The organism is Pseudomonas sp. RIT357, assembly GCF_000632245.1.
Taxonomy (GTDB): domain Bacteria; phylum Pseudomonadota; class Gammaproteobacteria; order Pseudomonadales; family Pseudomonadaceae; genus Aquipseudomonas; species Aquipseudomonas sivasensis.
This window is the reverse complement of record NZ_JFYX01000045.1, coordinates 56134-112945: the sequence shown is the minus strand read 5'-3', so window position 1 is coordinate 112945 and position 56812 is coordinate 56134. Positions and strand designations below refer to the sequence as shown.

At 60.1% G+C, this 56812-nt stretch carries 56 protein-coding genes (1 of these 56 cut by a window edge); 35 read left to right on the top strand and 21 right to left on the bottom strand.

Annotation, left to right across the window (positions count from 1 at the left end; translation table 11 throughout):
- A protein-coding gene (locus tag BW43_RS27980) for a hypothetical protein (RefSeq protein ID WP_050442858.1) crosses the window boundary here: on the top strand, positions 1-677 show its 3' portion. Its footprint begins 61 nt before the window's first position; the window shows 677 of its 738 coding nt (coding positions 62-738); its start codon lies off the left edge, out of view; it ends in the stop codon at positions 675-677.
- A gap of 183 nt (positions 678-860) precedes the next feature.
- Here the strand turns inward: BW43_RS27980 and BW43_RS07190 are convergent, their stop codons facing one another.
- Positions 861-1493 carry a hypothetical protein gene (locus tag BW43_RS07190; RefSeq protein WP_032889592.1) on the bottom strand — a complete coding sequence of 211 codons (633 nt, stop codon included), beginning with the start codon at positions 1491-1493 and terminating at the stop codon, positions 861-863.
- Positions 1494-1497: 4 nt separating this feature from the next.
- Positions 1498-1905 carry a hypothetical protein gene (locus BW43_RS07195; protein WP_155989981.1) on the bottom strand — a complete coding sequence of 136 codons (408 nt, stop codon included), beginning with the start codon at positions 1903-1905 and terminating at the stop codon, positions 1498-1500.
- Positions 1906-2744: 839 nt separating this feature from the next.
- Here BW43_RS07195 and BW43_RS29345 point away from each other — a divergent pair.
- From BW43_RS29345 to BW43_RS28500, 6 genes are all read left to right on the top strand, one after another.
- The gene (locus BW43_RS29345; protein WP_233896834.1) at positions 2745-3311 is read left to right on the top strand and encodes a hypothetical protein; all 567 of its coding nucleotides are present in this window, start codon (positions 2745-2747) and stop codon (positions 3309-3311) included.
- A gap of 707 nt (positions 3312-4018) precedes the next feature.
- Positions 4019-4768, top strand: a complete 750-nt coding sequence (locus tag BW43_RS07200) for a hypothetical protein (RefSeq protein WP_032889588.1) — start codon at positions 4019-4021, stop codon at positions 4766-4768.
- A gap of 172 nt (positions 4769-4940) precedes the next feature.
- Positions 4941-5210, top strand: coding sequence for a hypothetical protein (locus BW43_RS07205; protein ID WP_032889587.1), 270 nt, complete (start codon positions 4941-4943; stop codon positions 5208-5210).
- A gap of 110 nt (positions 5211-5320) precedes the next feature.
- Positions 5321-6634, top strand: coding sequence for a PAS domain-containing methyl-accepting chemotaxis protein (locus BW43_RS07210; RefSeq protein ID WP_032889586.1), 1314 nt, complete (start codon positions 5321-5323; stop codon positions 6632-6634).
- A 17-nt stretch (positions 6635-6651) separates the two neighbouring features.
- A complete protein-coding gene (locus BW43_RS07215; RefSeq protein WP_233896832.1) occupies positions 6652-7158 on the top strand; it encodes a GAF domain-containing protein in 507 nt (168 codons plus the stop codon).
- 282 nt (positions 7159-7440) lie between these two features.
- On the top strand, positions 7441-7944 hold the full coding sequence (locus BW43_RS28500; RefSeq protein ID WP_081797799.1) for a hypothetical protein: 504 nt from the start codon (positions 7441-7443) through the stop codon (positions 7942-7944).
- Between the two features lie 49 nt (positions 7945-7993).
- On the opposite strand, the gene BW43_RS07220 is transcribed toward BW43_RS28500, so the two are convergent.
- Together BW43_RS07220 and BW43_RS29045 are read right to left on the bottom strand one after the other, a co-directional pair.
- Positions 7994-8620, bottom strand: a complete 627-nt coding sequence (locus tag BW43_RS07220) for a helix-turn-helix domain-containing protein (protein ID WP_032889585.1) — start codon at positions 8618-8620, stop codon at positions 7994-7996.
- A 4-nt stretch (positions 8621-8624) separates the two neighbouring features.
- A complete protein-coding gene (locus BW43_RS29045) occupies positions 8625-8783 on the bottom strand; it encodes a hypothetical protein (protein WP_163033225.1) in 159 nt (52 codons plus the stop codon).
- Between the two features lie 237 nt (positions 8784-9020).
- Here BW43_RS29045 and BW43_RS07225 point away from each other — a divergent pair, with 237 nt between their 5' ends.
- The 3 genes from BW43_RS07225 to BW43_RS07235 all read left to right on the top strand — a co-directional run bounded on the left by BW43_RS07225 (position 9021) and on the right by BW43_RS07235 (position 12717).
- A complete protein-coding gene (locus BW43_RS07225; protein WP_032889584.1) occupies positions 9021-11129 on the top strand; it encodes a TonB-dependent receptor domain-containing protein in 2109 nt (702 codons plus the stop codon).
- A 116-nt stretch (positions 11130-11245) separates the two neighbouring features.
- Complete coding sequence (locus BW43_RS07230) at positions 11246-11788, top strand: sigma-70 family RNA polymerase sigma factor (protein WP_032889583.1); 543 nt, start codon at positions 11246-11248, stop codon at positions 11786-11788.
- Complete coding sequence (locus tag BW43_RS07235; protein WP_032889582.1) at positions 11785-12717, top strand: FecR family protein; 933 nt, start codon at positions 11785-11787, stop codon at positions 12715-12717. The genes BW43_RS07230 and BW43_RS07235 overlap by 4 nt, the downstream gene beginning before the upstream one ends.
- On the opposite strand, the gene BW43_RS07240 is transcribed toward BW43_RS07235, so the two are convergent.
- Positions 12714-14525 (bottom strand): sigma-54-dependent Fis family transcriptional regulator, encoded by a 1812-nt coding sequence (locus BW43_RS07240; RefSeq protein ID WP_032889581.1) that lies wholly within the window; start codon positions 14523-14525, stop codon positions 12714-12716. The two genes, BW43_RS07235 and BW43_RS07240, sit on opposite strands and share 4 nt — an antisense overlap.
- A 236-nt stretch (positions 14526-14761) precedes the next feature.
- Here BW43_RS07240 and BW43_RS07245 point away from each other — a divergent pair, with 236 nt between their 5' ends.
- The 8 genes from BW43_RS07245 to BW43_RS07280 all read left to right on the top strand — a co-directional run bounded on the left by BW43_RS07245 (position 14762) and on the right by BW43_RS07280 (position 23338).
- Positions 14762-15856 carry an ABC transporter ATP-binding protein gene (locus BW43_RS07245; protein WP_032889580.1) on the top strand — a complete coding sequence of 365 codons (1095 nt, stop codon included), beginning with the start codon at positions 14762-14764 and terminating at the stop codon, positions 15854-15856.
- A complete protein-coding gene (locus BW43_RS07250; protein ID WP_032889578.1) occupies positions 15856-16953 on the top strand; it encodes an ABC transporter ATP-binding protein in 1098 nt (365 codons plus the stop codon). The genes BW43_RS07245 and BW43_RS07250 overlap by 1 nt, the downstream gene beginning before the upstream one ends.
- On the top strand, positions 16950-17816 hold the full coding sequence (locus tag BW43_RS07255) for a carbohydrate ABC transporter permease (protein ID WP_032889576.1): 867 nt from the start codon (positions 16950-16952) through the stop codon (positions 17814-17816). Before BW43_RS07250 ends, BW43_RS07255 begins: the two co-directional genes overlap by 4 nt.
- A 10-nt stretch (positions 17817-17826) precedes the next feature.
- Positions 17827-18627 (top strand): carbohydrate ABC transporter permease, encoded by an 801-nt coding sequence (locus tag BW43_RS07260; protein WP_032889574.1) that lies wholly within the window; start codon positions 17827-17829, stop codon positions 18625-18627.
- 10 nt (positions 18628-18637) lie between these two features.
- Positions 18638-18910 carry a DUF2160 domain-containing protein gene (locus BW43_RS07265; protein ID WP_014718862.1) on the top strand — a complete coding sequence of 91 codons (273 nt, stop codon included), beginning with the start codon at positions 18638-18640 and terminating at the stop codon, positions 18908-18910.
- 32 nt (positions 18911-18942) lie between these two features.
- Positions 18943-20685, top strand: a complete 1743-nt coding sequence (locus BW43_RS07270; protein WP_032889572.1) for an ABC transporter substrate-binding protein — start codon at positions 18943-18945, stop codon at positions 20683-20685.
- Between the two features lie 317 nt (positions 20686-21002).
- Positions 21003-22382, top strand: a complete 1380-nt coding sequence (locus BW43_RS07275; RefSeq protein ID WP_032889570.1) for an iron-containing redox enzyme family protein — start codon at positions 21003-21005, stop codon at positions 22380-22382.
- Positions 22383-22393: 11 nt separating this feature from the next.
- A complete protein-coding gene (locus BW43_RS07280) occupies positions 22394-23338 on the top strand; it encodes a class I SAM-dependent methyltransferase (RefSeq protein WP_032889569.1) in 945 nt (314 codons plus the stop codon).
- A gap of 113 nt (positions 23339-23451) precedes the next feature.
- Here the strand turns inward: BW43_RS07280 and BW43_RS07285 are convergent, their stop codons facing one another.
- Both BW43_RS07285 and BW43_RS07290 read right to left on the bottom strand, forming a co-directional pair.
- Positions 23452-23883: a hypothetical protein gene (locus BW43_RS07285; RefSeq protein WP_032889566.1), complete on the bottom strand. Its 432-nt coding sequence runs from the start codon at positions 23881-23883 to the stop codon at positions 23452-23454.
- Between the two features lie 946 nt (positions 23884-24829).
- Complete coding sequence (locus tag BW43_RS07290; protein WP_032889564.1) at positions 24830-25618, bottom strand: helix-turn-helix domain-containing protein; 789 nt, start codon at positions 25616-25618, stop codon at positions 24830-24832.
- Between the two features lie 85 nt (positions 25619-25703).
- Here BW43_RS07290 and BW43_RS07295 point away from each other — a divergent pair, with 85 nt between their 5' ends.
- From BW43_RS07295 to BW43_RS07305, 3 genes are all read left to right on the top strand, one after another.
- Positions 25704-26702 carry a bile acid:sodium symporter family protein gene (locus tag BW43_RS07295; protein ID WP_032889562.1) on the top strand — a complete coding sequence of 333 codons (999 nt, stop codon included), beginning with the start codon at positions 25704-25706 and terminating at the stop codon, positions 26700-26702.
- Between the two features lie 77 nt (positions 26703-26779).
- Positions 26780-27142 (top strand): type 1 fimbrial protein, encoded by a 363-nt coding sequence (locus BW43_RS07300; RefSeq protein WP_032889560.1) that lies wholly within the window; start codon positions 26780-26782, stop codon positions 27140-27142.
- 123 nt (positions 27143-27265) lie between these two features.
- Positions 27266-28450, top strand: a complete 1185-nt coding sequence (locus BW43_RS07305) for a sugar transporter (RefSeq protein WP_032889558.1) — start codon at positions 27266-27268, stop codon at positions 28448-28450.
- Positions 28451-28489: 39 nt separating this feature from the next.
- Here BW43_RS07305 and tal read toward each other — a convergent pair whose 3' ends face one another.
- The 7 genes from tal to BW43_RS07340 form a co-directional block, all read right to left on the bottom strand.
- Positions 28490-29413 (bottom strand): transaldolase, encoded by a 924-nt coding sequence (gene tal / locus BW43_RS07310; RefSeq protein WP_032889556.1) that lies wholly within the window; start codon positions 29411-29413, stop codon positions 28490-28492.
- Between the two features lie 24 nt (positions 29414-29437).
- Entirely contained in the window at positions 29438-30391 is a 954-nt protein-coding gene (locus BW43_RS07315; protein WP_032889554.1) for a sugar-binding transcriptional regulator, read from the bottom strand.
- A 45-nt stretch (positions 30392-30436) separates the two neighbouring features.
- Positions 30437-31237 carry an SDR family oxidoreductase gene (locus tag BW43_RS07320; RefSeq protein WP_032889552.1) on the bottom strand — a complete coding sequence of 267 codons (801 nt, stop codon included), beginning with the start codon at positions 31235-31237 and terminating at the stop codon, positions 30437-30439.
- Between the two features lie 11 nt (positions 31238-31248).
- Positions 31249-32028 carry an SDR family oxidoreductase gene (locus BW43_RS07325; RefSeq protein WP_256226794.1) on the bottom strand — a complete coding sequence of 260 codons (780 nt, stop codon included), beginning with the start codon at positions 32026-32028 and terminating at the stop codon, positions 31249-31251.
- Between the two features lie 147 nt (positions 32029-32175).
- The gene (locus BW43_RS07330) at positions 32176-33684 is read right to left on the bottom strand and encodes a sugar ABC transporter ATP-binding protein (protein ID WP_032889548.1); all 1509 of its coding nucleotides are present in this window, start codon (positions 33682-33684) and stop codon (positions 32176-32178) included.
- A gap of 15 nt (positions 33685-33699) precedes the next feature.
- On the bottom strand, positions 33700-34632 hold the full coding sequence (locus BW43_RS07335) for a sugar ABC transporter substrate-binding protein (RefSeq protein ID WP_032889545.1): 933 nt from the start codon (positions 34630-34632) through the stop codon (positions 33700-33702).
- 50 nt (positions 34633-34682) lie between these two features.
- Positions 34683-35690, bottom strand: coding sequence for an ABC transporter permease (locus BW43_RS07340; RefSeq protein WP_050442857.1), 1008 nt, complete (start codon positions 35688-35690; stop codon positions 34683-34685).
- 362 nt (positions 35691-36052) lie between these two features.
- Between BW43_RS07340 and BW43_RS07345 the strand changes: the two genes are divergently transcribed.
- Genes BW43_RS07345 through BW43_RS07355 form a run of 3 tightly spaced genes read left to right on the top strand, consistent with a single transcriptional unit; the run spans position 36053 to position 39292 of the window.
- Positions 36053-36889 (top strand): transketolase, encoded by an 837-nt coding sequence (locus BW43_RS07345; protein WP_032889543.1) that lies wholly within the window; start codon positions 36053-36055, stop codon positions 36887-36889.
- Positions 36879-37811, top strand: coding sequence for a transketolase family protein (locus tag BW43_RS07350; protein ID WP_032889540.1), 933 nt, complete (start codon positions 36879-36881; stop codon positions 37809-37811). The genes BW43_RS07345 and BW43_RS07350 overlap by 11 nt, the downstream gene beginning before the upstream one ends.
- Positions 37812-37816: 5 nt before the next feature.
- Positions 37817-39292 (top strand): FGGY family carbohydrate kinase, encoded by a 1476-nt coding sequence (locus BW43_RS07355; protein ID WP_032889537.1) that lies wholly within the window; start codon positions 37817-37819, stop codon positions 39290-39292.
- A gap of 352 nt (positions 39293-39644) precedes the next feature.
- Here BW43_RS07355 and BW43_RS07360 read toward each other — a convergent pair whose 3' ends face one another.
- Both BW43_RS07360 and BW43_RS07365 read right to left on the bottom strand, forming a co-directional pair.
- On the bottom strand, positions 39645-40589 hold the full coding sequence (locus BW43_RS07360; RefSeq protein WP_032889534.1) for an aliphatic sulfonate ABC transporter substrate-binding protein: 945 nt from the start codon (positions 40587-40589) through the stop codon (positions 39645-39647).
- Positions 40590-40797: 208 nt separating this feature from the next.
- Positions 40798-41133 carry a hypothetical protein gene (locus BW43_RS07365; RefSeq protein WP_032889532.1) on the bottom strand — a complete coding sequence of 112 codons (336 nt, stop codon included), beginning with the start codon at positions 41131-41133 and terminating at the stop codon, positions 40798-40800.
- A gap of 90 nt (positions 41134-41223) precedes the next feature.
- Here BW43_RS07365 and BW43_RS07370 point away from each other — a divergent pair, with 90 nt between their 5' ends.
- The 3 genes from BW43_RS07370 to BW43_RS07380 all read left to right on the top strand — a co-directional run bounded on the left by BW43_RS07370 (position 41224) and on the right by BW43_RS07380 (position 42972).
- Positions 41224-41568, top strand: coding sequence for a hypothetical protein (locus BW43_RS07370; RefSeq protein WP_032889529.1), 345 nt, complete (start codon positions 41224-41226; stop codon positions 41566-41568).
- A 55-nt stretch (positions 41569-41623) separates the two neighbouring features.
- A complete protein-coding gene (glsB, locus tag BW43_RS07375) occupies positions 41624-42532 on the top strand; it encodes a glutaminase B (RefSeq protein ID WP_032889526.1) in 909 nt (302 codons plus the stop codon).
- A gap of 119 nt (positions 42533-42651) precedes the next feature.
- On the top strand, positions 42652-42972 hold the full coding sequence (locus tag BW43_RS07380; protein WP_032889524.1) for a hypothetical protein: 321 nt from the start codon (positions 42652-42654) through the stop codon (positions 42970-42972).
- Between the two features lie 5 nt (positions 42973-42977).
- Here BW43_RS07380 and lspA read toward each other — a convergent pair whose 3' ends face one another.
- The 3 genes from lspA to BW43_RS07395 all read right to left on the bottom strand — a co-directional run bounded on the left by lspA (position 42978) and on the right by BW43_RS07395 (position 46207).
- A complete protein-coding gene (gene lspA, locus BW43_RS07385) occupies positions 42978-43481 on the bottom strand; it encodes a signal peptidase II (protein WP_032889521.1) in 504 nt (167 codons plus the stop codon).
- A gap of 355 nt (positions 43482-43836) precedes the next feature.
- On the bottom strand, positions 43837-45081 hold the full coding sequence (locus tag BW43_RS07390) for a saccharopine dehydrogenase family protein (RefSeq protein WP_032889518.1): 1245 nt from the start codon (positions 45079-45081) through the stop codon (positions 43837-43839).
- 28 nt (positions 45082-45109) lie between these two features.
- Positions 45110-46207, bottom strand: coding sequence for a carboxynorspermidine decarboxylase (locus BW43_RS07395; RefSeq protein WP_027607243.1), 1098 nt, complete (start codon positions 46205-46207; stop codon positions 45110-45112).
- A 185-nt stretch (positions 46208-46392) separates the two neighbouring features.
- Here BW43_RS07395 and BW43_RS07400 point away from each other — a divergent pair, with 185 nt between their 5' ends.
- The 8 genes from BW43_RS07400 (at position 46393) to BW43_RS07435 (ending at position 54357) form a co-directional block, all read left to right on the top strand.
- On the top strand, positions 46393-47061 hold the full coding sequence (locus BW43_RS07400; protein WP_032889513.1) for a DUF2268 domain-containing putative Zn-dependent protease: 669 nt from the start codon (positions 46393-46395) through the stop codon (positions 47059-47061).
- Positions 47062-47376: 315 nt separating this feature from the next.
- Entirely contained in the window at positions 47377-48396 is a 1020-nt protein-coding gene (locus BW43_RS07405; RefSeq protein ID WP_032889511.1) for a LacI family DNA-binding transcriptional regulator, read from the top strand.
- Positions 48380-49384, top strand: a complete 1005-nt coding sequence (locus tag BW43_RS07410) for an ABC transporter substrate-binding protein (RefSeq protein ID WP_032889509.1) — start codon at positions 48380-48382, stop codon at positions 49382-49384. The genes BW43_RS07405 and BW43_RS07410 overlap by 17 nt, the downstream gene beginning before the upstream one ends.
- Positions 49385-50203: an iron ABC transporter permease gene (locus BW43_RS07415; RefSeq protein WP_032889507.1), complete on the top strand. Its 819-nt coding sequence runs from the start codon at positions 49385-49387 to the stop codon at positions 50201-50203.
- Positions 50200-50994 carry an ABC transporter permease gene (locus BW43_RS07420; protein WP_032889505.1) on the top strand — a complete coding sequence of 265 codons (795 nt, stop codon included), beginning with the start codon at positions 50200-50202 and terminating at the stop codon, positions 50992-50994. Before BW43_RS07415 ends, BW43_RS07420 begins: the two co-directional genes overlap by 4 nt.
- On the top strand, positions 50991-52022 hold the full coding sequence (locus BW43_RS07425; protein WP_032889503.1) for an ABC transporter ATP-binding protein: 1032 nt from the start codon (positions 50991-50993) through the stop codon (positions 52020-52022). The genes BW43_RS07420 and BW43_RS07425 overlap by 4 nt, the downstream gene beginning before the upstream one ends.
- Positions 52023-52032: 10 nt before the next feature.
- Positions 52033-52866 carry a phosphodiesterase gene (locus BW43_RS07430; protein WP_032890009.1) on the top strand — a complete coding sequence of 278 codons (834 nt, stop codon included), beginning with the start codon at positions 52033-52035 and terminating at the stop codon, positions 52864-52866.
- 171 nt (positions 52867-53037) lie between these two features.
- Positions 53038-54357, top strand: coding sequence for an OprD family porin (locus tag BW43_RS07435; protein ID WP_032890006.1), 1320 nt, complete (start codon positions 53038-53040; stop codon positions 54355-54357).
- A 14-nt stretch (positions 54358-54371) separates the two neighbouring features.
- Here the strand turns inward: BW43_RS07435 and BW43_RS07440 are convergent, their stop codons facing one another.
- Together BW43_RS07440 and BW43_RS07445 are read right to left on the bottom strand one after the other, a co-directional pair.
- Positions 54372-54845 carry a GNAT family N-acetyltransferase gene (locus BW43_RS07440; protein ID WP_032889501.1) on the bottom strand — a complete coding sequence of 158 codons (474 nt, stop codon included), beginning with the start codon at positions 54843-54845 and terminating at the stop codon, positions 54372-54374.
- 142 nt (positions 54846-54987) lie between these two features.
- On the bottom strand, positions 54988-56631 hold the full coding sequence (locus tag BW43_RS07445) for a sensor domain-containing diguanylate cyclase (protein ID WP_032889499.1): 1644 nt from the start codon (positions 56629-56631) through the stop codon (positions 54988-54990).
- Positions 56632-56812: the final 181 nt, after the last annotated feature.

Below are 56812 nucleotides of genomic sequence, written 5' to 3'. Positions count from 1 at the left end.
TTGGGCTGCTGATGCTAGTCAAGTTGAAACTGGATGTCCCCGACTATATGAGAGGGTCTGATTGGAAAACCTGGGTTGAGTTTTTCCAGTCCAAAGCTTTTGAAGATATCGTTGGCGACATGCTCACTGGCTTGGTGGCGGCATACATTTTCTATGTTTTTATAGACTGGATGCCGAGGCTGAACGCTGAGCGAAGAGCAAGAAAGCTCTTGAATTCACTGGTGGCTGGTCACGTCGAAAGCTTCCAGTGTGCTGAGATATCCGGGCACGCTAAATCTCTGGCTGAATTCAAAGCGCTTCGAATCGAAGATCTCGAGCACAATATAATAACGCTTCGTGGAGAGACCGAAGTGGCTAGTCTTCTGGCTATTGCATACATGAGTAAGTGGAGCCATCAAATGATGTCGGACTCATTGCAGGTCTCTCTTGTTCTAGGAATTCCTCAGGCTCAAATTTGGATGGAGTTGACATCCAGAATAGCTAAAATCAAGTATTTGTCTGAGAAGGCTGAAAAGTCTGGGGTCTTGGATCGCCTGCGTAGTAATGTAGACGCCGTTGGGGCATACGTCATTGGTGATATATCATTTGTGGACGACCGTGAGTGGAACGATGAAATGAAATCTCAATCGAGTAAGTTTTTCGAGGGGGCGCGGAAGTGGATTGAGATAAATAAGTAGTGTTCTATGTTGGCGACAGTTACATTCGAGGCGGGCAATATACGGTCAGTCGGCTCATTGAACAAGTCTGTTCAATGACCAGGGCCGAGTCCTGATGAACGGCGGTATTCACTTACCTGTCGGCCTCGCAGATGTCTAATCTGGCTGGGTTTCATAAGACTAGCACCGAACAAACACCGATTATTATCTAGTCCTAGTCTGCCCTGATCCGTCTGTGGATTGTTGCAGCTGAGAGTTTTCCATTCTCTCGATATGGATCGTATTGTATGTGATCGACTGCGCAAGCTGCTCCTCAACCTTGCTGAAGCGGATACCTTCGCCAAGAATCCCTCGCGCTTCTAAATCCAGGGCAAAGTCCATAATCTTGGTTTTTGTAACGTCCAGGATGCGAACTAGCTTGTGTACAGGTACGTGCAGAACCGGCTCGTAATCTGTGCTCATGAAGTTTTTGAAGGCCGTGTTGAGATCGGCAGAAAATTTCACCATCACCGTTCCGGTCTCAGTGCGCTCTACTAGGTCAATGAGCTGGCTCACTGAGTCTCGTGCAGGTTGTTCACACATGGAAGCGTGGAGTTCGCCGCCCATGTTGACAGGGATCCATCCTCTATACGGATTGAAAGCTTTCAGTTCGCCCGTGACAATCCGGTAGCTGGGTACTGAGCGTGCATCGTATCCATTCAGTTCGTCATTGAGCCATTCCTCAATGTCCTTGATCTTGAGTTTTCTGGATACGAGCAATGCTTTACGCAACAGATCTGGAAGGTGGATCGTCCGGTCAAGTACGTCACTCTGTAGTTCCAATACTAGGCTATCCATGGAGTCATAGTGCTCCCATGAAGGTGATAACTGCAGGTAGGTATGAGGCGAGCACGTTGCCGGCAGTGCCTTCCAAGACGTTTTTGATCGAACCCAAGCACTCCTGGATGACGCCCTTTTTCGGAGCCGGAGAGCTGTTCTGCGCCTTAATTGTATCGACGTCAGATCGCAGCCTCTGTGCGACGACCTGATCGTTGACCTTCGAAATGTCTTGTGAGAAGGCGTCCAAGAAGGCGTTCAGATCAAGGTGCTGAACACTCTGGTCATAATGCTGACTGGAGTGCTGAGCATCTTGCTGCACTTGAGAGCTGTGCATGGATCCGATAGAGATGTTATTCGTTTTGCTCATATGGGGCGGCCTCACTCCGGGATGGCGACTTGATACTTCATCATCCAGTTTCGCCAGAAGCATGGCAACTTCGAAACGCCACAGGGCAGTGTTTCGTCTCCGCTGTGTGGTATCGGCCTAAGGCTGTAAACGTGTCAGATTTTGCTCGAAAGCAGTCAAGATGTATTTCGTAGATCTTTGGTATTTCTGTGGTTTGCGTTCGTTCCGCGGGACGCCGGGGGAGGGCAAAATAGTTCCCTAACTCAAAAAGCACCCCATGCAGAATGCGGCCTGTAGCTTGATCGAGAGCCATAAGTAATGGAACGCCAACGGCCTTCAAGACGCTGGCCCGTGTGAATTTGCCTATCGGTCTTGAAAACCGGCGAACGTTAATAGCGTTCCCAGGGTTCGAATCCCTGGTTTCCCGCCAAGATTCAAACGAAAGCCCCGCAAATGCGGGGCTTTCGTGTTTCTGGAGTTCTGGCTGCGGGAGACGGTTCGTCATAGGCATGCCTAAATTTGCCTATTCGAAGGATTTGACGGTTGCATATCTCCTTCTGTAACCCGTTTGGTAACCGCCTGCTCACCGTGCACCAGTGGCTGACTCGGGTCGCCAATGTCGATAACTTTCGATGCTGTCTTGGGCCGTCTATCACGAAGTTGAAACCACCACAGTGGCTTAGTAGCCGCGTTGTACCTCCTTTGCCTTCCTGGCGTGTCGGTCCGGATTCTCCCGCTCAGCATCCCCAATCAGGGGGCATGCTTAGTTTGGTCCCATAAATTATCCCAATAATTTTGTGGCTTTTCTGAAGAGCTTTTACTCGTCATCTTTTTGTTTTTTTACTATTATCGCTCATCTGTGCACTCAAGGAAGAGAGGCTGAGCGCCTTGAGTCTGGTAGAAAATTTACACTCGATCACTGAATGAGTTATGACTTTTACCCAGAACCTAACGACTCAGCCAACCGTAATTACTTCTTGGTGAAACCGATGGATAAAATGTGTGGCATCGTTGTAGTGGTAGGACTTGCCCTCTCGGGATGCGCTACGAAAACTCCAGAAAAACCTAACGTGACTCCACCCCCTGCCGTGGTCCATGAAGCACCACCTGAAGTCGCCCATTCGACACCAGAAAATTGGACTGTGCGTTATGAAGCTGCACCTGCTGCGAACGCCAGTGCTGAATCCCCAGTCCATGCCTCTGCTGAAGCCGCTCAGTCAGAATCAGAAACAGACCTAAATCAAAATCGCGCTGAGCAATGCCGTAAAGAGCTGGATGTTTTAAAGGTTTACAACAAAGCGTCTTACGCCAAATATGAAGCTGAATACCAAGCCATTGCTGCCAAAACTGCTAAATACATGGAAATTAAAGACTCGTTAGGTCCCGATTTAAACTACATGGTTATGCCCGCTTATCAATTTCAAATTCGCGAGTTCTGCTTCCGAGTTAAAACTCGTCTGTCGGAGCTTGTGCTTCGCCAAGCCAAATAATGACTCCACGTTAGGGGCGGTCTTTTGCCAGTAGAGGAAGCGCTGAAAAAGACTTCCGTCTCTGGTGAAGTACGTGACTCACGGGACTCGAATGGTTGAGCGCCGATGAAGTATATTTTCTTCGCGGTTGCCGAATGCGCTGGCAAGCATAAGTAGATCCAGCATGGGCACTTCTTGGCCTAGAGAGGCTATGGGCTGTCCAAGAAGCGCTCGAACCCCTGGTTTTCCGCCAAGATTCATACGAAAGCCCCGCAATGCGGGGCTTTTTTGGTTTTGGGATTTTGGAGTCAGGTGGGCAATACCTCTCACTGCCACACCCGCAGCCACTGTTAAAGGCAGTTTCTCATCTCAATCAGCAGAAAAGCTGAGCCACCGAAAGCAGGCAAATCATCTGGGCAAACATCTGTGCTCGAATTGGATGCTTCATCGCCGTCACCTCGTAGGCAGTTGCTGGTGGTAGTGCCGTAGGCAATGTACATATATGCGCCAGAACGCTCGAAAATGGAAATGCAACCCTGGCTCGCCAACAACACATTCAACTGCTTCCAGAAGTATAGACCCTGCGACGAATTCGTCACGAAGCGCTCTGGCACACACTTCGAACACAATCTGCCGATATCGGTCGCACTTTTTTTGATTTCTCGGCTCTATCCTTGTCCCAGCCCCGCCGATTCCCCGCGAGGGCAGTAGAACAAGATCGGGTGCCGATGGATCGTACGTTTCCTCTTTCAATCATTCGTCGCCTACGCCGGCCACTGCTGTTGGTTGCGATGTTTGTACTCGGCGCCACTGGTTGCACCCAGCAACAGGGGCAGGACATTGCCAAGCAGTTCAGCAATGGAAAGCCCGATGAGTTCTTTCAAACCAGTGTCGATCGTATGGCGACCCTGGGCATGCGTGACAACCTGCAAAGTTTGTATTTACTGATGAGCAAGCTCTATCTGCGCAATCCCAGCCAGTGGCGACAGTCGGGTTACCCGGATGCGGTGAGTGCCGAGCGAGAGATTCGCCAGGCGATTGAGCAGCGACGACCGCTGCCCGCCCTGGGCGAGCGTCGCGATCTGGTCGCCTTGAGCTACTCCTTGAGCCCAGAGTTTCAGGGCGATCGAGTCGGTGCGTTTATCTATGCGATCGGCAGCATGCTGGTGACAGCCCATGGTGGGCGCACCGAGTTCTACATAACCGACTCGATCAATCCACAGTTTGTCAGCAATGCCGCGCGCAATATCGAGAAGGCCACATGGCTGCTCAGCAAGCGCCAGGATGCGAATGGCGTGTTGCTGTTGTTTTCCAATGAGATATCGGAGGAGGGCAGCAACCTTAGTTTTGCGGTGGAGTTTGGCAAGATCGTGGCGCGCCTCGATCTGCTGACACAGATGCTTGATGAACGATACCGGCGTATAGGTCTCAACTATGCGCAAAGCTTATTGCTGATGAATTTCCTGCCAGTACAGTGAGCTGCCGGCAGGCAACGCGGTAGCGTCAGCCCGATATGCACTACCCTAATCCTCGTGCAGGTAAGGTCTTTCTCTTTTGGCTGTAGGAAACAGCCTATCTTGCACCCCCGTGCTTGAAACACCCCGACGTCGGCAATAGCCTCGGACTTTTCCGAAAAAGTGAGGCCCTACCTTGGGGAAGCGAAAAACGGTGTGGCCGACGGACCGCGAGATACGCCTGCGCTTTATCCTCTTTGCGGTGATCAACGCCGCGAGTATCGAGGGAGTTTCCGCCGAGTTGTTATTGCCTGCGCACAAACTGCTGCGTGACTCACCCACCGAAGCGCAGTTGATCGAGGCCCTTCGGGAAATACTGGCGGCTGATGAGATGTACGGGTTCAGGTTTGCGGTGGGATCCGAGGCAGACGATCTGATGCAGGCACTGGATAAGCCCGGCGATTAATCCATCTTCGTTGAGCGGAACAACTGAGGGGCAAGTGACTATTCGTCGGCCTATGCTTAAGCCGTAGGCCGCATGGCCGATGCAGTGATGACTACCCCAGGGACGCCGCCATGTTTAATCGCCGTTTGAAGAAGGATCTGCAGGACCGGGACGACGAGCTTTTCCAGTTACGACAGCTTGTTGCGCAGTATGACCGTGGCATGCTCTCCATATGCCTGGATGCTGACTTGCGGCTTACGGCCGTCAACGAGGATTTTGCCCGGGCTTTGGGCTACTCCCGCGAACAGTTGCAGGGTCGACTCCTGAGTGAAATTGTTCCGCCTTACGTCATGGATTTACCCTGTTTTCGTGACTTCAACGCAGCAATCGCCCGTTCAGAGCCGGTGAGTGACGATTACCGCTTCCTGCGCAGTGACGCCAGCCTGGCGTGGATCAACCTGACATGGTGCCCGATCAGAGGGCGTGACGGCCGGCTGTCGCAGATCCAGGGCTACGGCACCGAAGTCAGTCGCGCCATTGAGCAAGCCAAAGAAAACGAAGCGTTTATCAACGCGTTGATACGTTCGACGGCCGTCATCCAGTTCCGACTGGACGGAACGGTGGTCACCGCCAATACCCAGTTCCTCGACGCCATGGGCTACACGCTCGATCAGATCGTCGGCAAAAAACACAGTATGTTCTGCACCACGCAGGAGGCCGCTTCGAGCGGTTACGCCGCGTTCTGGCAAACCCTCAATCGCGGCGAATTTGTCGCCAGCCGCTTCAAACGCGTGGACAGCCGTGGCAACGAGGTGTGGCTCGAAGCTACCTACAACCCGGTGCACGATGCGGAAGGCAAGCTGTGCAAAGTGGTCAAGTTTGCCAGCGTGGTCACCGACCAGGTCTTGCGCGAGTCCGAGGTCAAGGCCGCCGCCGGCGTGGCCTACGAGGTGTCGCTGCAAACCGATGTCACGGCCGAACGTGGCGCCGCGGTGGTGCAGAACACTGTACAGACCATGCAAAACATTGCTCTGCAAATGCAATCCGCCACCGGGAGCATTGAGGCGTTGGGCAAACAATCGTTGCTGATCAGCGCGATTGTGCAGACCATCGGGGGCATCGCCGCGCAAACCAATCTGCTCGCGCTCAATGCCGCAATTGAGGCCGCCCGAGCGGGTGAACAGGGCCGTGGATTTGCGGTCGTAGCTGATGAGGTAAGGCAATTGGCCAGCCGTACCAGCACTGCAACCGAAGAGATCGTCAGCGTGGTCCAGCAGAACCAGCGCCTCGCCGACGAAGCCATCACAGAAATGTTCAGCAGTCGCGAGCAAGCTGAGCAAGGCCTGACACTGGCCAACCAGGCTGGCGCCGTCATCACCGAGATCCAGGGTGGCGCCAAGCAGGTGGTGAACGCGGTGGGGCGTTTTGCGAATGAGCTGCAATAGCCCAGGTATAGGGCTGCTTGGTTTTATTTGAGAATCAGGAGAGCGCTATCAAACCTTTAACCTCTGAAGAACTGGCGGTCATCGCCGAGATAGAAACGGCGTCCAATATTCTGCGGCTGACTACACGCCTGACGGATATGCGCTTCTCGGCGATCTCGAAAATGACCGATACCCATTGGGTGGCATGTGCGGTGTACGACGAGCTGCATTTCGGCGTGGAGGTCGGCTATGAATTGCAGCTTGAAGCCACGCTGTGCAACGGTCTGCGTGCTAATCCCACCCCCATCATCATCGAACACGCCAGCAAGGATCCGGTTTTCTGGCAAAACCCATTGCCCAGGGAGCATGGCTTCGAAAGCTATATCTCACTGCCGATTGTCTTCTCCGATGGCAGCGTCTTCGGCACCCTATGCGCTTTGGACGTACTCCCCAAAAAACTGGAAAACCCGCAAATGATCGAGATACTCACCATCTTCACTCGCCTGATCAGCACCACGCTGGAATTGCAGTACAGCCGGACCTGATGCTGATGTTTCTGAGCCAGCGTTAGATCGTTTATTTCCTTAAGGTTGGTGGGTATTCCTGGTTCGAATATCCATCACATCGATTTCGATGTTTTGATTTACCAAACCGTTGTTATCACAGCGCAATCCCGGTCATCACATTACGTTTCGCTGTTGCGGTTGACTAAGCGGGCTGCGCAACACCCATTCCCGCTGCTCTGCCGTCGTCTTGTGCAGCGCTCCGGCATCACTAGAATCGGCGCCAGAACTTAGCCATTTCCTGTCGATTACGGAGTTTCGAACATGATGAACGCAATGCAGATGCCGATGAACACCGCCATGCCAATGATGCCGATGATGGGCATGCCGATGATGATGGCGACCATGAAGTGCGAAATGGCCGGTGACGCGATGATGTGCACCATGAAGCCTGCCGCCGGCATGGACATGGCTCAGTTCAAGACCAACGCCGAGATGATGGCGATGATGATGAACTGTGGCATGCCGATGATGATGCAGTGCGCCAATATGTCGATGATATGCCTGTCGGCCGACGCCATGGCCATGATGGCGAGCATGAATATGCCTATGATGATGCCGATGGGCATGTCGATGCCGATGATGAAGTGCGTGATGGAATGCAGGATGCAGGCCGATGGCATGCTGTGCAAAATGATGCCGATGCCGGGCATGAGCATGGCCATGATGGACAACTGCTGCATGCTCATGAACAAGTTGATGAGCGATTGCGCCATGCCGATGATGATGAGCTGCAACGGCATGCCAATGATGTGCTGCACCTGCTGACAGGTCCCGCGCAACCAAAAACGCCCCGAATAGTCGGGGCGTTTTGCATTCAGTCCAACCGTTCTGGGTAGGTGATCACCAGGAACGCCACCGCCTCGCTGTCCGCCGGATTGCGGTAGCGGTGGGGCTGGTCGGCGTAGAACAGGATCGAATCGCCGGTAGACAGCAAGTAGCGCTCTTCATTGACGCTGACTTCCAATACGCCCTGGGCGACCACCAGGTTTTCCTGGATGCCTGGGCCATGGCCTGCGGACACTTCCTCACCCAGAGCGCGCAGGCGGATCTCGTAGAACTCCGACTGGCGCGCCGTATCGTAGGGGAACAACGCTCGACTGATAAACGCCCCATCGGCACTCACCAGGCGTTTGCTCTGTTGCGCCGGCAACACCTCGACCCCTTCGAATGCGCGGTCTTCCAGGAACGCCGCCACCGACACTTTCAATCCTTTGGCAATCTTGCACAGCACCTTGATCGACGGCACGCTGCGCCCGGATTCGATCTGCGCCAGCATCGCCCGGCTCACGCCACAGGCACGGGCCAGTCCGTCCAGTGACAAATGGCGCTTGCTGCGCAGGCGTTGCAGGTTATGTGCGACGCACAGGCTGATTACATCGTCGTCCGTAGTCGTTTTGGGTAGTGGGGCGGGAGGTTCGGGAAGCACATGCAGGAAATTCATCGGCCTACGCCCGGCGGGTATCGCTGGGCGTCGCAGCGTGGTTGGTAAACACCGCCAACCCTGCGCGCGCCGCGTACATCGTCCACATCAACTCAGCCGCTGCGCGGGCCTGGCGGCGTTTGCGGTGAAGGGTAAAGTCAATGACGTTCGCGGATGTTGGCATCAGGGTGATCTCGTAGGTGACTCAGTGGCTCCACAATAATGGTTAGTGGTTATTTCTTTAAATACTGAGTTTGCATGTGTTAATTCGTTTTTGGACTTAAAAAGAAAGCGGGTCCGAAGGTGTTGTGGGAAGGGTCTGGTCCATTAAAAAGGCGTGACTTGGTGATCATCGCTGGCTTCCCATCACTGTTCGCGTGACGGCCCAGCCGTCACGCCCCCGCATTTCAAGGACTCGCCCATGCTGCTGCGCCAACCTCCATTCCTGTTTGCCGCCCTGACCTTAAGCTCGCTGGTGCATGCCGAAGACTTGCAGCTGGCACCGGTCGAAGTCACCACCGCTGAAGCCACGGCTGGAGAAGTCGCCCAGGCGCAGCTCAAGAGCGTGCCCGGCGCCACCAATTACATCGACATGAGCAGCGTGCAGCAGGGGCGGGTGAGCACCAACGAAGATGTGTTCAAGTACCAGCCAGGGGTGTACGCCAAGGCGGCGAATAACGAAGGGGTGAAACTGTCCATTCGCGGTTCGGGCCTCAACCGTAGCCCTGGCTCCCATGCGTCGGGGCTCTACGAGATGTTCGATGGGCTGCCGCTGACCGGTCCCGGTGGCACACCTTACGAGCTCAAGGATCCGTTATGGCAAAGCCGGGTCGAGGTGTTACGCGGCGCCAACGGTTTTGATCAGGGCGCCCTGGCGCTCGGTGGCGCGGTCAACTACGTGACCCGAACCGGCTACGACGCACCCAAGCTGCAGGTGCGCTATGAGGCGGGCAGTCGTGGCTACGCCCAACGCGAGATCAGTTCGGGGCAGGTGCTGGGGGATGCGGACTACTACATCAGCCTGACTGACTCGGAATCCGACGGCTACCAGCGCCAAAGCGCGGCCACGGGCAAGGGCGTGGCTGCCAACTTCGGCTATCGCTTTAATCCGAATCTGGAAACCCGCTTTTATTTCCGTTACCGCGAAACCACCAACGACACACCCGGCAAACTCACCCGCGACCAGATCAGTCACGACCCGCGCGCCGCCAACAGCCTCAACGCCGCTCGCGACTCCAAGCGCCTGCAACCCGGCTCAACCTGGATCGCCAACAAGACCACCCTGCAACTGGACGACAACTCACGCCTTGAAGTTGGCTTGGCGTATCACGATTACCCGATGGACCTGCGCGAGGGCACTATCCGTCTGAAAGTCGCCTACACCGACGTCAGCAGCACCCTCAATTACATCCGCCAGGACACGGTGTTCGGTCACGACAGCAAAACCACCCTAGGCCTGCGCACCACCCAGGCGATGCCCAATAACGGCGGTGCCGAGTATGTGCGCATTCCCGCTGGCAACACGGCCAGCTACGCCCCCGGCACCAAGACCCGCGACTACAGCTACCTCGGTTCCGACACCGTGTTGCATATCGGCAACGACCTGGAACTGATACCGGACCTGTGGCTGACCACCGGCCTGGCCGCCATCTACACCCGTCGCGAAACCCAGGTCAGCTATCCCGAAGGCCACGCGCCGCTCAGCCAGCACGATTGGGACTACGCGCCTCGCATCGGGCTGCGTTACGACTTCAACCCGCAATTGCAGGTGTACGGCAACCTCAGCCGCTCCGTCGAGCCGCCGCACGCGTGGTCGATGATCTGGGGTTCCAACAAGTACTTCCCGGAGAAGAGCGGACCGGCCACTGGCCTGGCGCGCGAAGGCGTCAGCCTGAAAAACCAGACCGCTACCACCCTGGAAGTCGGCGGTCGCGGTGAAGCGTGGCTCGGCCAGTGGGACCTGGCGCTTTACCGCTCCGAAGTGCGGCACGAACTGCTCGCTGTGGAAACCCAGACTGAAGCATTAACAGTCGTCGTTGAATCCAACGCCAGCCCCACCGTGCATCAAGGTGTGGAACTGGGCCTGCTCAGCCCGCTGTGGGATGGCGGCCGCAGCGGCAAGCTTGACCTGCGCCAGGCCTACACCTTCAGCGACTTCCATTACCGTGACGACGACCGCTTCGGTGGCAACACCTTGCCGGGCATCCCCAAGCACTACTATCAGGCGCAACTGCGCTACAGCCACCCGACCGGTTTCTACACCAGCCTCAACACCGAGCATTCATCAAAGGTGGCGGTGGACTACGCCAACTCCTACTACGCCGCGGCCTATACGATCGTCGGCGCAACGTTCGGCTACGACGCGCCAAAGCAGGATTGGCAAGCTTGGGTTGACCTGCGCAACCTCACTAACCGCCGTTACGCCAACACGGTCACGCCGGGCTATGACGACAAAGGCCTGGATGTTGCTCGGTCTACACCCGCGGATGGTCGTGGCATCTACACCGGCGTGTCGTGGAGCTGGCGCTAAGCGGACACACCTGTGGGAATGGGCTTTCAGAGAATGTGAGCCCGCTTGCCCCAACGCTGTTTTACTGGCATTGTTTGCGCAATTGGTAACACTTCCCATTTGAGAATTTTTTGCGCATGCATGACATTCCGGCCGCGCTGGGCGACTCAGCGCGTCAGCAGGCCCTTACGGCGATGTACCGCGAGCACCATGGTTGGTTGCATGGCTGGCTGCGCAGGAAACTCGGTTGCTCCCAGCACGCTGCCGACTTGGCACACGACGCATTCATCCGTGTCCTGATGCTGGCCGAGCCGCAAGCTATCAAGGAACCCCGGGCCTTCCTGGCCACCACGGCAGGGCGCCTGCTGATCGACGGCGCCCGTCGTCGGCGTATCGAAAAAGCCTATATGGAAGCGCTGGTCATCCAGTGCGAAGACGCCGGCATGCCCGACCCGGCGGCGATCCATGTTGCGCTACAAGCCCTGGAACGCATCGCCGAAATGCTCGCCGGTTTACCGACCAAGGCCCGCGAGGCGTTCCTGTTGAGTCGCCTTGATGGGTTGACCTACAGCGAAATCGCCGCACGCCTGGCGGTGTCCCCCAGCACCGTCAAAAACTACATTTCCAGCGCCCTGGTGCACTGCTATCACAGCCTGCACGCGGCGGATCCACTGACATGAACTCCGAACAGATCATCCAGCAAGCAGCGAATTGGCTGACGCGCCTGCACGATGAGGATGTCACCGACGCTGACCGTCAGGCCTTCACTACCTGGTGCGAGGCCGACCCGCGCCACGCCGTGGCCATCGACCGCATGCGCGCCTTATGGGGCAGCCTCGACAGCGTGCCGGCGCAACCGGCTCGCCTCGCCCTGAACCGCGCATTTGCCCCGCAACGGGCGCGCAGCGCACAGGTGCTGGGGGTGCTCGGCGTCGTGTTCTGCGGTTGGCTGAGCCTGGAGCACCTGCCGGTGTGGATGGCCGACCAGCGCACCGGCGTCGGCGAGCGCCGTCAGATCGCGCTCGAAGACGGCAGCCAGTTGCAGCTCAACAGCAACTCGGCGGTGGACGTGAAGTTCGACGGCCAGCAGCGGGTGATCGAGCTGCTGCAAGGCGAACTCTGGGTAGACGTGGCCAAAGATGCGCAACGGCCGTTCGTGGTACGAACCGACCAAGGCACGGCGACCGCACTGGGTACGCGTTACCTGGTCAAGCGTGCGCCGGACGGCACAACAGTGGTCACTGTGATCGAGTCCACCGTGGCGGTTAAAGGTGAGGTCGAGGAGGGCGTCAAGGTCACCGCCGGCCAGCGCTCCGTTCTCGACCATGGCCGCGCCATGCCTGCGCAGGCGATCGGCAATGCCGACCCGGACGCCTGGACTCGCGGCTTGCTCAAAGTCAACGACCAGCCGCTGAGCGAAGTACTGCAAACCCTGGCCAGCTACCGTCCTGGCATGGTGCGTTTCGACCCACAAGCGCTGCGGGACCTGCGCGTGTCCGGCGTGTTCAAGCTGGACGATACGGCGGCGGCCCTGTCGACCTTGGCGGATAACCTGCCGATCCAGGTGGAGTACTTCACCGACTTGCTGGTGGTGATCAAGCCCCGCTAATGCTGGCGCAGGCGTTTGTACAAGGTATTGCGGCTCACCCCCAGTTCCCGCGCCAAGTGGGAAATATTCCCGCCGGCCGCTTTCAAACGTTGGGTCAGATCAATGCTGTCGTCCAGGTACTCACTGGTCGGCAGCGGCGGCGCCACGTTCAAATCCACAAAAAAATCATCCGGCAGATGCTCCGCCCGTATCGGTTGCTCCTCGGCCATCGCCAGCGCCACCTGCAAAACGCTGCTGACCTGGCGCAAATTCCCCGGCCATGGGTGCTGCTCGAATAACGCCAACACCTCAGCGCTCAAACCGGCCCATTGAGTGGGCTCGCGGTGTTGTTGCCACAGTTGCTGGAACAGCGCCTGCTTGTCGGTACGCTCACGCAAGGGTGGCAACTCCAGGGTCAGGCCGCCGATGCGGTAGTACAAATCCTCGCGAAAGCGCCCGGCTTGCACCAGCTCGCGCAGTGCGCGGTTGGTCGCCGATATGATGCGCAAATCCACCGGGAACAACTCGCTGCTGCCCACCGGTTGCACGCAACGCTCCTGCAACACGCGCAGCAGGCGCGCCTGGGTCGGCAGTGGCATATCACCGATCTCATCGAGAAACAGCGTGCCCTTGTCGGCCTTGCGGATCAGGCCAATGCTGCCTTTTTGATTGGCGCCGGTGAACGCGCCTTTTTCGTAGCCGAACAGTTCCGATTCCACCAGCTCAGCGGGAATCGCCGCACAGTTCACCGCGATAAACGCCTTCTGGCTGCGGGAGCTGGCTTGGTGCAGGGCTTTGACGAACACTTCTTTGCCCACGCCGGTTTCGCCGTGGATCAGCAGCGGGATATCTTTTTCCAGCAAACGCTCGGCCTGGCGCACTGCTTTTTCTACGCGAGCATCACCAAAATGCAGGGTGTTGAGACCAATCGTCGCCTGTTTCGAAACCACAGGCTCAGTGAAGACGCGCGCCTGCACTGGCATCTGCTTGGGGCGTTTCAATAAGCACTGAAACCGATTGCGTCCCGCCGCTTGCAACGAAAACGGCAAGCCCTCCGGTTGGTTGAGCAACTCCAGCAGCGACACTTTGAACAAGCTGTCGATCATCACCCGCGACAGGCTGATGCCCAGCAGGTTATCGGCGCGGCGGTTGGCCGACAGCACCTGGCCACTTTCATCAAAGATCAGCAGGCCCGCCCATTGGCTGTCCAGGTTGCTCAGGCCGGTGTTGAAGGTCAGTTGGAAATGCTCACCACGAAATAGATTGAGGATCAGCCGGTTCTCAACGGTCTGGCTCATCATCTTGACCATGCCCAGAGTGTGGGAGGGCGGCAGGTAACTGTCGCTGGATACATCCAACACCGCGATGATCTCGCGCTGAGCATCGAAGATTGGGGCCGCCGAGCCGGTCATGAAACGGTTGGCCTTGAGGAAATGTTCGTCGTGTTCGATATGCACCGCCTGGGCACAGGCCAGCGCGGTGCCGATGGCATTCGTACCGCTGGAGCGCTCCTGCCAACTGGCACCGGCGCTGAATCCACGGGCCAGCTTGGGCTCGATAAAGCGTTGGGTGCCCCACGAGGTCAACACCTGGCCCTGGTTGTCCGCCAGCATGATCAGGCAGTTGGAATTGCTCAGGATGTTTTCGTAATAGGGCAGGACTTCCTGGTGCGTGGTCTGCACCAGGGAATGCTGGCTTTCCAGCAGTTGGCTGATGCCGTCGGCCGGCAATTGATCGAAGCTGGGCGTGCTTTGGTGGTCCAGGCCGAAGGCGCGGCAACGGCGCCAGGAGTCTTGGATGATGGTGTCGTGCGCCAAGGGTTCGGCCATCGGGCGACCTTCTGTTTTTATTGTTTTTATGGGGCCCCGCAGGCGCGGGGGCCCCATTAGTGTTGTTCAGAACTGTTCATTGTCAACCCCCCGAGTGTTCAGTTGTTCAGCCCGATTGTTCACTCCCGAACATCCCATTCACTCCATTTCCTTGTGGATCAAGCACCTGCCGTTTTTGGCACGAAACTCGCTCTGACGACTGGCCAGATTCATTCCAATAATAAAAAGGTCGTGTCATGTCATTGACCCTGGAACATGTCTCCCGCGTCGTCGAAGGCCAAACCTGGATCGACGATGCCACCCTGCGTTTCGAACCCGGTTCCTTTAACGTGCTGCTCGGTCGCACCCTGTCCGGCAAGACCAGCCTTATGCGCTTGATGGCCGGCCTGGACAAACCCGACAGCGGTCGCATCCTGATGAACGGCGTCGACGTCACCCACAAGCCGGTGCGCCTGCGCAACGTGTCGATGGTGTATCAGCAGTTCATCAACTACCCGACCATGACGGTGTTCGAAAATATCGCCTCGCCGTTGCGCCAGGCCGGTGTGTCCAACGAGGTGATCCAGAGCAAGGTGCTGGAAACCGCCAGGATGCTGCGCATCGAGAAGTTCCTCCAGCGCCACCCGCTGGAGCTGTCCGGTGGCCAGCAGCAACGCACGGCCATGGCCCGCGCGTTGGTCAAGGATGCCGAACTGATCCTGTTCGACGAGCCGCTGGTGAACCTGGACTACAAACTACGCGAAGAGCTGCGCCAGGAAATGCGCGAGCTGTTCCAGGCCCGCCACACCATAGCGATTTACGCCACCACCGAACCCAACGAAGCCCTGGCCCTGGGTGGCACCACCACCATCCTGCACGAAGGCCGGGTGATCCAGAGCGGCAAGGCCGCGGAGGTCTACCACCAGCCACAGACGGTGCTCGCCGCCGAGCTGTTTTCCGAGCCACCGATCAACCTGATGCCTGGGCGTATTGCTGGCAACGAGGTGAGCTTCGCCAATTTTGTGCACTTCCCGCTGAACGTCGACCTGCGCCCCATCGGCGAGGGCGAATTCCGCTTTGGCGTGCGCCCCAGCCATATCAGCCTGGTGCCGAGCAACGACGACGATCTGGAGCTGGCGGTAACCGTAGAAGTCGCCGAGATCAGCGGCTCGGAAACCTTCCTGCATGTGCGCAGCGAACACTTCCTGTTGGTGCTGCACCTGCCGGGGGTACATGAGTACGACGTCGACGCGCCGATCCGCGTGTATATCCCCACCCATAAACTGTTTGTGTTCGATGGCCAGGGCCGTTTGGTCCAGGCCCCCGGGCGCCGTGTCGCGAGGGTTGCCTGATGGCCGAGATCCATTTGCAGAACCTGGCGCACAGCTATAACCCCGCGCCGACCGGACCCGAAGACTACGCGATTCGGGAAATGAACCACGTCTGGGAACAGGGTGGCGCCTACGCTTTGCTCGGCCCGTCGGGCTGCGGCAAGTCGACCCTGCTCAATATCATTTCCGGCCTGCTCAGCCCGTCCGAAGGCCAAGTGTTGTTTGACACGAAAGTGGTCAACGACCTCACGCCCGAGAAGCGCAACATCGCCCAGGTGTTCCAGTTCCCCGTGGTGTACGACACCATGACCGTGTTCGACAACCTGGCGTTCCCGCTGCGAAACCAGGGCATGGCCGAAGCGAAAATTCATAGCAAGGTGCAGGAAATCGCCGAAGTCCTCGACCTGCAAAACCTGCTGAGCAAGAAAGCGCGCAACCTCACCGCTGACGAAAAACAGAAAGTCTCCATGGGCCGTGGCCTGGTGCGTGACGACGTGTCGGCCATCCTGTTCGATGAGCCGCTGACAGTGATCGACCCGCACCTCAAATGGAAACTGCGGCGCAAGCTCAAGCAGATCCATGAGCAGTTCAACATCACCATGGTCTATGTCACCCATGACCAGTTGGAGGCTTCCACCTTTGCCGACAAGATCGCGGTGATGTATGGCGGGCAGATCGTGCAATTCGGCACGCCACGGCAATTGTTCGAGCGGCCTAGCCACACGTTTGTCGGCTATTTCATCGGCAGCCCTGGGATGAATCTGATCGAAGTGCAGGCCGAGGCGGGCGGGGTGCGGTTTGCCGACACCCACTTGCCATTGCCCGAGGCGTTGCAAGAACGCATCGCCAGCACGGACTACAAGAAATTGCAGGTGGGTATCCGCCCGGAATTTATCCACGTGTGGGACGAGTACAACCCCGACGCCATGCAGGCCGATGTCACACATTTGGAAGACCTCGGCACCTACAAGATCATGACGCTCAAGCTTGATGGCGCCACCTTGAAAGTGCGTTTGGCCGAAGACAAACCGGTGCCCGAAGGCACGGCCTCCATCAGCTTTCCCGCGCAATGGCTGATGCTCTACGCCGACGATTACCTGCTGGAGGTGCTGCCATGAACAAGGTGCAGAACAACAAGGCTTGGTGGTTGGTGCTGCCGGTTTTCCTGCTGGTGGCGTTCAGCGCGGTGATCCCGATGATGACCGTGGTCAACTATTCGGTGCAGGACATTTTCGACCAATCCAGCCGCTATTTCGTCGGCGCCGATTGGTACAAGCAGGTATTGCTCGACCCGCGTCTGCACGACTCCCTGCTGCGCCAGTTCATCTATTCCGCCTGCGTGCTGTTGATCGAAATACCCCTGGGCATCGCCATCGCCCTGACCATGCCGACCAAGGGCCGTTGGTCGTCCTTGGTACTGATCGTGTTGGCGATTCCACTGCTGATCCCGTGGAACGTGGTGGGCACCATCTGGCAGATCTTCGGCCGTGCTGACATTGGCCTGCTGGGTTACAGCCTCAACGCCATGGGCATCAGCTACAACTACGCGGCCAATACGGCGGATGCCTGGGTGACCGTGCTGGTGATGGACGTATGGCACTGGACCTCACTGGTCGCGCTGCTGTGCTATTCGGGGTTGCGGGCGATTCCGGACGTGTACTACCAGGCCGCGCGGATTGATCGTGCATCGGCCTGGGCAGTCTTCCGACATATCCAACTGCCCAAGATGAAAAGCGTGCTGCTGATCGCGGTAATGCTGCGGTTTATGGACAGCTTCATGATCTACACCGAGCCCTTCGTCCTGACCGGCGGTGGACCGGGTAACGCCACCACTTTCCTGAGTCAGACGTTGACCCAGATGGCTGTAGGTCAATTCGACCTAGGCCCGGCGGCGGCGTTTTCCCTGGTGTATTTCCTGATCATCTTGTTGGTGTCCTGGCTGTTCTACACCGCCATGACCCACTCTGACGCCAACCGCTGAGGCCGCTGACATGAGCAAACGCAAGCTTATTCCGCTGCTGATCTACATCCTGTTCCTGCTGGTGCCGATCTACTGGCTGTTGAACATGTCCTTCAAGAGCAACACCGAAATCCTCGGCGGGCTCACGTTGTTTCCCCAGGATTTCACCCTGGCGAACTACAGGGTGATCTTCACCGACCCCAGTTGGTACACCGGCTACCTCAACTCGCTGTACTACGTAAGCCTGAACACGGTGATTTCCCTGAGTGTGGCGCTGCCGGCGGCGTATGCGTTCTCGCGCTATCGTTTCCTGGGGGATAAGCACCTGTTCTTCTGGCTGCTGACCAACCGCATGGCGCCGCCGGCGGTGTTCTTGCTGCCGTTCTTCCAGCTGTATTCGTCCATCGGTTTGTTCGACACGCACATCGCTGTAGCCCTGGCTCACTGCCTGTTTAACGTGCCGTTGGCGGTGTGGATCCTCGAAGGCTTCATGTCCGGCGTGCCCAAGGAAATCGACGAAACCGCCTACATCGACGGCTACTCGTTTCCGAAGTTCTTCGTGAAGATTTTTATCCCGTTGATCGGCTCCGGCATCGGTGTGACCGCGTTTTTCTGCTTCATGTTTTCCTGGGTCGAGTTGCTCCTGGCGCGCACCCTGACGTCGGTCAACGCCAAGCCCATCGCAGCGGTGATGACGCGCACGGTGTCGGCCTCGGGTATCGATTGGGGCGTGCTGGCAGCGGCGGGGGTGTTGACCATCCTGCCGGGCATGCTGGTGATCTGGTTTGTTCGCAACCACGTGGCCAAGGGCTTTGCCCTGGGCCGGGTCTGAGGAGTCGATGATGGAATGGATGGCCTGGACCACCCCCACTGCACTGTTCTTTGGCGGCATCGCCCTGATTCTGGCGGGCATGACCACTTGGGAACTGCGTTCGCCGAGCATCCCCCGGCGCGGTTTGTTACCGATCAGCACCACCCGTGGTGATCGCTTGTTTATCGGTCTTCTCGGCAGCGCCTACCTGCATTTGCTGGTTATCGGCGTTACCGACTGGAGCATCTGGGTGGCGTCCGCGCTCTCCCTGGTATGGCTGTTGAGTGTGATGCGTTGGGGTTGATGCCCTTATAAATAAACAACCTGGAGGTCTCTATGTTGAATAAGAACAATAAGCTGCGACATAGCATTTCATTGGCTGCCGTACTGGCCCTCAGCGGTTTGAGCGCCACGGCTTGGGCCGATGCGTACGAAGATGCCGCGAAAAAATGGATCGGCAGCGAGTTCAAACCGTCCACGCTCACGGCTGAGCAGCAGCTTGAGGAGCTCAAGTGGTTTATCAAGGCCTCGGAACCGTTCCGTGGGATGAAGATCAACGTGGTGTCGGAAACCCTCACCACCCACGAGTATGAATCCAAGGTGCTGGCCAAGGCCTTCAGTGAAATCACCGGGATCAAGCTGACCCACGACCTGCTTCAGGAAGGCGACGTGGTCGAGAAGCTGCAAACCCAGATGCAGTCGGACAAGAACATCTATGACGGCTGGGTCAACGATTCCGACTTGATCGGTACGCACTTTCGCTATGGCAAGACCGAATCCATCACCGACCTGATGGCCAACGAAGGCAAGGACTTCACCTCGCCGACCCTCGACCTCAAAGACTTTATCGGCCTGTCCTTCACCACCGCGCCGGACGGCAAGATCTACCAGCTGCCCGACCAGCAATTCGCCAACCTTTATTGGTTCCGCGCCGACTGGTTCGAGCGCCCGGAGCTCAAAGCCAAGTTCAAGGAGAAATACGGCTACGACCTCGGCGTGCCGGTGAACTGGTCGGCCTATGAAGACATCGCCAAATTCTTCAGCGAAGACGTCAAGGAAATCGACGGCAAGCGCATCTACGGGCACATGGACTACGGCAAGAAAGACCCGTCCCTGGGCTGGCGCTTCACCGATGCCTGGTTCTCCATGGCCGGCGGCGGCGACAAAGGCCTACCCAACGGCTTGCCGGTGGACGAGTGGGGCATTCGCGTGGAGGACTGCCATCCGGTGGGCTCCAGCGTGACCCGCGGCGGCGACACCAACGGCCCGGCCGCGGTGTTTGCCACTCAGAAATATGTGGACTGGATGAAAGCCTATGCGCCACCGGAAGCGGCGGGCATGACCTTCTCCGAGTCGGGGCCGGTGCCGTCCCAAGGCAATATCGCCCAGCAGATCTTCTGGTACACCGCGTTCACCGCCGACATGGTCAAACCGGGCTTGCCGGTGGTGAATGCCGACGGCACGCCGAAATGGCGCATGGCGCCTTCGCCTGTGGGACCTTACTGGGAAAAGGGCATGAAGAAGGGCTATCAGGACGTAGGCTCCTGGACCTTCCTCAAATCCACGCCTGAGAAGCAAAAACTCGCGGCCTGGCTCTACGCGCAGTTCGTGACCTCCAAAACCGTCTCGCTGAAAAAAACCATCGTGGGTTTGACGCCGATTCGTGAGTCCGACATCAACTCCCAGGCCATGACCGACATGGCCCCCAAACTCGGCGGTCTGGTGGAGTTCTACCGCAGCCCGGCGCGCACCGAGTGGTCACCGACCGGCACCAACGTGCCGGACTACCCACGCCTGGCGCAACTGTGGTGGAGCAACATCGCCTCGGCCGCCAGCGGCGAGAAAACCCCGCAACAGGCGCTGGACAACCTGGCCAAGGAGCAGGACGCGATCATGACGCGCCTGGAACGCTCCAAAGTGCAACCCGTGTGCGGCCCGAAAATGAACCCCGAGCGTGACGCGCAATACTGGTTCGACCAACCGGGCGCACCGAAACCGAAACTGGCGAACGAGAAGCCAAAAGGCGAGACCGTGAGCTACGGCGACCTGCTCAAGTCGTGGGAGGCGGCGCGTAAATAACAGGTCTGCTGGGTTTCTGTGACGAGGGAGCTTGCTCCCGTTGGACTGCGCAGCCGCCTCATTTCTGGGGGCGCTTCGCGGCCCAACGGGGGCGGCTCCCTCGCCACATCTATCAGTGCCTCTCGGCGCCATTCGAACCGAACTCCACGGCGGTCAGAACAACTGACCATCGCCGCTGATCCGTACCTTGCCAACCCCGATTGAATTTTCCGCATACCCGCAGGTTCTGCATTTTAGAAGCGTGTGGTTTTCAGCGCTCTTGCGGGGCCTCCTTGTCGGGAGGCCTGGTTGTATCGGACTTTGCGGAAACTGCCATCATGACGCTACTTACAGCGCTGTCGGGCCAACCGGCCTCTATCACCCACCCGGTTCACGGTCAGTATCGCGGGGTTTACCAGCAGCTCTATCGCGAAGCTCCGGGCGCTGAAGAGGCTGCGCGGGCGTTTCTGCAAGGGCAATTGAGCCAGGTGCGCGAGGCGTCGTCCGAGCTGCCGCCATTGCCTGAAGAATTGTCGGCCTGGATCGAGCAGCGGTGTGCCGATGTCGCCCAGGCCTACGCCGGGTACTTGGAACAACGCCAGCAAGGCCATCCAAGGCGCTACTTCCAGAACAAAGCTCAGGCGTTGTATTTCCTGCAACGCGTGGCGCCGACCAAACAGGTCGACGGCGCCTGGCTCAACGGTTTGCTGCGCTATTGGCAGGACCCGCGGTTCGACGGCCTGCTCACTACCTACCTGGAAGAATTGGGCGACGGCGAAGCGGCGCAGAACCATGTGCTGATCTACCGCAAATTGCTCAGCGACCACGACGCCGACAGCGACGCCGGCCTCGACGACGCCCACTACCAGCAGGGTGCTCTGCAGCTGGCGCTGGGACTGTGTGCCGAAGCGTTTTTGCCGGAAATCATCGGCTACAACCTCGGCTATGAGCAGCTACCGCTGCACCTGCTGATCACCGCCTACGAATTGAGCGAGCTGGGGATTGACCCGTATTACTTCACCCTCCACGTCACCATCGACAACGCCAGCAGTGGCCACGCGTGCAAGGCGGCGCAGTCGGTGCTCAGCCTGCTGCCGCTGGGGGAGGGCCGTGCGGAGTTCTACCGGCGCGTTGCCGAGGGTTATCGCCTCAACGATCTTGGCCCTGGCACGCTGGCGGTGATCGACGCGTTTGATCTGCACGACGAGGTGGTCGCCATGCTCGAACGCAAGCGCACCTTCGGCCAGCACATGCATTCGGACTACTGCCGCTTCGAGGGCAAGACTGTCAACCAGTGGCTGGCCCAGCCGGGTCAGGCCGGCGCGTTTCTCAAGGCGATGGAAGACAAGGGCTGGATCAAGCGCCACCAGGACCCGGCCGACAGCCGCTTCTGGCAATTGATCGAGGGCGCTGGCGCTGCGATGTTCGGTGTGTTCAGCGGCTATGAGAAACAGGTGCTGCATGACTGGATCGCCGGCGACTGGATCAGCGGCGAGCGCATCGCGCCCGTACGGCCGGGGCGCGGCAGCCGGACTTCCCGCGAGCACCATCGCCCGGCCGACCCGGATATTCAGGCCCTGGTGGATTCGTTGTGGAATTTGCCCGATGAGCAGCAGCTCACCGCACTGTTGCCCTGGCTCTCGGCACGCCGCCACTGCACGCCTGCCGGGTTGTATGCGACTCGCCGATTTATCCAACTGCGCGCACGTCTGCGCTAAGGAATTCACCCATGTCTGCGCAACAACTCGCTGATCGCGCCCTGCTGAACCTGGGCCGGGGCTTGAAGGAAAACGGCTACCGTTTCATCACGCCGACGCCGTTGACCCATGAACGGTTTTACCAGCGTCTGGGGACGCCGCTGGCGGTGGACCTGCGTGACGTGTTCGGCTGGTCCATGCCGTTTGATCACGGGCTGTTACCTGATGCCTTTCGCGAAGAATTGCAGCAAGCCGATGTAGTCGTGCAGCACGATTCGCTGTGGCGCAGCACGGTGCGGTGGTCGAGCCTGAGTGATCTGTTGTTCGCCCATTCGGCGTATCCCACCACACAGGCGGATGCGGTGTTTTTCGGGCCGGACAGTTACCGTTTCGCGCAACTGATCGAGGCCCATCTGCAGCAGCGTTTCGAGCCGATTAAGCGCGCGGTGGATATCGGCTGCGGCGCAGGTGTGGGCGCGCTGATGATCGCCCGCGCGCGGCCTGACGCTGAAGTGATGGCGGTGGATATCAACCCGCGCGCCTTGCGCCTCACGGCGGTGAATGCCGAGTTGGCGGGGCTGGTCAACGTCAGCGCTTACCATAGTGATGTGCTGGGCAGCGTCCAAGGCGAGTTCGATTTGATCGTCGCCAACCCACCCTATATGAACGACGACCGCGAACGCGCCTATCGGCATGGCGGCGGGGCGCTGGGTGAGGAACTGTCGGTGCGTATTGTCGGCGAGTCCCTCCCACGCCTGGCCTTGGGCGGCAGTCTGGTGCTGTACACCGGGGTGGCGATCGTCGCCGGGGAAGACCCGTTCCTGAAGGCGGTCATGCCTTTATTGGTCAGCGATGCAGTGGGCTGGACCTATCGCGAACTTGACCCGGATGTGTTCGGCGAAGAACTCGACAAACCGGGGTATGAGCGCGTGGAGCGTATCGCCGTGGTCGCGCTCACCGTTACGCGCTTGTTCTGACGCCGCCCAATGCAGTGTCGCCGACACGCACGCCTGTCTGCGGCAGGTGGTGGACCGTCTTCTGGCCCAGCGTCGGGGTGACTGCTGATCAGCTGCCGCCCCGAGCTGAAAGGTCAGGCGGCCGCTTGCGGTTGCAGATGGAGCTCGCCGTCGACTTCCTTGACCAAGCCGCTGGCGAGGAACAATGGGGCCAAGCGCTTGTGCAGCTGTGGCTCGACAAATTCCTTGACCGTATCCAGTGCCAACACGCCACTGAGCGGCAACTCGGCCTTGGAGTACGACAACCATGCCTTCTTCAGCGCCATCAGCACATCACTGCCCGCTGTGGAGGCAAAGCGGCGTTGCGTCGGTTTACTGTCGAAGTTGAAAGTGTGCTGGAACTCATAGCCGCTTTCATCGCCACCGCTGGCACTGCAGCGGATGCAGGTGCACGGGCCATCACCGAAGGCGCTGCGCAGGTAGGCGTTGAAGTCCACCACGGGCTTGAGTGACAGACGCTTATCCACCTCGAACAGGTCCCCAGTCATTTTTTCGTCAGTGTTCAACGTGCATTTCCTCGCGGGTCGGTGGCCGTTTTTCAAAGCGCGGCACAATAGCAGCCGTGCGAAGTGTGGAACAGCATTTCCACGCAGAGCGGGCTGGTGCCTGGCATGCTACGTGGGTTGATCACTGAAACTTGCGGGGAGGAGGGGACCCGATGAGTATGGGGCTCTACACAACTCCCAGAGGCTGACACAACTCCCTGAGCCTCACATAACTCCTAGAGGCTGACACATGACCCTGTGGTGAGCGGGCTTGCCCCGCGTTGGGCTGCGCAGCAGCCCCAAAACCAGACGCTGGGTTCTAACAGAAAAATCCCCACTTTTGCTGGCTGAGTACATATCCGTTGCTGCGGTAACGGCCGCCTAGGGTTCTGCTCTTACAGCAGGTCTTTTTTGTAAAGGCCGGAATGCCAGCCCAGCCAAAAGTAACCAAAAGGCCTTCGCCCCACCACTCGGCACCTCGCCTAGGCTCGGTGTGCCCGTAATCCGACATTGATTTGGGGGGCCGCCGCCACGCGCCGTCCATGGCTCCGGGGGGTAAACCGGCATCCCTGCCGGTTTACCCCCCAAATCAATGTCGAATTCCGGCCATCGTGGTTGACGGGGCGATTTCAGATCAAAAGCAAGGCCGCGGCGGCCTTAGAGCCGACCGGGTTCTCAGCTCCAACTCCGTCCAAATGTGGGAGGGGGCTTGCTCCCGATGAGGGTGTGTCAGTTGATGCAGCTGTGACTGACCCACTGCTATCGGGAGCAAGCCCCCTCCCACAGTTTGATCTCCATAGATCAGACAGATAGGTCCTAGCCTGCAGTTCTGCTTTTGCTCTGCTTTTGCTCTGCTTTTGCTCTGGCTTTTACATCCTTTTCACTGACGAAGTCAGCGGTCTGTTGATCTGCGCTTTTGATTGTGTGAATCGCCCCCGCCCACATTCGACCTTCAGTGCCTGAGGCGTCACCGAAAGAACTCCCCCGGCGTCGCATCAAACTGCTGGCGAAACGCATTGATAAACGCCGACGTCGACTCATACCCACACCCCAGCGCCACATCCGTCACGCGCTCGCCTTGCTCCAGGGCGGGCAGGGCGCTCAGCAGGCGTAGGCGCTGGCGCCAGGCGCGGAAGGTCAGGCCGGTATCCTTCAAAAACAAGCGGCTGAGCGTCTTTTCGCTAAGCCCCAGTTTTTCGCTCCATTGCCCCAGTGTGGTCTGTTGCTCCGGGCGCAGGTTCAAGCTGCGGTAGATCTGTCGTAAACGTGGGTCGAGGGGCAGTGGCAGCATCAAATCCACTTGGGGCGCGGCGGCGAGTTGGTCGAGTACCACTTGGGCCAGGCGCCCCTCGGGACCGTCCTCGGCATATTCCACCGGCAGCTCGCTGAAGCTGCGGATCAATTCGCGCAACAGGCTGCTCACCTCCAGCACGTGGCAACACTCCGAGGCCCAAGCGGTCACGCTGCAATCGAGGTACAGGCTGCGCATTTCGGTGTGGGGCGAGCTGAACACGCGGTGCGGCATGCCCGCCGGGATCCACACCGCCCGCTGCGGCGGCGCGACAAAGCGGCCGGCGCTGGTCTGGATCTCCAGCACGCCTGAAATCGCGTAAGACAATTGCACCCACGGGTGACTGTGGCGCCGGGTCAACGCGCGATTGGGCAAGGATTCGGTGCGCCCGTACACCGGCCGTGGCAGGCTGGACAGCCCGGGGATGCTGCGGCGCACCGTTTTGTCATGTCCTTTAGGCGGCATTTACTGGCTCATTGGCGTTAGTCGGTAACAAGCCGTTACGTTAGAGTCGCGGTGACGCTCTTGGCAACCCCTGGAAGATCCGCTTATGACACGCCCTCGTTTTCTGCCCGACAACTTCACCCTGACCCTGATCGCCACGGTGATCCTCGCTTCCTTGCTGCCCGCCAGCGGCCAGACCGCCGTAGCCTTCGGTTGGGTCACCAACCTGGCCATCGCGCTGCTGTTCTTCCTGCATGGCGCCAAGCTGTCGCGCCAGGCCATCGTTGCCGGGGCTGGCCACTGGCGCCTGCACTTGCTGGTGTTCAGCCTGACCTTCGTGCTGTTCCCCTTGTTGGGCCTGGCGCTCAAGCCGGTGCTGTCGCCGCTGATCGGCAAAGACCTGTACATGGGCATGCTTTACCTCTGCGCCTTGCCGGCCACCGTGCAATCGGCGATTGCCTTCACTTCGCTGGCGCGGGGCAATATCCCGGCGGCGATTTGCAGCGCGGCGGCGTCGAGCCTGTTCGGTATCTTCCTTACGCCGCTGCTGGTGACGTTATTGCTTAACGTGCACGGCGAAGGCAGCTCCACGGTGAATGCCATCCTGAAAATCAGCGTGCAACTGCTGCTGCCTTTTATCGCCGGGCAAATCGCGCGGCGCTGGATCGGCGAGTGGGTGGGCCGCAATAAGGCCTGGCTCAAATTCGTCGACCAAGGCTCGATCCTGCTGGTGGTCTACGGCGCATTCAGCGAAGCGGTCAACGAAGGCATCTGGCATCAGATCCCACTGTGGGAACTGGGCGGTCTGGTGGTGGCCTGCTGCGTGTTGCTGGCCTTGGTGCTGGTGGCGTCGAGCGTGCTGGGCAAAGCGTTTGGCTTCAATCAGGAAGACCGGATCACCATTTTGTTCTGCGGTTCGAAGAAGAGCCTGGCCACCGGCGTACCCATGGCACAAGTGCTGTTTGCCGGGGCGAGCATGGGGGTGTTGATTTTGCCGTTGATGCTGTTTCACCAGATCCAGTTGATGGTCTGCGCGGCGTTAGCGCAGCGGTATGCCAAGCGTCCTGAAAGCGTTCCGGAGTTGATGGCGCAGGTGGATCCTTGATTCAAACCGACGAATAACCTCAAGTTACTGCTCAGCCCGGCGACTTACTGCTTACTGGCCCAAGAAGGAGTGTCGGCATGAGCAGTAAAGGTATTTCGGTAATCGCAGGCCTCCTCGGCCTATGGGCAAGTACATGCGGCGCGGCGCAGTCCGTGGGGCAGGGCACCATCGCGTTCAGTGGCAGCATCGTCGAGCCAGGGTGTGCGACAAATGCGCGCAGTGGGCTGGTGACGGAAGGCAAGGGCTGTGTCGCTTCCGGTCGTGCCAATCGCTTCGACGTGCGCAGTTTGATGCCGGTGGCGGGTGTCGCCGTTCCCCGGCTATCGCCTGTTGCAGACAGCGGCCTTGGGCGTGATCACGATCAGCGGTATGTGCTGGTAGACAGCTCCGGCCAGCCGATTGTGTCGGGCAAGTACGTCGTCACTGTGACCACACCGTGACAAAACTGAGGGTGTCTTGAGGGGTATCGGCGTCAACAGCCAGCCGAGAAACCTATAGAATGCCAAGCGGCGGCGCTTGTCCTGGGTGGCCGTTTGATCATCGCCAGAGTACCTCGCCTTTCAATGAGCATTTCAGCCGCAACCCCCCAAGCCAACTGGCAACCGGTCATCGCCCTTGCGCTGGCCGCGTTTGTGTTCAATACCACCGAATTCGTACCGGTCGGCCTGCTGAGCGCCATTGGTGCCAGCTTCGACATGCCCGTGTCCAGCGTCGGCCTGATGCTCACCATCTACGCCTGGATCGTGTCCCTGACCTCACTGCCGGTGATGCTGCTGACCCGTAACGTCGAGCGGCGCAAATTGCTGATCGTGCTGTTCGGCATGTTTATCCTCAGCCATATCCTTTCCAGCGTGGCCAACAGTTTTGGCTTGTTGATGGTCAGCCGGATCGGCATTGCCTTGTCCCATGCGTTGTTCTGGTCGATCACCGCGTCCCTCGCGGTGCGCCTGGCGCCGGAGGGCAAACAAGTGCAAGCCCTCGGGTTGCTGGCCACCGGTACGTCATTGGCGATGGTGTTGGGGATTCCTCTGGGGCGTCTGCTCGGCGAGGCCATGGGCTGGCGCACTACCTTCCTGGTGATCGGCGCTTTCGCCGCCGCTCTCGTGTTCTGGCTGGCACGCACGTTGCCGCCGTTGCCGAGCCAGAACTCCGGCTCACTGCGCAGCCTGCCGCTGCTGTTCAAGCGCCCGGCGCTGGTGGCGCTTTACGTGCTCACCGCGCTCACGGTGACCGCGCAGTTCACCGCCTACAGCTACATCGAACCCTTCGTCGAAGGCGTGGCCGGGATGGATGGCAGCGCCGTGACCCTGATCCTGCTGGTCTTCGGCGGCGCGGGCATCATCGGCTCGTTGCTGTTCAGCCTGGTGCACCGCTTCAACCCGCACCTGTTTGTGGTCGGCGCGGTGTTTATCCTAGCCGCGTGCCTCACGCTGATGCTGCCCTTGAGCGGCGCCGAGTCGTACCTGGTGATCCTGAGCATTTTCTGGGGTATGGCGATCATGGGCTTCGGCCTGGCCATGCAATCCAAAGTGCTGGTACTGGCGCCGGACGCCACTGACGTGGCCATGGCGATGTTCTCCGGCATCTACAACATCGGCATTGGCGGCGGCGCCCTGATGGGCAGTTGGGTCGGCAGTCACTTCGGTTTCGCCTGGATTGGCGTGGCGGGGGGGATGCTGGCGGCGGTGGCGTTGATCGGGTATTGCCTGGCGATTCGCAGGTTCGGCACGGGTGTGGCACAAAGCTGATGCAGGAGCGAGCCAGCTCGCTCCTACAGGTTGACGGCGTTACAGCCCAGCCAACAGCGCCTCCAACTTCTCCTGATCCCGCGCAAACTGGCGAATGCCTTCGGCCAGTTTTTCGGTGGCCATTGCATCTTCATTCGACGCCCAGCGAAACTGCGCTTCGGTCAACGGTTGGCGCGCTTCACCGGCCGCCCCAGGTTGCAGCTTGCGTTCCAGCGGCCCGTTGTCTTCAGCCAGTTTTTGCAGCAAGTCCGGGCTGATGGTCAGGCGATCACAGCCGGCCAGTTGTTCGATCTGGCTGAGGGTACGGAAGCTGGCGCCCATCACCACGGTCGGGATGGCGTTGGCTTTGTAGTAGTTGTAGATGCGCGTCACCGACTGCACGCCTGGGTCTTCAGCCCCGGTGTAGTCCAGGCCTGTGCTCTTGCGGTACCAGTCGTAGATGCGGCCCACGAACGGCGAGATCAGGAACACGCCAGCGTCGGCGCAGGCCTGAGCCTGGGCGAAGGAGAACAGCAGGGTGAGGTTGGTCTGGATGCCGGATTTTTCCAGGCGTTCGGCGGTGCGGATGCCTTCCCAGGTGGAGGCCAGTTTGATCAGCACGCGGTCGCGGCCGACGCCGGCCTGGTCGTACAGGGCGATCAATTGGTTGGCCTTGGCCCACAGCGCGTCTTCATCGAAGGACAGACGCGCGTCGACTTCAGTGGAGATGCGCCCCGGAATCACCTTGAGAATGCCGCAGCCCACTGACACCGCGAAGCGGTCACACGCCAGGCCTACATCGCCTTTGGATGACGACACCGCATTGCGCAGCAATTCGGCGTATTCCGGGATCGCAGCGGCTTTGAGCAGCAGTGACGGGTTAGTGGTGGCGTCGACAGGGCGCAGGCGGCTGATGGCTTCCAGGTCGCCGGTGTCGCAGACCACGGTGGTGAATTGCTTGAGTTGTTCGAGCTTGGACGTCATGAGCGGCTGTCTCCAAAAAATAGGTTATTGGTTGAGGGCCTGTGCGGTATCCAGGTCGGTGATCAGGATGTCCAGGTAGCCGCCCTTGAGCGCGCCGCGTATTGCCTGGACCTTGTTCAGCCCGCCGGCCAGGCCGAGCACGCGGTGGATTGAGCGCAGCTTGGGCAGTGCCACCGACACCACGAATTCTTCATCTTCTTCCAGCACCGGCTTGCCCTGGGCATCGAAGTAGCGCAGGCAGATATCGCCCACCGCACCGCGCTCGGCCAGCAGGCGCAGCATGTCTTCGGTGTAGTAGTTGCCGCTGTTGCGCAGCAATTGCGAGGGCTCCAGGTCGCCGATGCCGACGATCGCCAGGGTGATGCTGTCAAAGCGTTGCAGCACTTCCTTGACCTCTTCCATCTGCACGATGCGCTGCTTGCTCTGCACCGATTGCTCAATGCTTTGGGACGGCAGCAAATACGCCGGGCAGTTGAGCAGGGTGGCCAGGCGTTGGGTCAGCAAGGTGGCTTCGAACGCGCCTTTGTTGCCGACGCCACCGAGCAGTTGCACCACTTCCTCGGCGCCTTGCTTGCCCGACTGCGCATGCAGGTGGCCGACCATGGCGCGAATGGTGCTGCTCCATGATGAAATGCCGATATGGTCCTGGGGCGACAGGCTGGTTTCCAGGTAGTGTGCAGCGGCCGAGCCGATGGCTTGCTTGATGCTTTCGTCGTTGCCGGGCTCGGTGGCTTCCACCACGATCACCCGGCGCACGCCGTAGCGACGTTGCAGTTGGGTTTCCAGTTCCAGGTGCAGGCCTTGCAGGCGCATCACGCTGATCTTCACTACGCCTTCCTGCAGCGCCCGGCGCAGGGCGCGGCTGATAAAGGACTGGGACAGGTCCAGCTGCGTGGAGATTTCGGACTGCTTGAGCCCTTCTTCGTAATAGAGGCTCGCGATCTTGGTGATCAGGCGCTGTTCTTCGATCTGGCTCATGAAAGCCTCAGTTATTGACACAATGGCCGTGAGGATACCAAACCCTTACGACATGATCAGGCCGCCGTCGATATTGATCGCCTGGCCGGTCAGGTACGCCGCGTCATCCGAGGCCAGGAACGCCACCAGACCCGCCACATCCGAGGGTTTGCCGGCACGGCGCAGGGGGATGTTCTTGACCCACTCGGCCATCAATTCACCCTTGCCGTAGCGTTTTTCGTCGGTGCTGAGGATCTCGCCCCACACGCGGTCGTTGTAGTCCCACATCTCGCTTTCGATGATGCCGGGGCAGAATGCGTTGACCGTTATGTTATGCGGCGCCAGTTCCAGGGACAGGCTTTGGGTGATGCCGATCACGCCCATTTTGCTGGCGGCGTAGTGCGGTGTGTAGATAAAGCCCTGGCGACCTTGCCCGGACGAGGTGTTGATCAACCGCCCGCTGCCTTGGTTGACCATGTACTTGGCCGCTTCCCTGCACCCCAGCCACACGCCGGTGGTGTTGACCTGAAGCACCTTATCGAAATCAGCGCGGGGCATTTTGTCGTAGTGGTCGATGGTGATGATGCCGGCGTTCTGCACCGACACGTCGATGCTGCCGAAGCGGGCGTGGCCTTCGCGGTAGAGCTTCTCGATATCGCTTTCGTTGGTGACGTCGATGCCGAGGGCGAGGGCGCTCACGCCGTATTCCTGGGCCAGTTGGTCGGCGGTGAAGGTCACGCGCTCCAGGTCGTTGGAGGCCAGCACCAGGTTGGCGCCTTCCTGAGCGAAGCGCTCGGCTATGCCGGCACCAATGCCACGGCAGGCGCCGGTGATCACTACGGTTTTACCGCTGAAACGTTGCGACATCACAAGACTCCTTACCAGCACACAAAGCCGCCATCGACCAACAGGTCGACACCGGTGCAGAAAGATGACGCCTGGCTGACCAGGAAAATTGCCGGGCCGACCATTTCTTCCACGCTGGCCATACGGCCCATGGGCGTGGTCTGTTCAAAGATCTTCACCTGGTCGGCGACTTCCGGGCGCGAGTTCATCGGCGTGGCGGTGTAGCCGGGGCTGATGCAGTTGACGCGCAGGCCCTTGTCGGCCCATTCCATCGCCAGGCTTTTGCTCAGGTGGATCACCCCAGCCTTGGAGGTGTTGTAGTGCGCCTGCAACAGGCCACGGTTGACGATGCTGCCGGACATGGAGGCGATGTTGACGATGGCACCTTTGCCACGCGGCAACATCACGGCGGCCTGGGCCTGGCAGCTGAGGAAGATGCCGGTGAGGTTGATGTCCAGTGTGGTTTGCCAGCGTTGCAGTTCGAGGTCTTCGGCGGCCTGGGCGTTGGCGATGCCGGCGCAGTTGACCGCCACGCTGAGTGGGCCGAGTTCTTGTTCGGTTTGCGCGACGGCTGCATCCAGGGCGGCGCGCTCGGTGACGGTGCCGCTGAGGGCCAGGGCACGCCGGCCCAGAGCCTGGATGCGCTCGACCGTGCTGGCAATGCCGGGGCTGCCCGGAAGATCAAAGCAAGCAACATCTGCGCCGGCTTCGGCCAGCCCGACAGCGATGGCTTGGCCGATGCCGCTGCCGGCGCCGGTGACAAAGGCCACTTGGCCCTGAAGACTGAAAAGCTGCATGGATAACTCCGTTATTTGAAATCACAGTGGACCCGTGTGGGAGGGGCGGTGCGACGACTCGACTTGCTCCCGATAGCAGTGGTTCAGTGACAGATGCTTCTACTGACACTCCCTCATCGGGGGCAAGCCCCCTCCCACAGTTGGATCTGTGTAGGTGTTTGGTTATGCGGTGGCCATTTCCATCACCGACACCGGTGTGGCCTCGCCACGCTCCAGAATCCCCATCTGCCGTCCTCGGCTCATCACCATCACCCGATGGGACAACCCCAGCACTTCATCCAGGTCGGAACTGACCACAATCACCGCCATGCCCTTGGCCGCCAAATCCGCGATCACTTCATAGATCGCCGCCCGTGCACCCACGTCGATGCCGCGTGTCGGCTCATCGAGGATGAACACCTTGGGGTTGCGTGCCAGCCACTTGGCGATGATCACTTTCTGCTGGTTGCCGCCGGACAAACTGGAAATCCGCGACTGCGGCGAACCTTTCACGCCGAGCCGCGCCACCGCCGTTCGGGCGAACTCACGCAGCGGGGCAGGGAGCACCCAACCGCGTTTGTCCAGCAGGTCGGTGTTGCCGTAGACCAGGTTGTCTTCGATGCGATGTTCCACGACTACGCCTTGCTGTTTGCGGTCTTCAGGTACCAGCACTACACCGGCCTGAATCGCTTCAAACGGGCTGCGCAGCTGGCGCACTTCACCGTCCAGCACCATCTGGCCCTTGATGTCCTGGGCCGCACCGGCAATGGTGCGCACCAGCTCCGTACGCCCGGCGCCGACCACGCCGGCAATGCCGAACACTTCGCCGGCACGCACGCTGAAGTCGATGCCATGCAAGGCGAATTCGCGGCAGGTCAGGTCTTTGACCTGCAACATCACCTGCTCCTGCGGCGCCTGCAGCGCGGGGAAAATCCGCTCCAGGCTGCGCCCGACCATCTGTTCCACCAGCTCGCGCACCGGCACTTGCGCGGTGGCATGCAGGGCGATCTGACGACCGTCGCGCAGCACCAGCACGCGGTCGGCGATGCGCGCGATTTCTTCCAGGCGATGGCTGATATAGATAAACGACACGCCTTCTGCTTTCAGTCGTTCCACCTGCTTGAACAGCAACTCGGTTTCTTCAGCGCCCAGCGCTGCGGTGGGTTCATCGAGAATCAGCAAGCTGGCCTTCAAGGTCAGCGCCTTGGCGATTTCCACCAATTGCTGGGCCGCCACACTCAGGCCTTCGACCTTGCGCGACGCCGGCACGTTGAGCCCCAGGCGTTCCAGTTGGATCTGCGCCTGGGCCTCGATGTAGTCGCGATCGACCCGCCCGTAACGCATGGGCAGGCGACCGACGAAGATGTTCTCGGCGATCGACAATTGCGGCAGCAGACGGATTTCCTGGTGGATCAGGCCGATACCTGCGCCCAGTGCCGCACCCGGCGAGGCGGGTGCATACGGCGCGCCGAGCCAGGTCATGCTGCCGCCAGCTTCGGGTTGCACGAGGCCTGCGATGATCGACGACAAGGTCGACTTACCGGCACCGTTTTCACCGAGCAGGGCCAGCACTTCACCGCGGCGAATATCCACATTGACCTGGGACAACACCTGCACCGGGCCGTAGGCTTTGCTGATATTGCGCAGGCACAGCACCGCATCGGCGCTGCTATCCAGAGCTGCTGCTTGCATGACGACCTCCAAGGCTTACGGATGCTGTTGCAGGAACGGCGCGACGTTTTCTTTGGTGGTCAGCACGGTGGGCAGCAGTTGCTCCTTGGGCACGGCTTTGCCGGCTTTGAGGTCAATCGCCGAGGCCACGGCCAGGCGCCCCATTTTCTGGGTCTGCTGAGTCATGGTGGCGTTGAGCACGCCGCTTTCGACGGCCTTGAGCCCGGCGACGTCGCCGTCAAAACCGACGACCACGACCTTGTGATCCAGGTTGCCGACCTTCACCGCTTGGGCAGCGCCCAGGGCCATCGCATCGGCGCGGCCAAAGAATACGGTGATATTCGGATCACGCTGGAGCAGGTCCTGGGCCACGGCGAAGCCTTTGTCCTGAGCCCATTCGGCGGGTTGCTGGGCCACGACCTTGAGGTCCGGGAAGGCTTTCAGGCCCTCCTCGAAACCCTTGGCGCGATCATTCTCCGGCGTGGTCCCGAGTTGGCCTTGCAGGATCGCAATGCGGCCTTTGCCGTCGGTGATCTTGCCCACGTACTCGGCCAGGGTCTTGGCGCCGGCCACGCTGTCGCTGGCGATAAAGGTGTCGCCTGGTGCGTCGGGGGCGTTGCGGTCCACGGCGATCACCGGGATACCGGCGGCCTTGGCGGCTTTGACGGGCACACCGGCGGCGGTAGCACCGGCGGGGATGTAGATCAGCACGTCGATCTGGCGGGTGATCAGGTCTTCAATCTGGCTGACCTGGGTCGAGGAGTTGCCTTGGGCGTCCACGGTGATCACCTTGATCCCCTTGGCCTTGCCCTCGGCTTCCACCGATTGCTTGATCTGGTTGAAGAAGTCGGCCTGCAGGTTGGCCACGGCCAGGCCGATGGTCAGGTCCTTGGCCCAGGTGGTGCCGGCAGCGGTAAGGGTCGCGGCCGCCAGAGCAGTGGCGATAAGCAGTTTCTTGGGGCTGAACATGTCGGTGACTCCTGGTTTTATTGTTGGAGGGTGTCAACTGTCGAACAGGTTTAACGGGCAGTACTGGAACGGCGTCGCAGGGTGTCGATGGTCACGGCGAGGGCGATGACCACGCCGATCACCACTTGTTGAATAAACGGGGAAACGCCCAGCAGGTTGAGGCCATTGCGCAACACGCCAATGATCAGCACACCCACCAGGGTGCCGCCGATGCTGCCGACGCCGCCGCTGAGGCTGGCGCCGCCAATCACCACGGCGGCAATAGCGTCCAGTTCCAGGCTGAGGCCGGCACTGGGTTGGGAAGAGTCGAGGCGCGCCGCCAGGGTCACGGCGGCGATGCCGGCCAGCGCGCCGCTGATGGCGTACACCCACAAGGTAATCGCACGCACCTTGATGCCGGACAGGCGCGCCACTTCAGGGCTGCCGCCCATGGCGTAGAGGTTGCGGCCGCCGGCACGAAAGCGCAGGAACACCCACGCCACCAGCAGCATCACCAGAAACAGCCCGACGGTTGCCGAGAGAAAGCCGAAGTGCCGCACCGTGGCCAGGCTGGTGAACCACTCCGGGTAGCCGACGATCTGCCGGCCTTCGGTGAGGATATTCGCCAGGCCACGGGCCACCGACATCATGGTCAGTGTGGCAATAAAGGGCGGCAGCTTGGCGTAGGTGATCAACGCGCCGGACACCAGCCCGGCGAGCATCCCGGTGGCAATCGAGATCGGAATCGCGAAGCCCAGCGGCACTGCCTGATCCTGGTAGAGCCAGCCGAGCATCATCATCGAGAAGGCCAGCACCGAGCCTACCGACAGGTCGATGCCGCCGATGACGATCACCGCTGTCATGCCGATCGCCAGGATGCCCAGCACCGTGACCTGATCGAGGATGTTCAGGCCATTACGCAAGGAGAAGAAGAATTCGGAACTGAAGGAGAAGACCAGCACCAGCAACACCAGCCCGATCAACGGGCCGCCGATGTTGCTGGGCAGCAGTTTCACAATACGTGGGCGGGGTGGCGGCTTGAGTTCGGCCGGGTGCTGGACAATAGCTTTGGCGTCCACAGTGTTCTCCTGATTTATTTTTTTTGGAGTGCTTTCAGGCCGTTTGAATATTTATGCGTGCCTGACTGTTAATTCAGATTCCAGTGACACCGTGGCAAAGTCAAGCGCTTAATTTTTCAGGTATGCCTCTAAACCGGCGCTTTCACCACGGGCAAAGCCACGGGATAGACCAGCCCGTGTGGGATTTTGCCCGTTTGTCCGAGGGATGTTTCTTCTATTTATTTCGTTTTTCCGTGGATCGCTCACTTGACCGCGCGGACGATCAGCGTCTAAATAGAAATATATTGTCACTGCTGAATAAATATTCAAACACAGCTTTGGACACTTTCACCTCACGTGGTCAGCCCCACAGGAGCCGCTGCATGAATGCCTTCCAGTACGACGCCCACCAGATCAAGGAACAGGCCCGCCTGATCCGCCGCCATGTGATCCACCTCAACGCCGATTCACCGGCGGGCGGTCACACCGGAGCGGACCTGTCGGAAACCGACATCCTCGCCACTCTGTACTTCCGCATCCTCAATACCGGCCCGGAACGCACTGAAGACCCTGATCGCGATATCTATATCCAGAGCAAGGGCCATGGCGTGGGGGGGTTGTATTGCTGCCTGGCACAGGCGGGCTATATCCCCACTGAATGGTTGCCCACTTACCAGCACTTCAATTCCCATTTGCCCGGCCATCCGGTACGCCAGAAAACCCCCGGCATCGAACTCAACACCGGCGCCCTTGGCCACGGCTTGCCAGTGGCAGTGGGGCTGGCATTGGCGGCAAAGATGTCCGGCAGCAAAAAACGCATCTACGTGCTGACCGGCGACGGCGAACTGGCCGAAGGCTCCAATTGGGAAGCCGCCATGGCGGCAGCCAAGTACGGGTTGGATAACCTGTTTGTGATCGTCGACAAGAACAAACTGCAACTGGCCGGCCTGACCGCCGAGATCATGCCGCTCGACCCACTGGACGTGAAATGGGCCGCCTTCGGCTTCACCGTCAGCGAATGCGATGGCAACGACGTGGGCCAGTTGATCGAAACCCTGGAAACCATGCAGACCCAAACCGGCGCGCCCCAGGTGCTGATCGCCCACACCATCAAAGGCAAGGGCGTGTCGTTTATCGAAGCCCGCCCTGAATGGCACCACCGTGTGCCGAAGGGCGATGAAATCAATGCAGCACTGGAGGAGTTGAACCATGGCGAGTGAACATTTGGCGAGTGTCATGGTGCAGGCCTTTATTGATGCAGTCGACGCCGGGTTGGACGTTGTGCCAGTGGTCAGCGACTCCACGTCGACGGCCAAGATCGGTCCGTTTGTGCAGCGCTTTCCAGAGCGGTTGATCAATGTCGGGATTGCCGAGCAGTCCTTGGTCAGCGTCGCGGCGGGGCTGGCGCTGGGCGGCAAGATTGCAGCCACCTGCAATGCGGCGCCGTTTCTAATCTCTCGCGCCAATGAGCAGATCAAGGTGGACGTCTGCTACAACCAGGCCAATGTGAAAATGTTCGGTCTGAACGCCGGTACCAGCTATGGCCCGTTGGCCAGCACCCACCACAGCCTTGACGATATTTCTGTGATGCGCGGCTTCGGCAATGTGCAGATTTTTGCCCCGGCGGATGCCGTCGAGTGTCGGCAGATCGTCGATTACGCGCTGCGTTACCACGGCCCGGTGTATATCCGTCTCGATGGTAAAGCCTTGCCGGATGTTCACGGTGCCGACTACCAATTCAAACCCGGCCAGGTAGATATCCTGCGCCAGGGCGCGGACGTTAGCATCGTGGCCCTGGGCTCGGTGGTGCATGAAGCGGTCGATGCTGCGGCCTTGCTGGCGGAGCAGGGCATCCAGGCTCAGGTGATCAACCTGTCGTCGATCCGGCCCTTGCAGCGTGATGTATTGCTCAGCGCCTTGAGCGGCACCCGCGCCGTCATCAGCGTGGAAGAACACAACGTTAATGGCGGCGTCGGCAGCCTGGTCGCTGAAGTGCTGGCCGAAGCTGGGTTGGGCATTGCCCTGATCCGCCTGGGTATCGGCGATGGCGAATACGCCGCCGCCGGCGCCCGCGAACCGACCCGCGCCTTGCATAACATCGACGCGGCTGGGATCGTGGCGGCTGCCACTCGGTTGCGGTGAAATCAATGAATAACAACACCCCGCTGATCCTTGCGATAGATGAAGGCACCAGCAACGCCAAGGCGGTGCTGGTCAACGAACTGGGCCAGGTGATCGCGCGCGGTTCGCGGCCCTTGAGCATCAGTCATCCCCAGGCCGGGTTTTCCGAGCAGGACCCGCTGCTGATCTGGCAAAACACGTTGGCTGCGATTGAAGAGTGCCTGGCCCAGGTAGATCGGCCGATCACTGCGCTCGCGATCAGCAACCAGCGTGAATCGGTGGTGGCTTGGGATAGGCATACCGGTGAGCCATTGTCGCCGTGCATCAGTTGGCAGTGCCGACGCTCTACGGCGTTATGCACGCAACTGCATGCGCAGGGTCATGAAGCGCTGATCCTGGAAAAGACCGGGCTGGCGTTGGACCCGATGTTCTCGGCGGGCAAATTTCGCTGGATTCTCGACAACCTGGACAATGGTCACGCCCGCGCTGCTGCGGGTGATATTTGCCTGGGCACGGTCGACAGCTGGCTGTTGTGGCAACTCAGCGGCGGCCAGGTGTTCGCCACTGACTATTCCAACGCCGCACGCACTCAGTTGTTCAACCTGCACTCCTGCGCCTGGGATCCTGAGCTTTTGGCACTGTTCGGCATTCCTGCTGCGGCCTTGGCGCCGATCCAGCCGAGCGCCGGGTTCTTCGCCGAAACCGTCGCCGTGGGCGGCTTGCCCGCCGGTATCCCGGTGATGTCGATGATTGGCGACTCCCATGCCGCGCTGTACGGGCAGGGCGGTTTTGCGCCGGGTCTGGTCAAGGCCACCCTCGGCACCGGTTCGTCCTTGATGACGCCCATGAGCGGCCCGATTGCGTCCACCCATGGCTTGTCCACCACATTGGCCTGGCATGACGGCAGCCAACCCACCTTCGGCATGGAGGGCAATATCGTCCATACCGGCGCTGCCGTGCAGTGGGCGTCTCGCTTGGTGGCTGGCGAATCCCTGGATGCCTTGACCGAACAGGCTGCGCAACTGCCGGATAACGGCGGCGTATATTTTGTCCCGGCGCTGTCGGGCCTCGGCGCACCGCACTGGAAGGCCGACGCCCGTGGGCTGATCTGCGGGTTGACCGAAGCCACGTCCGGCGCGCACATCCTGCGCGCCTCGCTGGAATCCATCGGCTATCAGATTCGCGATGTGTTTGAGGCGATGCAACAAGACATCGGCAGTCCTTTGAAGGAACTGTGGGTGGACGGCGGTGCCACGCGCAATCGCTGGCTGATGCAGTTCCTTGCCAACCTGCTGCAACGCCCGGTGGTGCGCAGCCTGTCGCCGGAGGTGTCGGCGCTGGGCGCAGCGCACCTGGCGGGACGGGCGTTGGGCGTGTGGGCGAGTGATACGGCGCTGGGGCAGTTGGAGCGCCAGCGCGAGCGGTTTGAGCCGCAGGATGACCCCGCAATGGCAGGGCGTTATGCAGAGTGGAAAAAGGCTTTAGCCCGAACACTCCTCTAACGGCATATGCAAACCCACTGTGGGAGGGGCGGTGCGACGATTCGACTTGCCGCCGATGAGCATAGGGATCTACATAACGTTGACTCAACACTGAACGTCCGGCAGATAGGGCTGTTGTGGCGAGCGGGCTTGTCCCGCGTTGGGCTGCGTAGCAGCCCCAAAACCAGCCTCAACAGAGTGTCTGATACACCGCATTCTTCTTGACTGGGGCTGCTTTGCAGCCCAACGCGGGACAAGCCCGCTCGCCACAGGGATATTTGTCAGCGTCTGAAAAGTTGTTTAGATACCCATGGTCATCGGGCGCAAGTCGAATCGTCGCACCGCCCCTCCCACATTTAGATCACACCAGCCTTCAAGGCCGCCAGGTCTGCACATCCTTGGCATCCACCGCCTTCGGCAACAACCCCGCCTTGAAGAACGCATCGGCGATCTTCTGCTGCTCACCCAACTGATCCACCGTCACTGGCTGCACCTGATAACTGCGGTGCGCGTTCGCCGCTTCCACCGTGGCCACGTCCAGGTTGCCCCACAGCGGGCCGAGCACTTTCGCCGCTTCTTGCGGATGGGCTTTCACCCACTTGCCGGTCCTTTCCAATTCCCCATACACCACCTTCAACACTTCTGGGTGCGCCTTGGCGTAGGGCGTGCCGGTCAGGTAATAGCGCTTGTAACTGGCGAGGCCTGCGCCATCGGCCAGGGTGCGGGTCGGCAGTTGGCGCTGCACGCTGGTGAGGAAGGGTTCCCAGGTGACCCAGGCGTCGACTTTGTTGTTTTCGAACGCCGCGCGGCCATCGGCTGGCGACAGGTAAGCCGGTTCGATATCCGAGAACGCCAGGCCAGCTTTATTCAGGGCGGCGATCAACAAATAGTGAGTGCCGGCAGCCTTGGTCACCGCGATTTTCTTACCCTTCAAGTCCGCCAACTGTTGGATCGGCGAGTCCTTGCGCACCACGATGGCCTGGGCCGAAGGCGAGGGCGCTTCCTGGGCGAAGTAGGTGAGTTTGGCCTGGGCCGCCTGGGCGAAGATCGGCACGGTGTCGGCCACGTCGGCGCTGATGTCGACGTTGCCGACATTCAGCGCCTCCAGCAGCGGCAGGCCGCTGGGGAATTCGTGCCAGCTCACGGCGATGTTGTCAGCCTTGAGGGCTTTCTCCAGGGTACCTTGGGTCTTCAGCAGGGTGATCAGCGTGGAGGATTTCTGGTAGCCGATGCGCACGGTTTCCTGGGCTTGCGCACTAAAGGCAACGGAAAAGGCCAGCAATCCTAATACAGCGGCGAGTGGACGACGAAGGGACATGGTGGGCTCGATCTTCAACGAAATAGCCCTGAGCTTAATGATCTAAAAACCATTCGATAAATACTCTTTCGATCTGAGCTTAGGATGCTTTCAGCCGCTTCCTGCCCGCTGGAACAACTGGGCCATGGGCGGGTGCGCGGCTTCGATCATCAAGCAATACACGTCCGTTTCGCTGCCCCCGCGCGCCGAATGGGGTCGGTGGTGTGGCTCAGTCCACGCAGATCGCCCGGCCCAGCTTGCCTTTCTCTACCGTCGCCGAGCAGCCGAAGTGGCCGTTATCTACCTGGCACGCGCCGGTCACCGGGCCGTTGCCGGACTGGGTGGTGACACTGGTCTGGCACTCGCCTTCACACTGACTGGAGTCGGTGCACGCCTTGCCTGCGTCCTTATATGGCGTGATGCACTTCCAGCTTTGCAGCTTGCCGACTTGCTTCATGGTGCCGCCGCCCGCCAGGCAGGTGGACGCTGCAGCGTCCTGAGCGGGCGGGGTCGTGGTGCATGCCGATACCAGCAGTAAAGCGGCCAGGCCAATCATTAATTTCATGCAAAGTCCTCGTGGAGTGAGCGCAGCGGTGCAGTGTACGGGCATATGGACTACTTTGATTGACGAGCGATCCCCACCCGGTAATGACTCATGCACACGTTATGGAAGCGGTATGTGGCCCTGCTGGAAAATGACCTGAGCACTCAGATCTTCGACAATGTTAAAAACCTGCTGGTGTGCGCGCTGCTGTTCGCGGCGGGCACCAATACGCTGCTCGGGCAACGTGAACTCTTTATCGGCATGTTCGCGTCAAACGTGGCGGGCTGGGGGCTGATCATCCTGTCCACGGTGTTGATGCTGTTGAACGTCAGCGACGGCATTCGCCGGCTGGCCAAGCTGCGTTATCACTTGGCATTGCAGCTGTTGTTGATCTTGGTTTATCTGGTGGTGGCCGAGCGGGTTGTGGAGATTGTGTGGGGCTTCCGCGCCCATTGAAGTATCCTCCGCACCCCGCTTTCCACTGATTCAAAGACAGATGACAGGACAAGACATGCAGGCGCTGCTGGAGTCGATCCTCGACGAAGTGCGCCCACTGATCGGCCTCGGCAAAGTCGCCGACTACATTCCCGCGCTGGCCGATGTACCGGCCAACCAACTGGGCATCGCCGTGTATGGCAACGACGGTTCGGCCTACCGCGCCGGAGATGCCGATACGCTGTTCTCGGTGCAGAGCATTTCCAAGGTGTTCAGCCTGGTGCAGGCCATCGACCATGGCGGCGAATCCATCTGGGAACGCTTGGGCCACGAGCCGTCGGGGCAACCGTTCAACTCGTTGGTGCAATTGGAATTCGAACGCGGTCGCCCGCGTAACCCCTTCATCAATGCCGGTGCGCTGGTGATCTGCGACATCAACCAATCACGCTTTGCGGTGCCGATTCTGTCGATGCGCGACTTCGTTCGGCGCCTGTCGGGCAACCCGCAGATCCTGGTCAACAGCGTCGTCGCCGACTCCGAAGCCCAGCACGGCGCGCGCAATGCGGCCATGGCCTACCTGATGAAATCCTTCGGCAACTTCCACAATGACGTGGATGCGGTGCTGCATAGCTACTTCAACTACTGCGCCTTACAGATGAGCTGCCTGGACTTGGCCAAGGCGTTCAGTTTCCTCGCCAACGAGGGCACGAGTGCCCACAGCGGCGAACAGATCCTCACCGCGCGCCAGACCAAGCAAGTCAACTCGATCATGGCCACCAGCGGGCTGTATGACGAGGCGGGGAATTTTGCTTATCGCGTGGGCTTGCCGGGCAAGAGCGGGGTCGGCGGCGGCATTGTCGCGGTGGTGCCGGGGCAATTTACCGTGTGCGTGTGGTCGCCGGAGTTGAACGCGGCGGGGAACTCACTGGCGGGGATCAAGGCGTTGGAGTTGTTGAGTGAGCGGATTGGGTGGTCGGTGTTTTGAGAACGTTCCCACGCGCGTGGGAACGATGATCTGGATGTCATGCCGCTGGATGGGCGTCATCCAATGCTACGCTGCCGCCGCAGCCCAGGAATTTTCCCTTTTCTCAGATGGATGTCTGTATGGCCTATGAACTCCATATCGCCCGTGTCGGAAGCAATGCAATAAGGCCTGAAGAATGGCGTGACGTGTGTGCCGGTGACCCGTCCCTCCTGTTGCAGGACGAAGTGACTGCCGTTAATCCCACGACAGGAGCGACGATCTCCATCAGCGGTAACCAAACGGCGTACTGGACCTCTCCCACCACGCAGCAGGATTACTATTTCGATTATCGCCGTGGCCAAATTTCGTTTGTATACAGCGATGAGAGCATCGTGAAAGCCAAGGCGATCGCCCTGGCCCTCGCCGCTGAAATTCGAGGCGATGAGGGGGAGAAATACTGATACGCCTAGGCTTTACGCGGCTTCACGAACAGGTCGATCAGCAGGTACAGCGCGCCGACAGTAATTGCGATATCCGCAATATTGAACACCCCGGTATGCGCTGGCCCGACGTTCAGGACCATGTAGTCAACCACATGGCCGTCGCGAAACACCCGGTCGATCAGGTTGGCGATGCCACCCAAGGCGATGGCGTACAGCGGCAAGACTTTACGCAGCGGCTGGTTCCAGTTGGAGAGGGACCACCCCATCGCCCAGGCCACCACAACGGCTACGCCGACGATAAAGATCAGTTGTTTGACCTGTGGCGGCAAAGCGGCGCCCAGGCTCAGGAATGCGCCGGGGTTGAGGCTTAGCTCCAACGCAAAGTTGATCGGGTTTGAGCCGATTTTGAAGCTGTTGGCCTGCAGTGAAACCAGGGCCCAGAGTTTCACAAGCTGGTCCATAGCAATGAAGGTGATGCCGGCGAGGAGGGCGAAGCTGCGGCCTCGCAATAGGGGCGACGTGCTCAATCGGTAACTTCCTGTTTCGGGGCGGTCGATAAGGCGGCTGAAGATAGCTCAGGCGCTCTATCCCGTCCATCTTCAAGCCGCCGGGCAGGCTGTGTTCAACGCCTTAAGTTCAGGACTCAGTACCTTTGTGCAAATTGCCGACAATTGCAGTGCACGCGGTCATCTGTGAATTCCAATGTGGGAGGGGGCTTGCCCCCGATTACGGTGTGTCAGTCACTGCTGCTGTGACTGATGTACTGCAATCGGGGGCAAGCCCCCTCCCACATTGGATGTTCAGTGTCTTGGAAATAGGTATCCGCCCAAACAAAAAATGCGCCCCGTAGGGCGCATTTTTTTTTCGGTCAGCTATCGCCTATCAGGCAATCGCATCCCAGGCTCGATCACCGTGCTCGTCCTTGATCCGAGTCGGCAAGCCCATCACGTCCAGCGCCTTGAGGAACGGCTCAGCCGGCAGTTCCTCGACGTTGGCCATGTGTTTCACATCCCACTCGCCACGGGCTACCAGCAGCGCTGCGGCTACCGGTGGAACGCCTGCGGTGTAGGAGATGCCCTGGCTGTCGGTTTCAACGTAGGCTTCTTCGTGATCCGCTACGTTGTAGATGAACATCTCGCGCGGCTGGCCGTCCTTGGTGCCTTTGACCAGGTCGCCGATGCAGGTCTTGCCGGTGTAGCCCGGAGCCAGCGAAGACGGGTCGGGCAGCACGGCCTTGACCACTTTCAACGGCACCACTTCCAGGCCTTCGGCGGTGGTGACCGGCTTCTCGGAGAGCAGGCCGAGGTTTTTCAGCACGGTGAACACGTTGATGTAGTGTTCGCCGAAGCTCATCCAGAAACGCACGTTGGGCACGTCGAGGTTTTTCGACAGCGAGTGCACTTCATCGTGGCCGGTGAGGTAGAGGTTCTGCGAACCCACGACCGGGAGGTCGTCGGTACGTTTGACTTCGAACATGGTGTTGCTGGTCCACTGGCTGTTCTGCCAGCTCCACACCTGCCCGGTGAATTCGCGGAAGTTGATTTCCGGATCGAAATTGGTGGCGAAGTATTTGCCATGGGAGCCGGCATTGACGTCGAGGATGTCGATCGAATCAATGCGGTCGAAATGCTGTTGCTGCGCCAGCGCGGCATACGCGTTGACGACACCCGGGTCGAAGCCCACGCCAAGGATGGCGGTGATGTTCTTCTGTTTGCACTCTTCCAGGTGGTTCCATTCGTAGTTGCCGTACCACGGTGGGGTCTCGCAGACCTTGCCCGGCTCTTCGTGGATGGCGGTGTCGAGGTACGCAACGCCCGTGTCGATGCAGGCACGCAGTACCGACATGTTGAGGAACGCGGAACCCACGTTGATGACGATCTGCGATTCAGTCTCGCGGATCAGGGCCTTGGTCGCTTCCACGTCCAGGGCGTTCAGCGCGAAGGCCTGGATGTCGGCGGGAACCTTGAGGCTACCCTTGGCCTTGACGCTGTCGATGATGGCCTGGCATTTGGAGATGTTGCGCGACGCGATAGCAATACGACCGAGTTCGTCGTTGTGCTGCGCGCACTTGTGGGCCACCACCTTGGCGACACCTCCTGCACCAATGATAAGAACGTTCTTTTTCAATTGCTTTATTTCTCCTATATCCGCCAGCTTACGAAAGGCTGGACAGGTAGTCGTCGTAACCAAATTCACGAACCACTTCGACTGTACCGTCGAGTTGTTTCACTACGATGGACGGCATTTTCAGGCCGTTGAACCAATTTTTCTTGACCATGGTGTAGCCCGCGGTGTCGATGAACGACAGCCGATCGCCGATGGCCAGCGGACGATCAAATTGATACTCGCCGAAGATGTCCCCGGCCAGGCAGGATTTGCCGCACACCATGTAGGTGTGTTCGCCCTCGCTCGGCGCCAGTTTGGCGTTGAGGCGGTAGATCAGCAGGTCCAGCAGGTGGGCTTCGATGGAGCTGTCCACGACGGCGAGGTTTTTGCCGTTGTAGAGGGTGTCGAGCACGGTGACTTCCAGGGAGGCACTGTTGGTGATCGCCGCTTCGCCGGGTTCCAGGTAGACCTGCACGTCGTACTTCTGCGAGAACGCCTTGAGACGCTGGCAGAAGGCGTCAATGGCATAGCCTTCACCGGTGAAGTGGATGCCGCCGCCGAGGCTGACCCAGTTGACCTTGTGCAGCAGCGCGCCGAAGCGTTCTTCGATGGTGTTCAGCATCTGGTCGAACAGGTTGAAATCGCCGTTCTCGCAGTTGTTGTGAAACATGAAACCGGAGATCTGCTCGATCACGCCTTCGATCTTCACCGGGTCCCATTCGCCCAGGCGGCTGAATGGACGCGCCGGGTCAGCCAGCAGGTAGTCGGAGCTGCTCACTTGCGGGTTGACGCGCAGGCCGCGGGTCTTGCCTTCACTGCGTTCGGCAAAACGCTGCAGTTGGCTGATGGAGTTGAAGATGATCTTGTCGCAGTTATCGAGCATCTCTTCGATTTCATCGTCGGCCCAGGCCACGCTGTAGGCGTGCGCCTCACCTTCGAACTTCTGGCGACCGAGCTTCAACTCATACAGCGACGACGAGGTGGTGCCGTCCATGTATTCCTGCATCAGGTCGAACACCGACCACGTGGCAAAGCACTTGAGCGCCAGCAGGGCCTTGGCGCCGGACTGCTCGCGCACGTAAGCAATCTTCTGCATGTTGACCAGAAGCTTCTGTTTATCGATGAGGTAGTACGGCGTTTTGATCATTTTTGAGAGCCTGCGGCGGTGCCTGCCAAAAAAGGACACGCATTGTGCCCGCACTTGGATCGAATCGAAAGGTTAGCCGGCGGATTTTGCTGCGCCGCTTTTAATCTGACCTGCCAATGTGACAGCTCGTGGGTATGATCAGCCACTCGGGTGACGACACAACGTTGGGATGACGAGAGGTGAGAATGGACGCATGGACACTGCACTGGCTGGAAGCTTCGGGCTCCCTGGCCACGCATCGCAAGGCATTGATGCAAGCGTTCGATGTCGCCTACCGGGGGATTTCCCAAGTGATGCCACCACCACGCTTGGATGTACTGATTCAACGGCTGCCCGGCGAAACCATTCCGGAGTTGGGCCTGGTTGGTCGCGCTTATCGCAGCACGATGTTCTCCCTGACCCTGGACCCCGATAACCCAAATTTCGCCACGAGCCTCGAAGGCGGCGCAATGAGTCGACATGTGGTGCATGAGGTGCATCATTGCCTGCGCATGGCTGGGCCGGGGTATGGCTGGACGCTGGGGGAGGCGCTGGTCAGCGAAGGCCTGGCAGGCATGTTTGTACAGCATGTGCTGGGCAGCGAAGCCGAGGCGTGGGAGAGGGCGTTCAGCCTTGAAGCGCTCAGGCGTTTTCCTGCACACCTTAGCGAGCTTGAGGCGACGTACTACGATCACAGCGCCTGGTTTTTTGGCACCGGCGACAAGCCTCGATGGCTGGGGTATGCCTTGGGTTATCAGATTGTCGGATTATGGTTGGCGTCGGTAGGAGCGCCTGATGCAGATACGTGGCTCAACGTTTCAGCCAAAGACATCCTGGCGATCGCGGCTGAGGAGGGCCTGGTGATTCGTGCCTGACGAGGACCGACGGACAAAGTCAGCAGGTTTGCCTGCTTTCAGCGCGGTCGCACGTAGACACCGTCCTATCCAACACCGCGCAAATTTGTAGCAGCTGTCGAGCCCCGGCGAGGCAGCGTCCGCCGCGACTCGAGTCTGAATCGGCGGCGCGCCTGACGCAGCCTCGCTTGCAGCTCGGCAACTGCTACATGCGATCACCTGACATTAGAGCGTGTCGGGGCCTGGCTGCCATCAAACCGTCATCTCCCCACCACCTTCCTGCCACATTCCCCCGTTACTGTCCTCGCCAATGAGATCGATCTCAAGCGAGTAAACATGACTGACCTGAAAGACGTTGCGCGGCTGGCTGGCGTATCCCGCGCCACTGCCGCCCGCACCTTTGCCTCTCCCGAGCAGGTGCGCCCGGCGACCCGTGAGCAGGTGTTCGCCGCCGCCCGTGAGTTGGGGTTTCGGCCCAACCTGCTCGGCCGCCAACTGCGCCTGCAAACCACCCAATTGATTGGCGTGGTAGTGCCCAACCTGCTCAACCCGGTGTTCGCCGAGCAGTTCCAGGCCATGGAGCGTGCCGCGCGGTTGCGTGGCTACAGCCTGGTGCTGGCGACCACCGACTACAGCAGCGAGCGCGAGTGCATTGTGGTGGAAGAACTGCTGCGCCAGCGCGTCGATGGCCTGGTGCTGACGGTCACCGATGCCGAAAGCAACAGCGTGCTCAGCAGCCTGAATACCGAACAAACCCCGTTCGTGCTGGCCTATCACCAACCGAGCAACCCCAACTACAGCGCCGTGTCGGTGGACAACCGCGCGGGCATGGCCTTGGCCACGCGCTACTTGCTGGAGGCCGGTCATCGACGCATCAGCATGGTCGCCGGCCCCGCCTTGCAGTCCGACCGCGCACGCCTGCGCTATGCCGGTTACTGCGACGCGATGAAGGAATACGGCCTCAAAAGCCGCGCGGTGATCGAAATGCCCGCGCATACCCAGGCCGAATTCGCCGCCATCCAGCCGTACCTCAACGGCCCCGACGCCCCCAGCGCGCTGGTGTGTTCCAACGATTTCCTGGCTATCAGCCTGATCGCCGAGCTGCGCCGCAATGCCTGGAATGTACCCGGGCAGTTGTCGGTGATGGGCTTTGACGGCATCGCCCTCGGCACCCAGATGCACCCGACCCTGTGCAGCGTGGTGCAGCCCATCGCGCTGCTGGCCAGCACGGTGATTGACCAACTGCTGGCGCAGATCGCCGGGAATGCCCCGGTTTCCCATTGCCTGCCTTGCCATATCCGGCCGGGCGAAAGTACCCAACCGTTTGAGGAGTCCCTTGATGCGCGCATTCAGTAAAACCCTGGCAGCCGTGCTGCTGTGCGGTGTGGCCAGCCTGGCCCAGGCCGCCGAAACGGCTATTTGCTACAACTGCCCGCCGGACTGGGCCGATTGGGGCACCCAGCTCAAGGCCATTGCCGCCGACACGGGTGTGCAGGTGCCGCTGGACAACAAGAACTCCGGCCAGTCCCTGGCGCAACTGGTGGCCGAAAAGGCCGCGCCGGTCGCGGACGTGGTGTATTACGGAGTGACCTTCGGCTTGCAGGCGCAAAAGGCCGGCGTGGTCGATGGCTACAAACCCAAGGGCTGGGAGCAGATCCCCGCCGGCTTGAAAGACCCCGCCGGCCAGTGGTTTGCGATCCACTCCGGCACCTTGGGCATCATGGTCAACGTCGATGCATTGGGTGGCTTGCCGGTGCCGCAAAGCTGGGCCGACCTGCTCAAGCCTGAATACAAAGGCATGGTCGGCTACCTGGACCCGTCCAGCGCCTTCGTCGGTTATGTCTCTGCCGTGGCGATCAACCGCGCAATGGGCGGCGACCTGGACAACTTCGCCCCGGCCATCGACTACTTCCAGAAGCTGGCGAAAAACGCCCCCATCGTGCCCAAGCAGACCGCCTATGCTCGGGTGCTGTCCGGCGAGTTGCCGATCCTGGTGGACTACGACTTCAACGCCTACCGCGCCCGCTACAAAGACAACGCCAACGTCGCCTTCGTGATCCCCAAGGAAGGCAGCATCAGCGTGCCCTATGTGATGAGTCTGGTGGCCAACGCGCCGCACCGCGCCAATGGCGAGAAGGTGCTGGACTTCGTGCTGTCGGACCAAGGCCAGGCACTCTGGGCCAAGGCGTACTTGCGCCCCGTACGCCCGGTGACCATGCCGGCAGACGTCGCCGCGCAGTTCCTGCCCGACAGCGATTACGCCCGCGCCGGTGTGGTGGACTATCAGAAAATGGCCGCTGTGCAGGAAGCCTTCGCCGCCCGTTACCTGAACGAGGTCAAGTAAGTGGCTGTATCGGCAAAACAGGCGGCCTGGGCGCTGGCCCCGGCCTTTGCGGTGCTGTTCGCATTCTGGCTGTTGCCGCTGGCGCACTTGATGGTGCTCGGCGCCGAAAGCCGCGACAGCCTCGGCAGCGGCTATTGGCAGGTGCTCAGTAGCGCGCAGTACCTGGGCAGCCTGGCGCAGACCTGCGTGCTGGCGATCGTGGTGACGTTCACCGCATTGTTGATCGGTGGCATCAGCGGCGTATTCCTTGCGCGCCAGCAGTTTTTCGGGCGGTCGGCGTTGGTGGCCTTGCTCACGTTTCCCCTGGCGTTTCCCGGGGTGGTGGTGGGCTTTCTGGTGATCCTGTTGGCTGGGCGCCAGGGGCTGCTGGCGTCCCTGGGCCTGCAAGTGGCCGGTGAGCGCTGGATCTTTGCCTACTCGCTGGCCGGGCTGTTTGTCGGCTACCTGTACTTCTCGATTCCCCGGGTGATCCTCACGGTGATGGCCGCGTGCGAAAGCCTCGACCGCAGCCTGGAAGAAGCGGCGCATTCGCTGGGGGCAGGGCACTGGCGGGTGGTGTGCGACGTGATCGTGCCGGGCCTGGCGCCAGCGTTGGCGTCCTGCGGCGCGATTTGCTTCGCCACGTCCATGGGCGCCTTCGGCACCGCGTTCACCTTGGGCACGCGCCTGAATGTGACCCCGGTGGCGATCTACAACGTGTTCACCAACTACGCCAATTTTGCCGTCGCCGCCGCGTTGTCGGTGGTGCTCGGCGCGGTGACCTGGGCGGTGTTATTGCTCACGCGGCGCCTGGTGAAAAATGCGGGGACGGTCTTGTGAAACGCTCATCGCTGTTCGTGATTCAACTGCTGTTCACCTTGCTGGTGTGCGCATTCATGTTGGTGCCGGTGCTGATGTCGTTGCTGGCTGGGTTGACGCGCAATTTCTTCGTCGGCCTGTCCAGCGGACTGACCTTCGACTGGTTGATCCAGGTATGGCAGGCGTACTCGCCCACCGTATGGCTGTCGTTGCAATTGGCGCTGGCGTGCGCGGTGTGTGTCTGCGTGATCGGCGTACCGGCGGCCTATGCGCTGGTTTGCATGAACAACCGCTTCAGCCGTGCCTTCGAAGAACTGATGGTGTTGCCGGTGGCGATGCCGGGGCTGGCCAGTGCGCTGGCGTTGCTGCTCACCTACGGCCAGTTCGGCACGTTTCGCAGCAGCTGGTTGTTCATCCTGGTGGGCCATGTGTTGTTCACCTTGCCGTTCCTGGTACGTCCGGTGATGGCGGTGATGCAACGCCAGCAACTGCCGGTGCTGGAAGAGGCGGCGGCCAGTCTGGGCGCCGGGCCGATCAAGCGCTTTTTCAGCGTGGTGGTGCCCAACTGCCGGGCGGGGATTCTGGCTGGCGTGCTGATGGTGGTGACCTTGTCGTTGGGCGAATTCAACCTGACCTGGATGCTCCACACACCCATGACCAAGACATTGCCCGTGGGCCTGGCCGACAGCTACGCCTCGGCGCGCCTGGAAATCGCCAGCGCCTACACCCTTATCTTTTTGCTGATGATCGTGCCGCTGCTGATTGCGTTGCAGGCCATCAGCGCTCGTTTGTCCCGTGGAGAGCGTCGATGACCGCTATCACTATTCGCCTGCAAGGCTGTCGCAAGGCGTTCGCCGACGGCACCGTGGCTGTGCATGATCTGAACCTGACCGTCGAAGGCGGTGAAACCCTGGCGATCCTCGGCCCGTCCGGCTGCGGCAAGACCACCACCTTGCGCCTGATTGCCGGCTTGGAACGCCCGGATGTGGGCCAGGTTTTTTTCGGCACCGACGACGTCACTCGTCTGCCCATCGAGCGCCGCGACGTGGGCATGGTGTTCCAGAACTACGCGCTGTTTCCCAACCTCGATGTGGCCGGCAATATCGTCTACGGCTTGAAGATTCGCGGCATGGCGCCGCTTGCGCGGAACAAGCGCTGCGAGGAATTACTGGAGCTGGTGGGCCTGCAACAGCATGGCAAGCGCAGCATCCACGAATTGTCCGGTGGCCAGCGTCAACGCGTGGCCTTGGCCCGTGCCTTGGCGCCGCGCCCTAAAGTGCTGTTGCTGGACGAACCGCTGGCCGCCCTGGATGCGCAATTGCGCGAGCGCTTGCGCAGCGAGCTGAATGAACTGCTGCGCGGCCTCGGTATCACCTCGGTATTTGTCACCCACGACCAGGGCGAAGCCATGGCCCTGGGCGATCGTATCCTGGTGATGGAGCACGGCCGCGTCGCGCAACTGGCCAGCCCACGGGAGATCTACCAGAAACCGGCCAATGCGTTCGTCGCCGGTTTTGTCGGCAACCTCAATGCCTTTGCCGTTACCTCGCGAACAGCCCATGGCCTGAAAGTCTGCGGCGGCGAATTGCCGTGGCAGGCCGCCGACGTGCCTAACACGGTGTACTGCCGCCCCGAACACCTGCGGGTGATGGAGAGCGAAGGGCACTTGCACGGCTATCTATTGGCGCAGTTTTTCCAGGGCGCACAAAGCCGCCTGCTGGTGGATGTAGGCGGCCCGCAACCGCTGCTGGTGGACAGCAGCGACAACCACCTGTACGCCGTCGGCGCGCCGATCGCCCTGGCGATTGCGCCGCACATGTTGTTCACCCTGAATGCGTGAGAGTTTGCTTGTGAATCGTCCGTTTCTTGTTGCGCAAATCAGCGACCTGCACCTTAAAGCCGGCCAGCGCCTGACGTATGGGGTGGTCGATACTTTGGGCGCGCTGCGCCGTGCCGTCGACCATTTGAACGCCAGCCAACCCCGGCCCGATATCGTGGTGGTCAGCGGTGACCTGGTGGACTTCGGCCGCGCCGATGAATACGCCGTGCTGCACCCCGAACTCGCGCGCCTGCACATGCCGTGCTACCTGGTGCCCGGCAACCACGACACACGCGGTCCGTTGCTTGAGGCATTCCGTGATCACGCTTATTTGCCGTCGTCGGCAGAGGGGCCGTTGGACTGGGTGGTGGACGAGCATCCGCTGCGCTTGATCGGCCTGGACTCGACTATCCCCGGTGGGCATGGCGGCCAGCTACTGGACAGCCAATTGCACTGGTTGGACGCGCAACTGGCACGACGCCCGGACGCGCCGACGTTGCTGATCCTGCACCATCCGCCGTTTATCAGCGGCATCGGCCATATGGACCGCGAACCCTTTATCAATGCCGCCGCACTGGAGCGCGTCGTGGCGCGCCACCCGCAAGTGGAACGCCTGCTGTGCGGGCACCTGCACCGGCCGATGCAGCGACGCTTTGGCGGCAGCTTGAGTTGTGTGTGCCCCGGCACCTCCCATCAGATTGTGCTGGACCTGCAAGACGCCGCGCCCGCGCATTTCAACCTGGAACCGGCGGGGTATTTGTTGCATCGCTGGGATGCGCAACACGGCTTGATCAGCCACAACGGCGTGTTCGGGGATTACCCGGGGCCGTATCCGTTTTATGACGCTCATGGATTGATTGACTGAGGTTTACGGAGGTTTCACTTCACTCAACCAGCTGACTAAGCAACTGAGTAATCGAGCAACTAGGCAACTGAATAACCGTTAACGCCGCGGCCAACTTCACATTTGGCCGACGGCATCCTGCTGCCCATTTTTTGCGCCCGGAACTTGGATTCCGCGCCGGAGTTCGTCCTGATGAAAGCCACGTTGAATGTATTAAGTGTATTGACCGGCAGCCTGGGTATTGCTCTGAGCCCCTTGGCGTCTGCTGACTTTTTGAGCGACAGCAAAGCCAACTTGAGCATGCGTAACTTCTACTTCAATAACGACAACCGCGACGGCACGGCGGCACCGTCGAAGACCGAAGAGTGGGGCCAGGCCTTTATCCTCAACTACCAGTCGGGCTTCACCGACGGCACCGTCGGCTTTGGCCTGGACGCCATCGGCATGCTCGGCGTGACCCTCGACAGCAGCGCCGCGCGCCATGTCGGCAGCTCGATGATCCCCACCGAAGACGGCAAGGCCACGGATAACTGGGCCCGTGGCGGCGCGACCGCCAAGGCACGCTTTGCCAAGACCGAAGCGCGCTACGGCTACCTGCGCCCGAACCTGCCGATCCTGGTGAGCAACGACGGCCGCCTGTTGCCGCAGTCGTTCGAAGGCGGGCAAGTCACCAGCAAGGACATCGACAACCTGACCCTGGTCGGCGGTCAGCTTGAGCACACCACCGGTCGCGGTTCCAGCGACCGCAGTGGCCTGGCCGCGGCGGGCGGTACCCAGGAAAGCAATAAATTCACCTACGCCGGCGCGGACTACCAACTGACCAAGGACCTGATGGTCCAGTACTACTACGCCAATCTCGAAGACTATTACCAGCAACACTTCGCCGGGTTGATCCACGTATTGCCGTTGGGCGAATACGGCTCATTGAAAACCGACCTGCGCTACTTCAAGACCAGCTCCGACGGCAAAAACAGCAGTGCTGCCGGCCGTGCCGAGGGCTACAAGCTGGGCGGCTATACCAAGAACGGCAACGGTGAAATCGACAACAACACCTGGAGCGCCGCGTTCATCTACTCCCTGGGCCCGCACGCGATCACCGCCGGCTACCAGCAAGTTTCGGACGACAGCAACTTCGCCCAACTCAACCAGGGCGGCCTGGTGAACAAAGGGGAGGGCGGTGCCAGCCTGTACCTCTACACCGACCGTACCGTGCAGACCTTCATCCAGGCCGGCGAACGCACTGCCTTTGCCCAGTACGCCTACGACTTCGCGTCGCTGGGTGTACCCGGCCTGAAGGCCTCGGTGATGTACCTCAAGGGCGACCACATTCTTACCGCCAGCGGCAACGACGCCAGCGAGTGGGAGCGGGACATCTCGTTGGATTACGTGGTGCAGAGCGGCACGTTCAAGAACGTCGGGTTCGGCTGGCGTAACGGCGTGTCACGCAGTGAAGTGGCGCGGGACCAGGACCAGAATCGGGTGTTTGTGAGTTATTCGATTCCGTTGATGTAGTACAGCTGAGCGCCTCACCTCTGTAGACGCGAGTGGGCGCTCAGTGATCGTGCATGCGTTGCGGTGTCATCGCTGATCTGATGAAAACCGCAGCGCAGATAAAATGCTGCGGCTTCGGGTGTATCGGTAGATAAGCGCACATCGTGGAATTTCAGCGTGGCGTAATCCAGCAGTGCTTGAACCAAGGCCTTACCCACGTCTCGCCCTCGCATTTGGGGAGTCACGTATACCCGGCGCAGCCGGCCCACGGTTGAGCCGGCGTAGGGATCACGGGAAACGCCGCCGACTGCAATCAGTTGCTCCTGGTAAAACACGCCCAAAAGGTACTCGCCCGGTTGTTCGAACCGATTGGCGCCTGTTTCCCACTCTGTGATCAGGCGCGTGAGGAACTTGAACCCTTCGGCAATGGCTTGCGCTTCCAGCGTGTGGATCTCGTCTGGGAGTTCTTCCAGTCTACGTATCGAAGGGGCTTCGCTGGAGGGCTTCATAGGGACTCTTTGTGTGGGCACTGAGCGTTCGACCTCATAGCTGATTGCGCCCCAAAGACAACAGCCTTGGGTAATGACATCCCTGTAGGGACCTATCCGAAATAGCGTGGCGGGCACTGTACCTGTGGCGAGGGAGGCGTGCTCAAACCACCCGGTTCCTGCCCGCGGCCTTGGCCTCATACAAACACATGTCCGCGCGTTTGAGCAGTGCCAGGGAGTCACGGTCCGAAGGCTCGGCCACGCCCACGCCGATGCTCACGGTCAGACGGCCCACGGCTGGAAACACTGCCGCCTCGACGGCCGCGCGGATTTTTTCGGCGACCACGTCGGGGCTGTCCGGCGCTTCGACTTCCGGCAGCAGCACGGCGAATTCTTCCCCGCCATAACGCGCCACAAAGTCAGTGGCGCGCGTCGTACTTTCTATCAGCGCGGCGAGTTGGCACAGCACATCATCGCCAATGGCGTGGCCGTAGGTGTCGTTGACGCGCTTGAAGTAATCGGCATCGATCAGCAGCAGGGCGAAGGTGCGGCCGGTGCGTTGGAACAGCAGGCTGTTCTCGGCGAGTTTTTCATCGAAGCGGCGACGGTTGAACACGCCGGTGAGGGCATCGTGGGTGGCCAGTTTCAGCAGTTCGGCGTTGGCCTGGGTGAGGTCGGCGGTGCGTTGGGCGACAGTGGCTTCCAGGGAGGCGTTGGCTTCCTGCAGCTGGCGTTCCTTGGCCAGCAGCGCTTGGGTCATGCCGGTAAGCGAGCGGCCCAGTTGGGCGATTTCCAGCACCGAGTGCTCCTGTGGAAACACGGCGCCGGGCTGGTGCTCCTGGACTTGCTTGGCGGATTTGGCCAGTTGTTCGATAGGGCGACTGAGGGAGGAGGCCAGGTAATACGCCGCGACCATAAACGCCACGGCGGCGAGTACACCGAGTATCAGCAGTTTGTAGAGCAGCGTGCGCGCCGGTTGCAGGGCCACATCCAACGGCTGGCGCACCATGATGTACCAAGTCATTTTTGCGTTGGAGGGGCTGGGCACCGCGACCGAAGCGGTCACAAAACCGTCCGCCGTGGACCAGCCGGAAGGCGTGACCAGCTTGTCTTTAGGCATCTGCTCGCCGGCCAGCAGTTCGGGATAAAGCACCTTGCCGTCGAAGTCGACAATCAGCGCCTCGATATCAGGGATGGCGTCCTTCTGCATCACTGCCGAATCGACGATTTGCGTCACCCAGCGCCAGTGCGCATGGGCCCCCAGCACGCCGATGGTCTCGCCCTTGGCGTTATGGATAGGCTCGGCGAAATCAATAAAACGCAACAGCTCGCCGTTGGCCGCCCCTGGCAGCAACTTGGCCAGCAGCACCGCCTCATGGGGATCGCCGGTGTACTCGCCAAGCAGACCGGCCTGGAACCATGGGCGCTGGCTGACAGATTGATTCACCAGCAGCCCATTCACCGCCTGGCGCACACGGCCGTCGGCATCGGCGACGCCCATCCACGCGTACTCGGCGCGAGACTGGGTGCGCAGCTCCATCAGCGTGAGGATGTCCGGCTCGTTCAAGTCACCCTTGCGAAACAGCGGCGCTTTGCTGAGCAGGGTCACTTCCAGCTGACGCTCGCGCAGTTGCACGGCCAACAGCGCAGCCGTGGAGCGCGCTGTGCTCAACAAAGCAACGCCGCTGGCCTGCTTCATCTGCCCAGTTGCGATGTGCCCCACATAAAAGCCCACGCTCAGCAAGGTGAGCAGGGATAAACCGGCGAACCATAAGGTCAGGTGACTGCGCAGGCTGGCTTTGATCATGGGTGCTCATTTGAATGTATTGTTTGCGAGCATAGTACCCGCAATGAATGAGTGCCGTGTCGGCTAAAGGCAAGCCTTAACATGAGCGAAACTTGTGCTGATCTAAAATAGAATGAGTTTGTCTCACTATGATCAATTCCCGACAATGACTGCCATACATAACGACATTGGAGTTGTAAGT

Bases quoted from the DNA above. Each gene is read 5' to 3' on its own strand.
- BW43_RS07190 (WP_032889592.1), bottom strand. From the start codon at position 1,493: ATGGATAGCCTAGTATTGGAACTACAGAGTGACGTACTTGACCGGACG.
- BW43_RS07195 (WP_155989981.1), bottom strand. From the start codon at position 1,905: ATGCTTCTGGCGAAACTGGATGATGAAGTATCAAGTCGCCATCCCGGA.
- BW43_RS29345 (WP_233896834.1), top strand. From the start codon at position 2,745: ATGAGTTATGACTTTTACCCAGAACCTAACGACTCAGCCAACCGTAAT.
- BW43_RS07200 (WP_032889588.1), top strand. From the start codon at position 4,019: ATGGATCGTACGTTTCCTCTTTCAATCATTCGTCGCCTACGCCGGCCA.
- BW43_RS07210 (WP_032889586.1), top strand. From the start codon at position 5,321: ATGTTTAATCGCCGTTTGAAGAAGGATCTGCAGGACCGGGACGACGAG.
- BW43_RS28500 (WP_081797799.1), top strand. From the start codon at position 7,441: ATGATGAACGCAATGCAGATGCCGATGAACACCGCCATGCCAATGATG.
- BW43_RS07220 (WP_032889585.1), bottom strand. From the start codon at position 8,620: ATGAATTTCCTGCATGTGCTTCCCGAACCTCCCGCCCCACTACCCAAA.
- BW43_RS29045 (WP_163033225.1), bottom strand. From the start codon at position 8,783: ATGCCAACATCCGCGAACGTCATTGACTTTACCCTTCACCGCAAACGC.
- BW43_RS07225 (WP_032889584.1), top strand. From the start codon at position 9,021: ATGCTGCTGCGCCAACCTCCATTCCTGTTTGCCGCCCTGACCTTAAGC.
- BW43_RS07230 (WP_032889583.1), top strand. From the start codon at position 11,246: ATGCATGACATTCCGGCCGCGCTGGGCGACTCAGCGCGTCAGCAGGCC.
- BW43_RS07235 (WP_032889582.1), top strand. From the start codon at position 11,785: ATGAACTCCGAACAGATCATCCAGCAAGCAGCGAATTGGCTGACGCGC.
- BW43_RS07240 (WP_032889581.1), bottom strand. From the start codon at position 14,525: ATGGCCGAACCCTTGGCGCACGACACCATCATCCAAGACTCCTGGCGC.
- BW43_RS07245 (WP_032889580.1), top strand. From the start codon at position 14,762: ATGTCATTGACCCTGGAACATGTCTCCCGCGTCGTCGAAGGCCAAACC.
- BW43_RS07250 (WP_032889578.1), top strand. From the start codon at position 15,856: ATGGCCGAGATCCATTTGCAGAACCTGGCGCACAGCTATAACCCCGCG.
- BW43_RS07255 (WP_032889576.1), top strand. From the start codon at position 16,950: ATGAACAAGGTGCAGAACAACAAGGCTTGGTGGTTGGTGCTGCCGGTT.
- BW43_RS07260 (WP_032889574.1), top strand. From the start codon at position 17,827: ATGAGCAAACGCAAGCTTATTCCGCTGCTGATCTACATCCTGTTCCTG.
- BW43_RS07265 (WP_014718862.1), top strand. From the start codon at position 18,638: ATGGAATGGATGGCCTGGACCACCCCCACTGCACTGTTCTTTGGCGGC.
- BW43_RS07270 (WP_032889572.1), top strand. From the start codon at position 18,943: ATGTTGAATAAGAACAATAAGCTGCGACATAGCATTTCATTGGCTGCC.
- BW43_RS07275 (WP_032889570.1), top strand. From the start codon at position 21,003: ATGACGCTACTTACAGCGCTGTCGGGCCAACCGGCCTCTATCACCCAC.
- BW43_RS07280 (WP_032889569.1), top strand. From the start codon at position 22,394: ATGTCTGCGCAACAACTCGCTGATCGCGCCCTGCTGAACCTGGGCCGG.
- BW43_RS07290 (WP_032889564.1), bottom strand. From the start codon at position 25,618: ATGCCGCCTAAAGGACATGACAAAACGGTGCGCCGCAGCATCCCCGGG.
- BW43_RS07295 (WP_032889562.1), top strand. From the start codon at position 25,704: ATGACACGCCCTCGTTTTCTGCCCGACAACTTCACCCTGACCCTGATC.
- BW43_RS07300 (WP_032889560.1), top strand. From the start codon at position 26,780: ATGAGCAGTAAAGGTATTTCGGTAATCGCAGGCCTCCTCGGCCTATGG.
- BW43_RS07305 (WP_032889558.1), top strand. From the start codon at position 27,266: ATGAGCATTTCAGCCGCAACCCCCCAAGCCAACTGGCAACCGGTCATC.
- tal (WP_032889556.1), bottom strand. From the start codon at position 29,413: ATGACGTCCAAGCTCGAACAACTCAAGCAATTCACCACCGTGGTCTGC.
- BW43_RS07315 (WP_032889554.1), bottom strand. From the start codon at position 30,391: ATGAGCCAGATCGAAGAACAGCGCCTGATCACCAAGATCGCGAGCCTC.
- BW43_RS07320 (WP_032889552.1), bottom strand. From the start codon at position 31,237: ATGTCGCAACGTTTCAGCGGTAAAACCGTAGTGATCACCGGCGCCTGC.
- BW43_RS07330 (WP_032889548.1), bottom strand. From the start codon at position 33,684: ATGCAAGCAGCAGCTCTGGATAGCAGCGCCGATGCGGTGCTGTGCCTG.
- BW43_RS07335 (WP_032889545.1), bottom strand. From the start codon at position 34,632: ATGTTCAGCCCCAAGAAACTGCTTATCGCCACTGCTCTGGCGGCCGCG.
- BW43_RS07345 (WP_032889543.1), top strand. From the start codon at position 36,053: ATGAATGCCTTCCAGTACGACGCCCACCAGATCAAGGAACAGGCCCGC.
- BW43_RS07350 (WP_032889540.1), top strand. From the start codon at position 36,879: ATGGCGAGTGAACATTTGGCGAGTGTCATGGTGCAGGCCTTTATTGAT.
- BW43_RS07355 (WP_032889537.1), top strand. From the start codon at position 37,817: ATGAATAACAACACCCCGCTGATCCTTGCGATAGATGAAGGCACCAGC.
- BW43_RS07360 (WP_032889534.1), bottom strand. From the start codon at position 40,589: ATGTCCCTTCGTCGTCCACTCGCCGCTGTATTAGGATTGCTGGCCTTT.
- BW43_RS07365 (WP_032889532.1), bottom strand. From the start codon at position 41,133: ATGAAATTAATGATTGGCCTGGCCGCTTTACTGCTGGTATCGGCATGC.
- BW43_RS07370 (WP_032889529.1), top strand. From the start codon at position 41,224: ATGCACACGTTATGGAAGCGGTATGTGGCCCTGCTGGAAAATGACCTG.
- glsB (WP_032889526.1), top strand. From the start codon at position 41,624: ATGCAGGCGCTGCTGGAGTCGATCCTCGACGAAGTGCGCCCACTGATC.
- BW43_RS07380 (WP_032889524.1), top strand. From the start codon at position 42,652: ATGGCCTATGAACTCCATATCGCCCGTGTCGGAAGCAATGCAATAAGG.
- BW43_RS07395 (WP_027607243.1), bottom strand. From the start codon at position 46,207: ATGATCAAAACGCCGTACTACCTCATCGATAAACAGAAGCTTCTGGTC.
- BW43_RS07400 (WP_032889513.1), top strand. From the start codon at position 46,393: ATGGACGCATGGACACTGCACTGGCTGGAAGCTTCGGGCTCCCTGGCC.
- BW43_RS07405 (WP_032889511.1), top strand. From the start codon at position 47,377: ATGACTGACCTGAAAGACGTTGCGCGGCTGGCTGGCGTATCCCGCGCC.
- BW43_RS07410 (WP_032889509.1), top strand. From the start codon at position 48,380: ATGCGCGCATTCAGTAAAACCCTGGCAGCCGTGCTGCTGTGCGGTGTG.
- BW43_RS07425 (WP_032889503.1), top strand. From the start codon at position 50,991: ATGACCGCTATCACTATTCGCCTGCAAGGCTGTCGCAAGGCGTTCGCC.
- BW43_RS07435 (WP_032890006.1), top strand. From the start codon at position 53,038: ATGAAAGCCACGTTGAATGTATTAAGTGTATTGACCGGCAGCCTGGGT.
- BW43_RS07440 (WP_032889501.1), bottom strand. From the start codon at position 54,845: ATGAAGCCCTCCAGCGAAGCCCCTTCGATACGTAGACTGGAAGAACTC.
- BW43_RS07445 (WP_032889499.1), bottom strand. From the start codon at position 56,631: ATGATCAAAGCCAGCCTGCGCAGTCACCTGACCTTATGGTTCGCCGGT.